34 protein-coding genes, 2 pseudogenes and 1 riboswitch are annotated in these 46,596 nt (G+C 43.1%); of the genes and pseudogenes, 23 read left to right on the top strand and 13 right to left on the bottom strand.

All coding sequences use genetic code 11. The annotated features are described in order from the left end of the window. Nucleotides 1-61: 61 nt before the first annotated feature. The 5 genes and pseudogenes from katB to IEY42_RS16060 form a co-directional block, all read right to left on the bottom strand. Nucleotides 62-607 (bottom strand): annotated as a pseudogene (gene katB / locus IEY42_RS16040) (catalase KatB); the annotation flags it as partial. Nucleotides 608-884: 277 nt separating this feature from the next. Continuing rightward, a complete protein-coding gene (locus IEY42_RS16045; RefSeq protein WP_188918706.1) occupies nucleotides 885-1,127 on the bottom strand; it encodes a YgjV family protein in 243 nt (80 codons plus the stop codon). Between the two features lie 202 nt (nucleotides 1,128-1,329). Beyond that, nucleotides 1,330-1,767 (bottom strand): PaaI family thioesterase, encoded by a 438-nt coding sequence (locus tag IEY42_RS16050; protein WP_188926181.1) that lies wholly within the window; start codon nucleotides 1,765-1,767, stop codon nucleotides 1,330-1,332. A 116-nt stretch (nucleotides 1,768-1,883) separates the two neighbouring features. Continuing rightward, nucleotides 1,884-2,552, bottom strand: a complete 669-nt coding sequence (locus IEY42_RS16055; RefSeq protein ID WP_188926182.1) for a helix-turn-helix transcriptional regulator — start codon at nucleotides 2,550-2,552, stop codon at nucleotides 1,884-1,886. Between the two features lie 416 nt (nucleotides 2,553-2,968). Then, nucleotides 2,969-3,583, bottom strand: coding sequence for a DUF2238 domain-containing protein (locus tag IEY42_RS16060; RefSeq protein WP_188926183.1), 615 nt, complete (start codon nucleotides 3,581-3,583; stop codon nucleotides 2,969-2,971). A gap of 201 nt (nucleotides 3,584-3,784) precedes the next feature. Here IEY42_RS16060 and serA point away from each other — a divergent pair, with 201 nt between their 5' ends. The 9 genes from serA to IEY42_RS16105 all read left to right on the top strand — a co-directional run bounded on the left by serA (nucleotide 3,785) and on the right by IEY42_RS16105 (nucleotide 15,882). Further along, entirely contained in the window at nucleotides 3,785-5,014 is a 1,230-nt protein-coding gene (gene serA / locus IEY42_RS16065) for a phosphoglycerate dehydrogenase (RefSeq protein ID WP_188926184.1), read from the top strand. A 161-nt stretch (nucleotides 5,015-5,175) separates the two neighbouring features. Beyond that, nucleotides 5,176-6,138, top strand: a complete 963-nt coding sequence (gene ygfZ / locus IEY42_RS16070) for a tRNA-modifying protein YgfZ (protein ID WP_188926185.1) — start codon at nucleotides 5,176-5,178, stop codon at nucleotides 6,136-6,138. Nucleotides 6,139-6,563: 425 nt separating this feature from the next. After that, nucleotides 6,564-7,268 (top strand): ABC transporter ATP-binding protein, encoded by a 705-nt coding sequence (locus IEY42_RS16075; protein WP_188926186.1) that lies wholly within the window; start codon nucleotides 6,564-6,566, stop codon nucleotides 7,266-7,268. A gap of 4 nt (nucleotides 7,269-7,272) precedes the next feature. Further along, entirely contained in the window at nucleotides 7,273-9,825 is a 2,553-nt protein-coding gene (locus IEY42_RS16080) for an ABC transporter permease (RefSeq protein ID WP_188926187.1), read from the top strand. After that, on the top strand, nucleotides 9,822-10,961 hold the full coding sequence (locus IEY42_RS16085) for a lipocalin-like domain-containing protein (RefSeq protein WP_188926188.1): 1,140 nt from the start codon (nucleotides 9,822-9,824) through the stop codon (nucleotides 10,959-10,961). The genes IEY42_RS16080 and IEY42_RS16085 overlap by 4 nt, the downstream gene beginning before the upstream one ends. Before the next feature lie 335 nt (nucleotides 10,962-11,296). Continuing rightward, nucleotides 11,297-13,780, top strand: coding sequence for a nitrate reductase catalytic subunit NapA (gene napA, locus IEY42_RS16090; protein ID WP_188926189.1), 2,484 nt, complete (start codon nucleotides 11,297-11,299; stop codon nucleotides 13,778-13,780). Nucleotides 13,781-13,814: 34 nt separating this feature from the next. After that, nucleotides 13,815-14,549 (top strand): ferredoxin-type protein NapG, encoded by a 735-nt coding sequence (napG, locus tag IEY42_RS16095; RefSeq protein WP_188926190.1) that lies wholly within the window; start codon nucleotides 13,815-13,817, stop codon nucleotides 14,547-14,549. Then, a complete protein-coding gene (gene napH, locus IEY42_RS16100) occupies nucleotides 14,546-15,460 on the top strand; it encodes a quinol dehydrogenase ferredoxin subunit NapH (protein ID WP_188926191.1) in 915 nt (304 codons plus the stop codon). Before napG ends, napH begins: the two co-directional genes overlap by 4 nt. Then, nucleotides 15,457-15,882, top strand: coding sequence for a nitrate reductase cytochrome c-type subunit (locus tag IEY42_RS16105; RefSeq protein ID WP_188926192.1), 426 nt, complete (start codon nucleotides 15,457-15,459; stop codon nucleotides 15,880-15,882). The genes napH and IEY42_RS16105 overlap by 4 nt, the downstream gene beginning before the upstream one ends. 94 nt (nucleotides 15,883-15,976) lie before the next feature. Here the strand turns inward: IEY42_RS16105 and IEY42_RS16110 are convergent, their stop codons facing one another. Then, nucleotides 15,977-16,129 carry a hypothetical protein gene (locus tag IEY42_RS16110; RefSeq protein WP_188926193.1) on the bottom strand — a complete coding sequence of 51 codons (153 nt, stop codon included), beginning with the start codon at nucleotides 16,127-16,129 and terminating at the stop codon, nucleotides 15,977-15,979. A 94-nt stretch (nucleotides 16,130-16,223) separates the two neighbouring features. Here IEY42_RS16110 and IEY42_RS16115 point away from each other — a divergent pair, with 94 nt between their 5' ends. After that, a complete protein-coding gene (locus tag IEY42_RS16115; protein WP_188926194.1) occupies nucleotides 16,224-17,114 on the top strand; it encodes a LysR family transcriptional regulator in 891 nt (296 codons plus the stop codon). Nucleotides 17,115-17,559: 445 nt separating this feature from the next. Here IEY42_RS16115 and fusA read toward each other — a convergent pair whose 3' ends face one another. The 3 genes from fusA to IEY42_RS16130 all read right to left on the bottom strand — a co-directional run bounded on the left by fusA (nucleotide 17,560) and on the right by IEY42_RS16130 (nucleotide 26,129). Further along, a complete protein-coding gene (gene fusA, locus IEY42_RS16120; protein WP_188926195.1) occupies nucleotides 17,560-19,653 on the bottom strand; it encodes an elongation factor G in 2,094 nt (697 codons plus the stop codon). Between the two features lie 343 nt (nucleotides 19,654-19,996). Then, entirely contained in the window at nucleotides 19,997-21,376 is a 1,380-nt protein-coding gene (locus IEY42_RS16125; protein WP_229780108.1) for a diguanylate cyclase domain-containing protein, read from the bottom strand. Between the two features lie 199 nt (nucleotides 21,377-21,575). Beyond that, a complete protein-coding gene (locus IEY42_RS16130) occupies nucleotides 21,576-26,129 on the bottom strand; it encodes an ATP-binding protein (RefSeq protein WP_188926196.1) in 4,554 nt (1,517 codons plus the stop codon). A gap of 128 nt (nucleotides 26,130-26,257) precedes the next feature. Between IEY42_RS16130 and IEY42_RS16135 the strand changes: the two genes are divergently transcribed. The 11 genes from IEY42_RS16135 to IEY42_RS16185 all read left to right on the top strand — a co-directional run bounded on the left by IEY42_RS16135 (nucleotide 26,258) and on the right by IEY42_RS16185 (nucleotide 37,925). Beyond that, nucleotides 26,258-27,169 (top strand): LysR family transcriptional regulator, encoded by a 912-nt coding sequence (locus IEY42_RS16135; RefSeq protein ID WP_188926197.1) that lies wholly within the window; start codon nucleotides 26,258-26,260, stop codon nucleotides 27,167-27,169. Nucleotides 27,170-27,418: 249 nt separating this feature from the next. Further along, nucleotides 27,419-28,603, top strand: coding sequence for a PA0049 C-terminal domain-containing protein (locus IEY42_RS16140; protein ID WP_188926198.1), 1,185 nt, complete (start codon nucleotides 27,419-27,421; stop codon nucleotides 28,601-28,603). Between the two features lie 66 nt (nucleotides 28,604-28,669). Next, entirely contained in the window at nucleotides 28,670-29,248 is a 579-nt protein-coding gene (locus IEY42_RS16145) for a SprT family zinc-dependent metalloprotease (RefSeq protein WP_188926199.1), read from the top strand. Between the two features lie 206 nt (nucleotides 29,249-29,454). Further along, a complete protein-coding gene (locus IEY42_RS16150) occupies nucleotides 29,455-30,156 on the top strand; it encodes an endonuclease (RefSeq protein ID WP_188926200.1) in 702 nt (233 codons plus the stop codon). 50 nt (nucleotides 30,157-30,206) lie between these two features. Further along, a complete protein-coding gene (gene rsmE, locus IEY42_RS16155; protein ID WP_188926201.1) occupies nucleotides 30,207-30,947 on the top strand; it encodes a 16S rRNA (uracil(1498)-N(3))-methyltransferase in 741 nt (246 codons plus the stop codon). A 37-nt stretch (nucleotides 30,948-30,984) separates the two neighbouring features. Next, nucleotides 30,985-31,932: a glutathione synthase gene (gshB, locus tag IEY42_RS16160; RefSeq protein WP_188926202.1), complete on the top strand. Its 948-nt coding sequence runs from the start codon at nucleotides 30,985-30,987 to the stop codon at nucleotides 31,930-31,932. Between the two features lie 106 nt (nucleotides 31,933-32,038). Beyond that, nucleotides 32,039-33,316 carry an alkaline phosphatase gene (locus IEY42_RS16165; protein WP_229780110.1) on the top strand — a complete coding sequence of 426 codons (1,278 nt, stop codon included), beginning with the start codon at nucleotides 32,039-32,041 and terminating at the stop codon, nucleotides 33,314-33,316. Between the two features lie 69 nt (nucleotides 33,317-33,385). Further along, nucleotides 33,386-34,423: a methyltransferase gene (locus IEY42_RS16170; protein ID WP_188926204.1), complete on the top strand. Its 1,038-nt coding sequence runs from the start codon at nucleotides 33,386-33,388 to the stop codon at nucleotides 34,421-34,423. Nucleotides 34,424-34,562: 139 nt separating this feature from the next. Then, a complete protein-coding gene (locus IEY42_RS16175; RefSeq protein WP_188926205.1) occupies nucleotides 34,563-36,230 on the top strand; it encodes a flagellar assembly protein A in 1,668 nt (555 codons plus the stop codon). 47 nt (nucleotides 36,231-36,277) lie between these two features. After that, nucleotides 36,278-36,652 carry a DUF4144 family protein gene (locus IEY42_RS16180; protein ID WP_188926206.1) on the top strand — a complete coding sequence of 125 codons (375 nt, stop codon included), beginning with the start codon at nucleotides 36,278-36,280 and terminating at the stop codon, nucleotides 36,650-36,652. A gap of 109 nt (nucleotides 36,653-36,761) precedes the next feature. Beyond that, entirely contained in the window at nucleotides 36,762-37,925 is a 1,164-nt protein-coding gene (locus IEY42_RS16185; RefSeq protein ID WP_188926207.1) for a site-2 protease family protein, read from the top strand. A gap of 82 nt (nucleotides 37,926-38,007) precedes the next feature. Here the strand turns inward: IEY42_RS16185 and IEY42_RS16190 are convergent. From IEY42_RS16190 to IEY42_RS16200, 3 genes and pseudogenes are all read right to left on the bottom strand, one after another. Next, nucleotides 38,008-39,117 (bottom strand): annotated as a pseudogene (locus tag IEY42_RS16190) (succinylglutamate desuccinylase/aspartoacylase family protein). 3 nt (nucleotides 39,118-39,120) lie between these two features. Then, nucleotides 39,121-40,500 (bottom strand): lysine-sensitive aspartokinase 3, encoded by a 1,380-nt coding sequence (lysC, locus tag IEY42_RS16195; RefSeq protein ID WP_188926208.1) that lies wholly within the window; start codon nucleotides 40,498-40,500, stop codon nucleotides 39,121-39,123. A 134-nt stretch (nucleotides 40,501-40,634) separates the two neighbouring features. Further along, a riboswitch (Lysine riboswitch) is annotated at nucleotides 40,635-40,808 on the bottom strand. A gap of 287 nt (nucleotides 40,809-41,095) precedes the next feature. Further along, nucleotides 41,096-41,536, bottom strand: coding sequence for a DUF3293 domain-containing protein (locus tag IEY42_RS16200; RefSeq protein ID WP_188926209.1), 441 nt, complete (start codon nucleotides 41,534-41,536; stop codon nucleotides 41,096-41,098). A 689-nt stretch (nucleotides 41,537-42,225) separates the two neighbouring features. Here IEY42_RS16200 and arcA point away from each other — a divergent pair. Continuing rightward, nucleotides 42,226-42,942 (top strand): two-component system response regulator ArcA, encoded by a 717-nt coding sequence (arcA, locus tag IEY42_RS16205; RefSeq protein ID WP_188926210.1) that lies wholly within the window; start codon nucleotides 42,226-42,228, stop codon nucleotides 42,940-42,942. 77 nt (nucleotides 42,943-43,019) lie between these two features. Here the strand turns inward: arcA and IEY42_RS16210 are convergent, their stop codons facing one another. Further along, a complete protein-coding gene (locus tag IEY42_RS16210; protein WP_188926211.1) occupies nucleotides 43,020-45,314 on the bottom strand; it encodes a S9 family peptidase in 2,295 nt (764 codons plus the stop codon). 167 nt (nucleotides 45,315-45,481) lie between these two features. Here IEY42_RS16210 and IEY42_RS16215 point away from each other — a divergent pair, with 167 nt between their 5' ends. Continuing rightward, nucleotides 45,482-46,474 carry a class 1 fructose-bisphosphatase gene (locus IEY42_RS16215; protein ID WP_188926212.1) on the top strand — a complete coding sequence of 331 codons (993 nt, stop codon included), beginning with the start codon at nucleotides 45,482-45,484 and terminating at the stop codon, nucleotides 46,472-46,474. The last annotated feature ends 122 nt before the right edge of the window (nucleotides 46,475-46,596 follow it).

Raw genomic sequence — 46,596 nt, forward strand, 5'->3', positions numbered from 1 at the left:
GGATGGTATTAGGTGATCGGCTTAGAGGGTATTAGGTGATCGCGATGCATGAGAATATGCAGTCAGACATCAAAATAGTCACTTGATGCATCGCCTCTGGGTTTAGCGCCCAAAAGTCCCACATAGCTTGTGGATCTTTTAAATTGGTTTGTGGATGACGTTTTTGGGTGTGGATAAAGTCTGGAAACTTAATACCATCACGAATAAAAAATGTTGGGGTGTTATTACCTACAATATCGTGATTACCACGTGCGGTGTAAAAACGTAATCCAAATCCGCGTGGGTCGCGCTCAGCATCAGCAGAACCCATTTCACCGCCCACTGTCGAGAAACGCACAAAGGTTTCTGTTTGCTTACCAACACCATTAAAATGGTCGGCAATAGTATATTCGCTTAAATCTTTGGTTAAAGTAAATGTGCCGTATACACCGGTACCTTTTGCATGCACAACACGCTCAGGAATACGTTCGCGGTTAAAGTGAGCAAGCTTTTCAATTAAGTGCCAATCTTGTAATAGAAGCGGCCCACGCTCTCCTGCTGATAATGAGTTTTGATCGTCTGCTACTGGAGCACCGTTTTGACTTGTTAAATAGTTAGCCTGATTCATGTTTTGCTCCTACGCGTGGTCTGTTATCCACTGTTCAATTATGTCGTAAACTGTTGCCATGATGATTTTCCTCACTCAACTCATCAATCGATGGAGCAATAATAAACGTGCAGCGCAATTAGATAAAACGATTAAAATAGATGACCGCTAACGATAAAACAGATTAAATGGGTTAAACGATGCGACTTGCATTAAAAAAACAGATTGGATGCGAAGGAGTAAATTGTCGGTAATAAAAAAAGCCAACATCTGCATGTTGGCTTATATACCCAATAGATTATTGATTATCGGGTGCGGGGGCTCGATATAACTTAACCAGATAATAAAGATCGATCAGTACAATGAAAAAGTTAACCAGTGCCACCGGGATAGCGTCAATGGCTAAACCATATGCCACAAAAAGCCCTGCACCAATCAAGTTCCACCAGCGTAATTTTTTAATGTCTGACATCATCAACGAAATCGCGACAACAACAGAAGCCAAATATCCAACCCATTCCCAGATATTAATACTGTCCATGGATTCTCCTTAAAATAATAGATTTGTCACAATACCGGCCTGCTGTTATCTGTCTATGACAGCCAGACGATAAATACATGACAACAAATTAAGCAAAAACCTTATAAAATCATAAAAAATATAAGGTTAGGGTTTTGCTTTATCGTTTATTCCCCAAAATAAACCGCGCTGCGCTTATGATCCCCAGATCAATAAGTGTAGCTTAGCGTTCAACTACTGCAGCTGTCATACGTGAAATACAGCATAACTCGCCTGCACTATTGCGGATTAATATTTCCCATACAGAGCTACGCTTACCAAGATGTACTGGTTTAGCGATTGCCGTTAACTCACCATTACGTGAGGCTTTTAAATGGTTGGCGTTAATTTCTTGGCCAACACAATAGTAGCGAGTAAAGTCGACCACAAAATTAGCCGCATAACTGGCAACCGTTTCAGCTAACGCCACATTAGCGCCGCCATGTACAATCCCTAACGGGTTATGTACCGAGGGGTTAGCTGGCATGGTTGCGACCATATAATCATCGCCAATCTCGGTAATTTTAATGCCTAGAGTTTGCATTAATGTGCCTTTTCCCTGCATCCCTGCATCTAAACGAGCACAATCTTCTAAGGTGAAATCGTTAAACCAAATACTCATGACAGCTTTCCATTTTAGTTGTTAATAATCCTAGTGTACTGTTGTGATTAACATTTTTAAAGATAAACAAAAAAGGAGCCGAAGCTCCTTTGGTTTAATCAATATTACCATCTGTTTTAGCTGACTAATTCGCAGTGACTTTGATAAGTCTGGGCCCAACGTAATAGTTCAACACGGTTACGCGATTCAGTTTTTCTAAAAATAGAAGAGATATGCGCTTTAACCGTATGCTCACTAATGCATAAACGCTGAGCGATTTCTTTGTTACGTGCGCCACTCGATACTAACTGAATAATGGTACGTTCGCGGTTTGTTAGCCGTTGCATAATGGCTTCAGTTTCTTCTGTTAAATCAACATTGGTATCTAGTTGTTGTACTAAACGCCTAAAAATTTTGCTAATCAGCGGTCTGTCATACCACAGCTCATCTGAAACCATTTTGCGTAAGCCGGTTAACATCAAGTCCATGCGTTGGTCGCTATACAATAAGCCGCGCACGCCAAGCAGCAAGGCTGATTCTTGATCGAGCGAGCCGCGTTCAACTTGGTAAAGTGCCACTGGAACATGGTTGACTAAGCGTGAAGCCAGCAAAGGGATGCCTTTAGCGTCAAGCGCTGCACCCTTTTGTGAAATGAGATAAAAGTTATTCGAATTTTTATCAAGTTCAAGCTCAGCAGCATGCTTAACAATCCGGGTTTTTAAACCGATTGATTCAGCTAAAATCGCTAAATGACATGGTGAGGCTATTTGATGTAAAAACACCAATTCATCGATATTAGAACTCATCACTCTTCTCCCTGAAAAGCTTATTTTGCTCTTTAACACTTGAGCACATCCTGAGCAACATTCTATACGTAAAGCTCATACCTTGACTAGCCTTAAGTCTTAAACTTGCCGACTGCTTATTGTTTATTTTACTTTGCATTTAATACTTTAGAGTAATAACACTAAGCAGTGCCATGGTCAGCAAAATTAACGCTAGACCGCTAATTCGCTCAAATAAGTTGATGTAATCAGGTGCGGTTCAATTAACAAACACCGTTCTCATAAAGCAATCATAGTAAATTTTTGCTAGTGCATAGGATTATTATGTCAATCAAAAGTATGAATAAGTCGTAAGACTGACAAGCAGCACACTTTTATCAGCACTGGTCTAATGTATCACCTGGGCTGTAATAACAAGCTTGAAAACTCAACAAGCCTTACTGTTTAGGCTTAGCCATTATTTGCGTAATCTGTTTATTGTGAAGCGGTGTCAGCAATAACAATGCCGTTATGCCGCCAATTAACGCTAAAAACATATCAGACTGTGTGTCCCAGACGTAACCTTGAGTCCCTAAAAATGCTTCGGCATTCTCACCTGTCGCTGCAGCAACCCACCATTCGATAAGCTCATAAAAAGCAGAAAACGCCAGCACAAAACACACTGCCAAAAATTGGCACCAAGCACCGATTTGCATCACCTGCTTACGAATAAAAATTTCTCGCGCCAAAATGACCGGAATAAACCCCTGAGCAAAGTGACCTACTTTGTCGTAATTATTACGTTCACTGCCCATTACTTGGGCTAACCAATCAAATAGCGGTACTTCAGCATAGGTAAAGCGGGCACCGACAAATAATACGCAGCAGTGAATCAAAATAAGCCCATAAGCCAGTGACGTCAGCGGGAAGCTTTTACGACTAAAAAACAAAATGGGTAACGCGATTAACGCGGGGATAGCCTCGAGCCACCAGGTGAACATATCTTTAGGATTACTCACCGACCATAGCAATACCATCAGGTAAATAGCCATCCATATTACGCGCATTTTCATCCTAAATTCCTTATCTACGATATTGTTCTTAATTTAAAATATTACTTTAGCCATCTAGCCCTCCACAAGCTCTAAAAAAAGTGCTACTTTGGCATTGCGTCGGAAGTCCGCATTTATATCATAACTATCAGTATATGCATTAACACAAATCGTATATGCATTAGCATAAGCACCATTGAATGATGAGAGGGTACCCATATCATGGCGAAACACTCGCTTGACAAGGATAAAATTAAAATCCTGCTGTTGGAGGGCGTACACCAAACTGCGGTTGATGTACTTGAACGTGCAGGTTACACCAATATTGAATATCACAAAGCCTCGCTAGGCGAAGAGGCGCTACTTGCTTCGATTAAAGATGCTCACTTTGTCGGGTTACGTTCCCGCACTCAGCTTACTGAAGCAGTATTACATCACGCTGAAAAACTCGTCGCGATTGGTTGTTTTTGTATCGGCACTAACCAAGTTGATTTATCGACCGCTGAAAAGCTGGGGATCCCCGTTTTCAATGCACCGTTTTCTAACACGCGTAGTGTTGCAGAGTTAGTGATTGGCGAAATCATTATGTTGATGCGCGGTATTCCACAACGTAATGCGATTTCGCACCGTGGCGGCTGGTTAAAGAGCGCCAGCGGCAGTGTTGAAGTTCGTGGTAAAACTCTAGGTGTGATTGGTTACGGCCATATTGGTACTCAGCTAGGTATTTTGGCTGAAACCTTAGGCATGAGAGTCATTTTCTTTGATATCGAAGACAAGTTACCACTGGGTAATGCTTCGCAAATTCATTCAATGGACGATTTACTCGCTCAAGCAGATGTTGTGAGTCTTCACGTACCTGAAACGCCACAAACTAAAGATATGTTTGCTAAAGCTGAATTTGCCAAAATGCGTCAGGGCAGTTTCTTTATCAATGCTTCACGCGGAACCGTCGTTGATATTGAAGACCTCGCAAGTGCATTAAACTCAGAACATTTAGCTGGTGCAGCAATTGACGTATTCCCAGTTGAACCTAAATCAAATGACGATGAATTTATCACGCCATTACGGGGTTTAGACAATGTACTGCTTACGCCACACATTGGTGGTAGTACTGCAGAAGCGCAAGAAAACATTGGTATTGAAGTGGCTGGTAAGTTAGTTAAATACTCAGATAACGGTTCAACCTTGTCTGCGGTTAACTTCCCTGAAGTGTCTCTTGCACAGCACCGTGGCACCTCACGCTTATTACACATTCACCAAAACCGCCCTGGTGTGTTGATTAAAATCAACCAAGCGTTTTCTGAAAAAGGCATTAACATTGCCGCTCAGTACTTACAAACCACTGCTGAAATCGGTTACGTGGTGATGGAAGTCGATTCAGATCAAGCTGAAGAAGCGTTAGTTGAACTTAAATCAATTGAAGGCACTATTCGTGCTCGCGTATTGTTTTAATCTCACAACAAATTAACTGGGGTTAATTAAGTTGTTCAAAAAGCTATCTTGTGCACAAGGTAGCTTTTTTTATTGCCTTTAAACCTCAACCCTCTGTTGAGTATTGTGTTAATCCGTTACACTTCAAACCATATCGTCTTATTCTTTCGTTAAGGATCGTTATGACCATTTCAGCAAGCCAACCAGATTGGGACTTCATCGCCACCTCTCCAGAATTAATGTTATCCAGTTTATCTCATATGGGGTTAATCGAAGTCACCGGTGAACAAGGTCGCAGCTTTATTCATGGCCAAGTCACCACCGATATTACCTCGTTAACGGCAGACCAATGGAAATGGGGCGCACACTGCGATCCTAAAGGCAAAATGCTAGCCAGCTTCCGCACATTTGCCATTGCAGACAGCTTGTTTATGCTTATGCCAACATCAACCCTTGAGCTTGATTTACCGCAACTCAAAAAATACGCGGTATTTAGCAAAGCTGAGCTCAACGATGTCAGCAGCCAGTATCAAATTATTGGCGTTGCGGGCAATGAGGCACAAGCATTTATCACCCAGCAATTTGGTGATGTATCTGCAGCGTTAACCTTGGTTGATGGTGGTGCGATATTACGTGATGGTCAGCGTTTTATTCTCATCATTGCTAATGATAAAGCCGCGGCATTAATCAGTGCCTCACAACAAACATTGGTTGACGCTAAAGCGTGGCAAGCATTAGAAATCAAAGCTGGTTACCCTAATATTGACGCAAGCCACTCGGGCCAATACGTTGCACAAATGTGTAACCTGCAAGCCATTGATGGGATCAGCTTCAATAAAGGCTGCTATATGGGCCAGGAAACCATTGCCAGAATGAAATACCGTGGTGGTAACAAACGTGCACTGTATATTTTGTCGGGCACCACCAGCACAACCATTAACACCGAAACCCAATTAGAAATCGCCTTAGAAGATGGTTTCCGTCGTGGCGGTAATATTATTGAGTGCGTACAGCAAGGTGAAAATATTTTGCTGACTGCTGTATTGGCTAACGATACCGAAAACACTGCAAATCTGCGGATTGCTGATGATGAAAGCTCACAATTAAGCATTATTGAACTGCCATATTCATTAGCCGATGCTTAATTAAATCAGCATGTTAATCTATTAAAGCGAGCCTTAGGTTCGCTTTTTTTATTTTGAACATTTGCGCTTTATATAACGTATATTGTTGTTATACCATTGCGCGTTAGTAAATGATCTCTCAGCGAGAATTTAAAAGGGCTTAAACAAGGCGAATGACTGAATGAATAGTTGTTCTCTTTCGAAGTCATGCAACGCAGTGTAAGCCCTTTTAAAACTCGCCTGAAAGGAATGCCCCAGCGGATTTTGCTTTGCGTTCTCGCTATTTGAAAGGGAACAACCATGACTACATAGCGACGCCTTAATCAAAAACCGCTGGATGCATTCTGAGTGGTCACTTATTAATGCGCAATGGTATTATGATGACATTAAGCGGTTTTATATGACTGCATTAATGGCGCGGTAACCACATTCGTTATGGAGCGACTATGACCAACATTGTCACCTTAGAGAACATCAGCAAAGGATTTCGTGATGGTGAATCATTCCATTGTGTGTTGCAACAGGTCAGCTTAACCCTAAAGCAAGGTCAAACCATTGCATTAACGGGTCCTAGTGGCAGCGGTAAAAGTACCTTACTGAACATTATTGGTGGCTTTGAAACTATCGACAGTGGCGACATGTTAATCCGCCAGGGTGACACGCTGCATTCGGTGACTCAGTGGCAAGATAAGCACTGGAGTCAATATCGCCGCCAATCACTTGGAGTGATATTTCAGCAGTTTAACTTACTGACGCCCCTTAATGTCCGCGACAATATTCAATTTTCATTGGCTCTCAATCAATTAAGCTGGAGCCCCTGGTGTGACGAATTATGCCACCAGCTTGGACTGACACCACTGCTCGAGCGCAGTGTTGAAAACCTTTCTGGCGGACAGCAACAGCGAGTTGCCATTGCACGCGCCTTAGCACACAAGCCGCAATTAATTTTGGCCGACGAACCCACAGGTAACCTTGATCAGCACGCCGGCCTGCAAGTAATGCAATTGCTGACCGACTTAGCTAAACAAGCCAATTGTTGTATTTTGATGGTGACTCACAGCGAAGAGTGTGCTCAGTTTATGCAACATCGCTGGCATGTTGAAAACCAAAAAATTGTCGTCAACCCTGCCGATAGCCAGCTGCAAGGGTAAGCTAATGAAAACAGACGTATTTGCCACTCGCCGCTTATTACTGTGTTTGCGCTTGTTTGCCAGCCATTACCGCCATGCACCTTTACAAGCCAGTGCCATTTTACTCGGTATTATGCTGGCCGTGACTTTACTGATTGGGGTGTATGCCACGAACGCCAATGCCAAACAAAGCTATGGCAATGTGTCAGAACTGCTTAGCAAGCAAGCCAGCGTATCCATTAGTCACCTCACACAAGACACGATCAACGAAGCCATTTATTTTACGCTAGCCAATGCGGGTTTTGACGCAATAGCGAGTATTGAAGGCGTGGCGACTGATGAGCAAGGGCGCTTATGGCGAGTCAATAGCAGCGATATTATTGCCGCGATAAGCACAGGCTTAGCCCAAGATGAGCAAGCAAGCTCATCAGTGGCTTCGGTCAATATCCCGCTTGCCGAATTGCTCGCAGGCCAACCCAAAGTATTGATGTCAGCAAGTCAGCAAGAGCGCATCAATAAGGTGACCAATCAATCACAAACTATCACCTTAAATAATATCCCGCTAGACATAGTCACCATTGATGAGCAATGGGGGTTAGGCTCAGCCCTACTCGCCGATATTTCGTTAGCGCAGCCACTGCTTAACATGCAAGGCAAGCTGAGCTACATTGCGGTATTCAACGCAGATAAATCTGAAACCGACAGTGAGCTAATCACTCGTCTCACACACACCTTAACTCAAGCTGGCTTCGACAGCAGCCAGTTACGCTTTACAACACAAGCTAGCGAGGGTGAGTCTCTTAGCGCGTTAACGGCCAGTTTTCATTTAAATTTGGATGCCATGAGCATGTTGGCGTTTGTTGTAGGCTTATTTATTGCCTACAACGGCGTGCGTTATAGCTTAATGAAACGCCAAAAACTGTTAGTGCAAATTATGCAGCAAGGGGTTGATCGTCGCACAGTAATGCTTGCCTTAAGCATTGAAATCATCAGCTTAGTGTTTATGGGTTGTGTGTTAGGTTTTATTGTTGGCTTACAATTGTCGCAATGGCTACAGCCCATGGTTGCCCTTACACTAGAGCAGTTATATGGCGCTAAACTGTTGCCGGGTAACTGGCAATGGCAATGGTTTGCACAAGCACTTGTCCTGACATTGTCTGCCGCCTTTGCCGCTTGCATCCCAATGCTGCTTAGCTTGGTCAATACCCCACTTGCACAGGGCGCACAAAAACAACCGCAAAATAAACAATTTAATATTATTCATCGACGCCAGTTTATTATCGCAGTGATATTGTTATTGCTGTGCACCGTCGCTTTCGCCTTTACCGAACAATATCGCCATAGCTTAGTGTTATTAGGCGCCTTAGTCGTCGCCATCCCACTATTATTGCCACAATGCCTACATTGGGTAGTAAACCTACTCAGTGCAGCCATGCCCAAAGGATTATGGCAATACGTAGTTGCCGAAACTAAAGAGATTATTGCCCCACTTGCCCTCGCCATGATGGCTATATTACTGGCATTGTGCGCCAATATCGCAATGAACACTTTGGTTGGTAGCTTTGAAATCACCTTAAAAAAATGGCTTGATGCACGTTTGCATGCTGATTTGTATATTAGGCCAAACCCGAATCAGATGGAGGCGTTAATTAAACTGCTGGCAAAGGATCCTAAAGTAGAGGCTATTTATGAACAATGGACCGTGGACAGCAGCCTAAGTAGGGCAGAAACACCGCAAACTCAAGTGCCTATTAACCTAGTCAGTCGCGACCATTTATCGTTAACCGACACCACGGTATTTAAAACAACCGCAGATAATTTTTGGCCAGCATTTACTGCAGGGCACAGCATTATGATCAGTGAGCCATTGTCGATAAAATATCAGCTCAATATTGGCGATAAAGTACAATTATCACAACTGCAACAACATACATTAACCGTTGGCGCAATCTATTATGATTATGGCAACCCTAAGGGCGAAGTCCTTATTAGCCAGTCATTATGGCGACAATCTCCTCTGCCAACAAAACCTTTCAGTTTGGCTGTCAATTATCAAGGTGAGCTAAGCACATTACAAAATAACATAAGTCAGCAGCTCAACTTATCATCGGCGTACATGTACAGCCAACAGCGGATTAAAACCGAAGCCATTACCATATTTAATAAAACCTTCTCAATTACCGTCGTGCTCAACAGCTTAACGTTATTAGTTGCCGCAATTGGTTTATTCAGCGCTTGCGTGATGCTCACCCAGGCAAGACAAGCGCCATTGGCGCGTTTATATGCTCTCGGCGTGAGTCGCAATCAATTACGATTAATGGTCGTAGTGCAAATGCTATTTATTGTATTGTTAACCTGCCTCGTGGCATTACCAATGGGCGCATTGCTAGGTTATTTATTGATCCATAAAGTGACCTTACAAGCCTTTGGTTGGAGTATTGCGATGATTTGGGACTGGGCAGCTTATGGTCAGGTTGTTGTTATCGCGATCATCAGTTGCTTACTGGCGGTGAGCTTACCTTTATATTGGCAAACCCGAAAACCCTTAATATCCAGTTTACAACAGGAAGCACTATGACCTCTGTTACAGGTAAAAAAGTGTTCAGTATCAGCTTAGTCACAATGGCCTTTGCCACTTTGTTATCGGCCTGCTCTCCTGCGCCAGAGACTCATGAACAATCTACGACTATTAGTAATATGTCAGCACAATCATCGGCTGGCTACAGTGAAGTTGTACAAGGTAAGGTTTTGCAGTTTCCACGCGATCATTTAGCCCACAATGGCTACAAAATTGAATGGTGGTATCTAACCGCAAATTTAACCACCAGCAAAGGTGAAGATGTTGGCGTACAGTGGACCCAATTTAGGATCGGCATGACGCCGCCAACCGAGCAACTGGTAACAACTGAAAACGACTGGAGCAGTAATCAACTATACATGGCCCATGCAGCTATCACATCAAAAGATGAGCACCTTACGGCTGAAAAATGGTCACGAGCACACCCTAAACTTGCCAGTGTCAGCCCTTCCCCCTTTACTGTGCACCTGCAAAACTGGCAATGGAAAAGTCAGTCTAATGATCTGTTTCCGGCAACATTAACGGTCAACAACCCAGCATTTCATTATCAGCTGCAACTCAGTAGCCAACAGCCTGTGCAATTACAGGGCGATAATGGCTACAGCAGTAAAAGTGCCGATCAGGCTGTCGCCTCATATTATTACAGCCAACCCTTTATTGATGTAACAGGAGAGATAACTCGCCATGGCGTCACCGAAAAAGTCAGCGGTAAAGCCTGGTTAGATAGAGAGTGGAGCTCGCAATTTCTCACTAAAGCACAACAAGGATGGGACTGGTTTTCACTTAGGTTAAATGACGACTCAACTTTAATGGCCTTTAGATTGCGTGGCGACACAGAGCAAGATCATTTCTTTAGCGCTAGACGTATGTATGCCGACGGTAGCGGCCGTAATATCAACAGTCGTGATAATCCAGGCGATATAGATATGCAGCCTACACAGTGGCAACAAACCGCGCTTGGTAAGCATCCCATTGCTTGGCGTATTCGTATAAACAGCGAAGCCATTGACCTGACAACCCAAGCCGTTAACCCCAACAGTGACATGCTAGTGTCCACCTCGTACTGGGAAGGTCCCATTAATATTCAAGGAAGTCATCAAGGCAAAGGTTATATGGAGTTAACGGGGTATCGTTAATTGTAAGGGCTACCTATAAAGAGATTTATCTTTACGATTAACGTAAATCGGACTGCCTGATAACCTTAACTTAAACCAACTGTAATTCTTCAATCGTCGATAAAACCTGCACCCCATACGCACTAAGCTTTACAAGCAATGTCTAAAACAGGATTGCCCTAATTGTTAAAGTGAGATTTACATCACGCGAAAAAATGTGACCTTGAACAACTATCAACCACTATACCCATTCAGAGGTATACCCATAATAATAGTAAGGTCTAGACTTATTTTCATCACGTCACCTCCAATGACTATCACGCACCAAGAACAACATTCTAAGAGTGAGGAACACCATGAGCATAAGCCGTCGCGAGTTTTTAAAAGCCAACGCCGCTGCCGCAGCAGCATCGGCTGTGGGTATCGCTATTCCAATTAATATGGTTCACGCCGCAGAAGGTAAAACGGACATCACATGGGATAAAGCCCCATGTCGTTTTTGTGGTGTCGGCTGTAGTGTATTAGTTGGTACCAAAAATGGCAAAGTTGTCGCAACCAAAGGCGACCCAGAAAGCCCAGTCAATAAAGGCCTAAATTGTATTAAAGGCTACTTCTTGTCAAAAATCATGTACGGTAAAGACCGTCTAACAACGCCATTGCTTAGAATGAAAGATGGCAAATACGACAAAGAAGGTGACTTTACTCCTGTCAGCTGGGATGTCGCATTCGACACTATGGCTGAAAAATGGAAAGCCAGTCTTGCCAAAAAAGGCCCAACTTCAGTAGGTATGTTCGGTTCAGGTCAATGGACAGTTTGGGAAGGTTACGCAGCATCAAAATTACATAAAGCAGGTTTTTTAACCAATAACATCGACCCTAATGCACGTCACTGTATGGCATCTGCGGTTGGCGGGTTTATGCGTACCTTTGGTATTGATGAACCAATGGGGTGTTACGACGATATTGAAGCCGGTGACAACTTTGTGCTTTGGGGCGCTAACATGGCAGAAATGCACCCAATTTTATGGGCTCGCTTAACTGACCGTCGTTTAAGCCATAAAGACGCCAAAGTACATGTGTTATCAACCTATGAAAACCGCAGCTTCGACCTTGCTGATAACCCAATGATTTTTAACCCACAAACTGACCTTGTGATTTTAAACTTCATTGCTAACTACATTATTCAAAACAATGCGGTAAACAAAGACTTTGTTAGAAAACATACTAACTTTGCCCTTGGTGTAACAGATATTGGTTATGGTTTACGTCCGGAGCACCCATTAGAGAAGAAAGCGAAAAACTCTGGTAACGGTGGATCTAAACCAATTAGTTTTGAAGAATATGCCAAGTTTGTGAGCACTTATACGGCTGAATACGCCTCAGAAATGAGTGGTGTTCCGGTTGAAAACCTCATTACGCTAGCCAAAGTTTATGCCGACCCTAAGCAGAAAGTCATGAGCTTATGGACCATGGGTATTAACCAGCATACTCGTGGTGTGTGGGCAAACAACATGCTTTATAACATCCACTTATTAACCGGTAAAATTGCTACCCCAGGCAATAGTCCATTCTCGTTAACAGGTCAGCCATCAGCTTGTGGTACTGCACGTGAAGTCGGTACATTTGCTCACCGCTTACCAGCAGACATGGTCGTTAAAAACCCTAAGCATCGTGAAATAACCGAAAAACTTTGGCAATTACCTGCAGGCACAATTCCACCGAAGCCGGGTTATCATGCCGTGCTGCAAAGCCGTATGTTAAAAGATGGCAAATTAAATTGTTACTGGACCATGTGTACCAACAACATGCAAGCCGGCCCAAATATTAACGATGAGATTTACCCTGGTTTCCGTAATCCAGAAAACTTTATTGTTGTGTCAGATCCATACCCAACAGTCAGTGCTATGGCTGCCGACCTAATTTTACCAACCGCAATGTGGGTTGAAAAAGAAGGTGCATACGGTAACGCTGAACGTCGTACTCATATGTGGCATCAACAAGTTAAACCACCAGAAGGGGCCACATCAGATTTATGGCAGATGGTTGAGTTTTCAAAACGCTTTAAAGTGTCAGAAGTATGGCCCGCTGAATTAATCGCCAAGCAACCAGATGTTGCTGACAAAACGTTATACGACGTGTTGTTTGCTAACGGTGAAGTCAACAAATATCCGGTTGAGCAATGTAAAGGCGCATACAACGACGAAAGCGAGCACTTTGGTTTCTATCTGCAAAAAGGTCTATTCGAAGAATATGCCAAATTTGGTCGCGGCCATGCTCATGATTTAGATGCCTTCGACAATTACCATGAAAACCGTGGTAAACGCTGGCCTGTCATTAACGGTAAAGAAACCTTACGCCGCTTTGTTGAAGGTAGCGATCCTTATGTTAAGGCTGGTGAAGGCTTTAACTTCTACGGTAAGCCAGATGGTAGAGCGGTTATTTTTGCCCTACCTTACGAGCCTGCCGCAGAAGAGCCAAACAAAGAATTCGACCTATGGATGTCAACAGGCCGTGTACTAGAACATTGGCACACTGGCTCAATGACAGCCCGCGTACCTGAGCTGCAACGCGCTTATTCTGATGCTCAAATCTTTATGCACCCAGAAGATGCAAAATCACGTGGCTTAAAACGTGGTGACGAAGTTATTGTTGCCTCTCCACGTGGTGAAGTTAGAACACGTGTTGAAACTAAAGGCCGTAACAAGCCACCTCAAGGCTTAGTATTTATGCCGTTCTTTGATGCGCGCCAATTAGTCAACAAACTGATACTCGATGCAACTGACCCGCTGTCAAAAGAGACAGACTTCAAGAAGTGTCCTGTAAAAGTGATGAAGGCTTAGTCAATAGTTAAGTGCATAAACGGAAAGTCATGTTATGAGCAAAGCAAATAGCAAATTAGGAAGTGTTAACGGTGTAAACCGTAGGCAATTTCTGGCCACAACAGCAAAAGCCAGTTGCGTGATGGGCATGGCCGGATTGGGGCTAACAACTGTTGCCACCCAATCTAGTCAACTTGACCCATTTGCTATTCGCCCGCCAGGTGCATTGGCAGAAGACGATTTTCTCTCAGCGTGTGTTCGCTGCGGTTTGTGCGTAGAGGCTTGCCCCTACGACACCCTCAAACTGGCGCGCTGGTTTGACGGCGCAGCAACAGGCACACCTTATTTTACTGCGCGTAACATTCCATGTGAAATGTGCGATGACATCCCTTGTGTTAAGGCTTGCCCTAGCGGTTCGCTTGAACACAAGTTAGACAACATCGACGATGCAAAAATGGGGATTGCGGTTCTCATTGATGAGAAAAATTGTCTTAATTATCGAGGTTTACGCTGTGATGTCTGTTATCGGGTTTGCCCATTAATAGATAAAGCCATCACATTAGAGCTGCAACGTAATGAGAAAAGCGGTCATCATGCAATGTTTTTACCCACTATCAACCCAGATGTATGTACGGGATGTGGCAAATGTGAACATGCCTGCGTGACAGAACAAGCAGTGATAAAAGTATTACCAAGCCACATAGCACTGGGTAAAGCAGCTGCTCATGATACTTACCAACACACCGAAGAAACCACACTTGAGATGTTAAATAAGGGGCTGTCTTTATGAGCAATCAACATCGTTCAGCCTCTAAATCAACCACACGCTTTGGCCATGCAGCTGTCACAGAATTAGGATGGTGGCGAGCACACCGCTTCCTTATTTTGCGCAGATTGTCGCAACTTAGCGTGCTGAGCTTATTTGCCATTGGTCCTTTTTTAGGTTTATGGCTTTTTAAAGGTAATCTCTCAAGCAGTTTATTACTGGACACTATTCCATTAAGTGACCCATTAGCAACCTTGCAAGTGCTGATGAGTGGCCACTGGCCAGAGCTAAGCTTATTACTCGGCGCCGTTATCGTAGTAGGGATTTATGCTCTACTGGGTGGCAGAGTATTTTGCAGCTGGGTATGTCCAGTTAATATCATCACAGATTTAGCCAGCTGGACTAGGCGTAGATTATCTCTGCCTCGTACTAGTGAAATACCGCAAAATCTGCGCTACTACATGCTAGCACTTGTGTTGATATTACCTATCCTGACAGGTTTTACGGTTTGGGAATGGTTGAACCCAGTACCCATCGTCTATCGTGCACTATTATTTGGTGCAGGGAGTGGATTATGGATATTGGCAGTGATTTTTTTGCTCGACACCTTTGTGGTTGAACGAGCATGGTGTAGCCATTTATGCCCGACAGGTGCGTTATTTTCGCTGATAGGTAAAGTTAGCCCAGTAAAAATAGCTGCCGTAAGGGCTGAAGCATGCGACAACTGTATGGACTGTTTTACTGTTTGCCCTGAGCGCCAGGTACTAAAACCTGTGCTTAAAAAAGGCAGTACTCAACCCTTTATATTAGACAGTGACTGCACGCTTTGTGGCCGTTGTATTGATGTTTGTGTACCGCGCGTATTCCAATATAAAAACCGATTTAATTCAAAATACTCGAACAGAATTCCTCTTAAGGTGGAGAGCAAGTTATGAAAAAATTAATCACTTTAGCAGCCGTAATGCTAGCGATTAGCGCTTACTCAGGTCAGCAAGCACATGCCAATCCAGAACCAGTAAAATTATCGTCTCTTGCTGGTGACTCGCAAGTAACAGATGTGCGCCCTGCTGACGAAATGCCGGTTTACCCAAAACGTGGCACAGCGGTAGAACGTACTTTTGTACATCAACCACCGATTATTCCGCATAAAGCGACCTATTCAATCAGTACTGATAAAAATGGTTGTTTAAGCTGCCACAGTTGGGATAAAGCTAAGCGCATGAAAGCAACACCAGTCGATACATCACATGTGATGGACGACAAGGGCACTGTAAAAGGTATGTATTACTTTTGCGACCAATGCCATGTACCACAAGCAGAGAACAAGCAGCAACTGATAGAAAACACCTTTAATTAGTCTACTTCCCCCCCGATTAAGACTTTACCGCTTGCTTGCAAGCGGTTTTTTTATCTTTGCGGTTTATTAAATAATACTCAATAAAAAACCCAGCTTATGCTGGGTTTATTGTTTGTTGCGTTTGTTGTGTTACCGGTGAACTCGATTCAGCAACGCTTGCTCTTTTATTCGATGCTTGGTTTTCTTGTTCCATTGGCATCGCTGCTTGCCACAATGCGCCAACCCATAAACTTGATGTTGTTTTCATGATGATTACTCCGTTTCTGTTAACGAGTTCAAAGTACTGGATTGTGGTTTATCAGTAAAATGAATAATTAATTCTTACTAGATTCCAAAATGGCATGAATATACCAATCAAGAGCTTACGCTGTTTTCTGACCATTGTTGAGGCAGAAAACTTCACCAGAGCCGCACAAAAGTGCTTTATGACTCAACCTACATTGAGCAAAATTATTCAGCGTATAGAAGACAATGTTGGCGAACAGTTGCTGATCCGCAATAATCAAAGTGTCGAACTGACTCAAGCTGGTCGTATTTTTGCCCAAAGTGCGCAAGAAATATTAGGTCACTGGCATCGTCTTCAAGAAGACATGAGCAATTTACGTGGGTTAAAGTCAGGTGAGCTGCGACTCGGTGTATGCCCAATGATGAGCAGTCTTATTATTGGCCTACTGACACAATTTAGGCAAAAATACCCTGGTATCTCAGTACAAATGTACGAATACGGAGGTTTTGGCTGCGAAAAGGCGTTAATCAATAATAGCCTTGATATCGCGTTCACTGCACTGCCAACAACCCATAAGCATGAGTTAGCGAATCAACCATTAACTAAATATCCATTACTTGCCTGCTTACCTGAAGGGCACCCATTGACGCATAAAACTCATATCACCTGGCAGGACTTTGAGGCATACCCTTTTATGTTATATAACGAAGACTTCTCGTTAGCCAAATTGATTAATCGACTTAGCCGCAAAGCGGGGGTTCAGCTTAATATTGCCTTTCGAAGTGGTCAATGGGATTTCTTAGCTGCGATGGTTGAGGCCAATATGGGGGTAGCCATATTACCAGAGCCGATTTGCCAGCGCTTAACCACAAGTAAACTGGTTTTCAAACCAATACAGCCCGCCATGACATGGGATCTTGCGCTAATATGGCGTCAAAACCTACCGTTAACGCCACCTGCTCAAGCATTGTTAACCCTCAGTAGCTCTGATAGTAATCGGCTGTAATACCATTCCGCGTTAGTAAATGATCTCTCTGTGAGAATTTAAAAGGGCTTAAACAAGGCGTATGACAGAATAGTTGTTCTCTTTCGAAGTCATGCAACGCATGTGTAAGCCCTTTTAAAACTCGCCTGAAAGGAATGCCCCAACAGCTTTTGCTTTGCGTTCTCGCTATTTGAAAGGGAACACCATTACTACATAGCGATGCCTTAATCAAAAACCGCTGGACGCATTCTGAGTGGTCACTTATTAATGCACAATGGTATAATATTGATACTAATGCATGACACCAATTCGCATGATACTAATCCGCAGTAAAATTGCACTTTTTGCGAAAATGCCAGGATTTGGTACTACCTGAGCAAACACTATCAGCGTAGCTTCAAACCGCTTATTGCAGGCATAAAAAAACCGCTGCCTAGGCAACGGTTTTTATTAGTGCAGTTAAGAATTACTTCTTAGCTTCTTCTGCTTTACGCTCTTTAACTTGAGCAATAACTTTTTCAGAAACACTATTAGGACATGGTGAGTAGTGAGCAAATTCCATTGAGAATTGGCCACGACCTGAAGTCATAGTACGTAGTGAACCGATATAACCGAACATTTCTGATAACGGTACGTCAGCTTTAATACGAACACCAGTCACACCAGCCATTTGATCTTTGATCATACCACGACGACGGTTTAAGTCACCGATAACATCACCAACGTTGTCATCTGGGCTGAATACGTCAACGTTCATGATAGGTTCAAGAAGTTGCGCACCGGCTTTAGGCATAGACTGACGGAATGCACCTTTAGCAGCGATTTCAAACGCGATAGCTGACGAGTCAACTGCGTGGAAAGCACCGTCAGTTAGTTCTAGTTCTACGTCTAACACAGGGAAACCAGCAACAGTACCGGTGTTCATCATGCTAGCAAAACCTTTCTCAACTGCAGGCCAGAATTCTTTAGGTACGTTACCACCAACAACTGATGATTTGAACGTGAAACCAGTGTTTTGCTCACCAGGACGGATAATATAGTCAATCTTACCAAACTGACCAGAACCACCAGACTGTTTCTTATGCGTGTAGCTATCTTCAGTCACTTTAGTGATAGTTTCACGGTAAGCAACTTGAGGCTCACCAACAATTAGGTCAACACCGTAAGTACGCTTAAGAATGTCGACTTTAATGTCTAAGTGAAGCTCACCCATACCTTTAAGGATGGTTTCGCCTGAATCTTCGTCAGTTTCTACACGGAAAGATGGATCTTCTGCAATCATTTTACCGATAGCGATACCCATTTTCTCACTGCCACCTTTATCTTTTGGCGCTACAGCGATAGAAATAACTGGCTCTGGGAATACCATTGCTTCAAGAGTACAAGGATGTTTAACATCACATAAAGTGTGACCAGTTTGAACATTCTTCATACCAACGATAGCGATAATGTCACCAGCTTGTGCTGAATCTAATTCGTTACGCTCATCTGCTTGCATCTCAACCATACGGCCAACACGCTCAGTTTTACCAGTAGCAGAGTTAAGGATGGTGTCACCCTTCTTGATACGGCCTGAGTAGATACGTACGAATGTTAATGCACCAAAACGGTCATCCATAATCTTGAATGCTAATGCTTTTAATGGAGCATCTGCGTCAACGATTGCGAATTCGCCAGTTTCGTTACCTTCTTCGTCAGTTAAAGGTTGTGGATCAACTTCAACTGGATCAGGTAGATAATCAACAACTGCGTCTAGTAATAACTGCATACCTTTGTTTTTGAATGCGCTACCACAGTATGTTGGGAAGAATGCCATTGTACGAGTACCAGTACGGATACAACGCTTAATGTCTTCCATTGATGGCTCAGTACCATCCATGTAAGCTTCCATTAGGTCATCGTCTTGCTCAACAGCAGTTTCGATTAACATTTCACGGTATTCTTCTACCAGGTCAACCATGTCTGCTGGAACATCTTCGATTTTGTAGTTTTCAGCTTGTCCAGTTTCGTCCCATACCCACGCTTTGCGAGTTAATAGGTCAACAACACCTGTAAATTGGTCTTCGATACCAATTGGTAGAACCATAACCAGTGGGTTAGCCGCTAAAACGTCTTTAGTTTGCTTAACAACACGTAAGAAGTCAGCACCCATACGGTCTAACTTGTTTACGAAGATGATACGCGAAACTTCAGAATCGTTAGCATAACGCCAGTTAGTTTCAGACTGTGGCTCTACGCCGCCTGAACCACAGAATACACCGATACCGCCATCAAGCACTTTAAGAGAACGATAAACTTCAACTGTGAAGTCAACGTGGCCTGGGGTGTCGATAACGTTGAAACGGTGATCGTTCCAGAAACAGCTTACTGCTGCTGACTGGATGGTAATACCGCGCTCAGCTTCCTGTTCCATGAAGTCAGTGGTTGATTCACCATCATGTACTTCACCGATCTTATGGATCTTACCGGTTAGCTTAAGGATACGCTCGGTGGTCGTGGTTTTACCCGCGTCAACGTGAGCGAAGATACCAATGTTTCTGTATTTGGATAATTCGGTCATGATTCAACTTTAATGATTAGTTTAAGAAGTAGACGGAGCATGCGAAAAAAACCGACACACCGCACATCAGGTTATTAAGGCGCATATTGTAAATTGGAACCTTGCTGGGCGCAAATGGCTGGTGCAATATTTATTTGTTTTTAGCAGAAAAAACACAAAAAAAGTGCAGTTATTTTCTATAAAACAATAGATTAAAAAATAATAGATTATTTTTTAATCTATTATTTTTTTTCATTTAAAATTCATAAAAATGGTCTTCTAGGAGAAAAACGACGTAATTATCGTTAATGACACCAAAAAGACATGATGATTTTAGAGGGGGTTCATTAAGGTTTACGCAAAATTAAGCACAACAATATCGATTACGACCTGTTCTTTTAGCTTGTAATAACGCCATGTCGGCACGTTCAAAACAAAGTTGAATTGCTTCGTTTTCTCCGAGCATGGCAATCCCAAAACTGCAGGTGACCTTAATATTGTTATCAAATGAAAAATCTTGAAGTTCTTGGGCTATTCGCTGGCACAACTCTTTGGCACCTTGAATGTCAACATGTTGGCAAACAATAACAAATTCTTCTCCTCCCCAGCGAGCCACAACATCACCATCGCGAACCGATGCTTGCAACACTTGAGCAACCTGTACCAATATTTTGTCGCCCACGACATGACCGTGCATGTCATTAATGGCTTTGAAAAAATCGATATCGATGATCACAAGACTCACACGGTCATTGCCATATGCACGCTCGTCGTTCAAAAAGGTTTGGTTGAAATAATGTCGGTTATACAATTTAGTCAACGGATCGTGTTGCGCTAAAAAATCCAGGTCGTTGTTTTTTCTTTCTAACTCATGCTGCAATTTTTGTAGTTCTTTATTATTTTCAGTAAGATGAAAGTTGTACTTAGTGACACATACCGTCCGATAAAGTAAAAAGAGAATAAACAGTCCTAAAGCGCCAATGACTTGAAAAACTAGGCTGTAATCTATGTCTTCAACCACTGTGATGTTGTGCCATTTTTTATAAATCGCGATATGATCAGCATGAGTGATTTTTGCAAGTCCGGCATTAATTTGCTGGAGTAAGCCTTTTTTTGCATGGATGACCCCTACTCTGAGCTCATCTTCTGGCCCACCCCACCCGGCAATTTTTAACGATGTCAGCCCATGCTGCTGAATATAGGCATTTACTGAAAACATAGACCCTACAAACACGTCAACGTCGCCATTAGCAACCTTTTCCAGCCCTTCTCTTTCTGTCTTAGCCAGCATTGTATTGATATGAGGGTAAAACTGTTGAATGTATTCAACTAATCGATAATCCTTCGGGATGGCAAGCGTACGTTGACCAATATGTTCAAATCCTTGTAAAAAAGGCTGAGTTTTAAGAGAGACTAATACATTAGGCGATTTAAAGAATACATCACTAAATGACAGGTATTCGTCGCGTTTAGGGGTTTGATTTAATATAGGCGTCAGTTCACACTCACCTTGTTGCAGTAGTTCTAAACTCTGCCGCCAAGATGAAGTAGGTACCAACTCAAAACGTAAATTAGTATAGTCGGCTAGGAGATTGAGGTAATCGGATGAAATGCCAGTATGACGTCCGTCTATAATAGCCTCGTAAGGCAGCCAATCTGGGTCAACGCAATAACGGATCATCGGGTTACTTTGCGAGGTAGCCGAAATAGCGGCTTCTGCAAAAGCAAAAACGGATGGCGTCATGCCAAGACCAATGCACATACATACGAATATGCGGAGTGTGTTGAGTAATATCATTCTCTTACGATTAAACAATGCCTACACCCAATTGTATTTGGACGAAAAGTGTACCTCGTAAAAAGTGTAGTATATACCAACAAAAGTATGACAAAAAAATACCCGCCAATTGGCGGGTATGTTATTCAACAATCACGAGTGCGAGTTAAGCCTCAACAGGCGATATCACAAACAGTAAGTCACCTTGCGAGACTTGTTGACCATTGCTATTGAGAATTCGCTCAATGCGATACTTTTGATCTTCAGGATATAACACACCGCTTTGACGGTTAAAGCCGGCTAATGTGACCTGAGAGAACATCTTCATCGCTTCCATCAGCGCAAGCGTTTGCTCTACCGTTACGATATCACCTTCTTTAACAAAGTCGGCCTCACCAGGCGCTGGAGAGGTATAGAAAATACCTGCGCCTTGTGCCAAGACTTTAAGCTCGTTACTTTCGCCAACACGCAAAGATTCAGTGTCCACTGGCATAGCTTCTGCAGCAGCTTCCATTTCAGCAATCAATGCTGGAATGTCTAACTCAGCCATTAAACGTGGTAAGTAGTTAGTGTCATACACACCTTCGTTGAAAGTCGGATCTTTAAGGATCAACTTTAACAACGGTATGTTAGTCGCAATACCTTTAATGACTACGCTGTCTAAGTAAGCGTACATTTTAGCCACGACATCGGCACGGTCTTTACCACGAATGATAATTTGCGCGATTAAGCTGTCGTAATATGGCGATACTTCTTTACCGGCTTCAGCAATCGAGATAATTTCGACATAGTCACGTTGTGGTATAACGCATTCTGTAATCTTACCTGGGTTAGGGATCAACTGCAGAATACCTTGGCTATCAAGCGCCGCTTTTTCTGCAGTGACACGCACTTCCATCGCATAACCTTGCTCAACAGGCTCTAACTTCTCAATTGAACGACCAGCGGCAATATCAAACTGAGCACTCACAATATCAATACCAGAAGTCGCTTCGGTTACAGGATGCTCAACCTGCAGACGTGTATTCATTTCCATGAAGTACACTTCATTTGCGTCAAGGTTATAAATAAACTCAACCGTACCCGCGCCCATGTAATCAGTTGCATCACCTAAGGCACGAGTGTATTCCATCACACGTTGCTTAAGCTCTTCAGGTAACATTGTAGAACCAGACTCTTCAATCACTTTCTGGTTGTTACGTTGCACTGAACAGTCACGAATACCCAACACTTTGGTATTACCAAACTTGTCACGCAATAACTGCACTTCAATGTGGCGTAAAGAGGTAACGTATTTCTCTAAATACAAGTCACCATTACCAAATGCTGCCGCGGCTTCGGTTGCGGTTTTTTGGAATAAACCAATCATGTCTTCAGAGCGCTTAACAACCTGAATACCTTTACCGCCACCACCTTGTACCGCTTTAAGCAGTACTGGGTAACCAATTTCAGAGGCCACGTTTACCGCTTGTTCTGCGTTGGTCAAAATACCGTGACTACCAGGCACTACTGGCACGTTGTGCGCCTGTGAGGTGTGGATGGCGTTAGACTTGTTACCCATGGTTGTCATTGAGTGCACACTTGGGCCAACAAAGTTAACGCCGTTGTTCACACATAATGCAGCAAACTGTGGGCTTTCAGACAAGAAGCCAATACCTGGGTGTAATGCGTCTACATCTTCATACTCAGCGACTTTTAAGACTGAGTAAGCATTAAGGTAACTTTCATCTGATGTGTTACCACCAATACAAACTAGTTTATCGTTTTCTTTCAGCATGTCTGCTGGTACTGAGGTCATGTCAGGATCTGACGCCACTAATACCACATTGATATTGTTATCGTGTGCTTTACGGATCAATTTAACCGCAGTACAACCACGAGCATGCACTAATACCTTGTCGATTGGCTTCATCAAAGTACGTGGATCATCTTGCACAATCTCTTCTTCTACTTCTACCATTTCTGGCACAAGTGAAGATAATGCTTTGCTGATCACCTCTTCAATATTAACCGTGGGTAACGGCATTAACGGATCAATTCCAGATAGTTGTGTATCTAGTGTTTCGCAGAATGGGTTATGCACCAATGCCGTCATCGCGCCCGGTACTTTAGACAAGTAGTTAGATAGCGTTGCTGTTGACGGTAAATAAGCCGGTACTACCATTTGGCCTGCAAACGGCATGTTAGTGCCAGACAAGTAATAGGTTTGCACTAATGGGTGAGTCACAAAACTCGCCTGCGCACCACCGGTACAGTCGCCAAAACCAAACATCAATACAGGTAATTCGTTATCACGAATAAAACGCGTAATACGGTCGTTAACTACAGCCATTGAGAATAGCGCCGCAGCACCTTCTTTAGTCTGCATACCACCAGAGCTGATAAAGCAAATCACCGGTAACTTGCGCTTAGCACATTCAATTAATAACGCGCTGAATTTCTCAGCACTGGCCATATCAAACGCACCCGCTTGGAATGCCGTATTTGAAACCGCCACACCTACGCGCAGCTTAGTGCCATTGTTATCAAAATCAGCTAAGCCGGTAATCAAACCACAAGGACGGATCTTTTTATCAATGGCATCTTCAATCGATAAACGGAATCCTGGGAAGTTAAGCAAGTTAGCAGACATTTTGTCGGCATCAACTTCGTCAAAATTAGTAAAGAACTGTTTGATGACATTTTCCCAACCCATCTTGCCTTGCTTTTTCTCTTCGCGAAGCACTTTTTGGATCAGTAAGTCTTGGTAACCCATGGTCAAGCGGTTCCAGAAATCCTTACGACGACCAATACGCACAGGGTTAATTGTGCCGGTGTATTTGTCGTGATCTTCTTCACTGTCAAAATACTCAGGCAACAAACGTTCAAAGAAGTAAGTTAAAATAACGAATAATGAATCGTTTAGCTGTGGGAAACCCACGCTCTTCCATTGCTCTACCCGTGTTAATAGTTCAGCACGGTTAGATTGATCCATAAAGTATTTAAGCCACTTATAGAACTTGTTCTTGTCGTTGGCTTTGTCGTTAGTTGATAACGCATGGTCGATAGACTTATGTAATAGCTTATCAACAGATTCGCGAGACAAGCTTTTAGACATCATCGCTTCTTTCGAAATCGACGCTAAGCTACCCACCACGTTGTCATATAACGCGTTAAAAATCAGCACATTATGGCACTGCCAAATAAAGTCTTCGCGCAGCTCATCGTTAACCACGACATCCAATACCGTCAATTGGTTTAGCTCAGGCCATGGCGCTTGAGTTGTCGACTTTGGTAATGACTCTAAATACTTAATTAAACCATTAAAGTTGTTTGCTGCGTTACTCTTCCAACGGTGATACAAAGACCAACCAATGTTAAATAACAGAGCTTTACGTGCTTTTTTGTAGTTTTCTTTTGGTTCACCCAAAATAAAGCGCGTAATCATGTTACGTTCAGTTGATATTTCACCACGTTTAGCACTAAAAGTGGTCCAAAGCTTGTTAAGCTCTTCGTCGTAAACCAGTTTGTCAGGGTTAGTTAACCATGCCTGGAATACACGCTCTTGCTCTTGCTTAATACGCTCTAGCAAGTCACCTTCAGGTACGCTAACTTTAGATAAACGACCATACTGCTCTAGCGAAATCGATTGAATACGACTACGCAGCGTTAGGTAACGCAAATAACGATACGCACTACCAAAAATATTGTGGTACATGGTCGGGTCACTGGCGACCGATAAACGAGTATTATTTTCTAGCGTTAGCAGGTTTTTAGACGGCGTTAAGAAACGCTGTAAACTGCGGTCGTAATGCTCTTTTAAATCACTAGAGTCGCGCACGAAGTTGATTGCTGCACGCTCTACAGCTTCAATAGAACTAATAATGGCGCGGCGCAAATTATGCTGACGCTCGTCTTTATCCGACGGAGAGAAGTCGACAATGCCGTCAATACAACCAGAGGTATATAACTCTTCTGGCGATACACCTACAGACTTGGCACATTCTTGCCACGACAAGTTGTACTTGCGCGCAATGCTTTGTAGACCTTGCGGTTGAATCGTGTTGAAAATACCATCACGAACCGACAATAAAATGTTAGCTGCAGCTAATGGAATCGCACCACCAGAATAACCTGCACCAATCACAATACCGACAGTAGGAACATCAACATTGGCACTTTCTGCAATCGCTTTTGAAATGGTGTGCGCTTGGTTTTGACTGTTCGCGACTTCACCCGCATCAGCACCTGGTGTATCAATTAAGTACACAATAGGCATCGACAGCTGAGCAAAGTGACGGATCGCTTTACACGCTGCGAGGTGATGCTCAGGCATCCACGCGCCATTGGCGGTTGTACGCTCTTGAGCAATAAACCCGATACGACGAGTACGCGTACCAAAATCAAGCTCAACTTCTGCACGATAAAACGGGCCCGCATGACTTTCGGCAATAATTTTGCCTTTCAAGTCTGCGATCATACGCTTCGCACCTGGGCGGTTTTTATCCAGTGTTGGTTGAATGACTTTAGTCACGTAACCGTCAACATCTAAAGACGCTAAGCTTTTTAAATTAGCTTGTATTGCGTCTTCATTTAATAGTCCTTTCACTTCTTCAGATAAACTCTGCTTGTTATGAGCAGGAAATAATGAAAAATCTTTAGCCAAGTGTTCAGCTTGTAAGAAAAGTGGGTCAGCCGATAGTGCTTGAGTCTTGTTAGCGGGCTGCTTTTTGCTGGTCATCCTTAGATCCTCTGCTTATATAGCCTCTGAAATTTTTTATAGCTCGTAAATATAACTTTGTTAGTAGGCAAATTACCATATAAACTACCTTGGACGCTTTGTTCCATAAATGAGACAGTGAGACTAAAATGCCCGATTTGAACGGTATGATGCTGTTTGCAGCGGTGGTAAGAGCCAAAGGATTCTCCCAAGCTGCACGAGACATCGGACAACCTAAATCAACAATAAGTCGTAAAGTTGCCCAGTTAGAGGAGCAACTCGGGGTGCGTTTATTACAACGCGACACCCGAAATTTGAGCTTAACGCAAGTTGGCGCACTGTTTTATCAACATTGCGATTCCATTAGTCACGAGATTGAAGCCGCCAAGGCGATTATTGAGAATACCCATACCGATATTTCAGGGTCATTACGCATTGCCATCCCAGTATCATTTTCTCAAGATGTGATTGGTCATTTATGCTCAAGCTTTATGCGACTTTACCCTAACATTGAACTCGACATTCAGTTTACCGATAACGATGTTGGCTTAGTGGGCGAAGGTTACGACATCGCCATTAAATATGGTCCATTACAGTCATCGGATTTAGTTGCCCGATTATTGTTTGAACGCCAACCCATTTTAGTAGCAAGCCCGGGTTACATCAAAAAATATAATAGCCCGGCTACGCCACAAGAACTTGCCCAACATAATGGCATATTATTAGGTACCACACTTTCGGCCCCGATTTGGCCATTAGGTAAAGGCAACCGCAAAATGATGGCGACCTTCAAACGTAAAGTACGGGTAAACAGTGCCAGTATGGTAAAGCGATTAGCGCTCGATGATTATGGCATTGCCATGTTATCGAACACCAGCTGCAAGCAAGAATTAGCATCAGGCAGCCTAGTGCCTATTTTACAAGAATGGCCAATGGAATCGTTTAAAGTGTACGGGGTGTATTCAAGTAGGCGCCAGCTCGCCAGCAACATCAGTGCCTTTTTAGACTTTTTCACTAAACGTTACACCAGCCAAGAATCTTTGCATTCGATGATGGGGTAATCAAATTGATTGTTTGCCCTACTGGCATATTGATTATAAAAAACCAACGCTGAAATCGCATACAATATAACGATTCAATCACGATAAAACATTAGGTTTAACGCCGCTACAAAATGAACTACGCGATAACATTTATCCACTAATGAACAGTTAAGTCGCTGCTATAACTGTGATATAACTGTCACTTATACCCTTAAAGATTGTAAACATAACCATAATAGGGTCACCTGATGACCTTAAGGAACCGTGATGATTAAGTGCAACACTTTAGTAGTGTTAAGTTCATTGGCATTGCTCACTTTTTCTAATTCTGTCATTTCTGGACAACTGCCGAAAAATATCGAAGAGATGCGCGTATCAAAAGCAGGCCAAACCCTGCCGCAAGTGGTTAATCGCTACCAAGCAATTAACGACACACTAGAAGTTAAACTGCAACGTGCGACGGATGAATTGTCGGTAACCGAAATGGCTGCTCAACAAGGCCACCGTTTATGGCAACAAGCAGTAAGAGATGTGCAATCTGGTTATCATGACGACCGCTCGCTGTATTGGAGCCGCTTGAACATGCGCAATACACTTAAGCAGGATAAAGTAGGATTTAATATTGCCGATTGGCAACGCGAAATCTTAGTCAAAACCGTTGAAAAATCATCACGTGGTTTTAGTGACATCGAGTTTGATCCAAACACTCAAATTAATATTCTACTTACCGGTTTTGATCCGTTCTTTTTAGACCGCAATATTGGCCAGAGCAATCCTTCTGGATTGGCCGCACTTACCCTAGATGGTTACCGCTTTACAGTAAATGGTAAAACAGCCCAAATTGAAACCGTGATGATCCCCGTTCGTTTTAGCGATTTCGACAACGGAATCATTGAATCATTACTGACACCGTTTTATCGCGAAAACAGCTTAGACATGGTATTTACCGTCAGTATGGGGCGTGAGAACTTTGATATTGAACGCTTTCCTGCTCGCAACCGTAGTGCCGATGCTCCCGATAATTTAAACGTATTAACAGGTGCCAGTTTTAAACATCCCAAATCACCATTGTTTACCAGTGGTACTTCAAGCGACGGTAAATTGAATGGCCCTGAATTTGTTGAGTTCTCATTGCCGGTTGAATTAATGCAAGCTGTAAAAGGCCACTGGACAGTGAATGACAACCATCAGGTTAGAACCCTTTCACGCGGGCAATTTTTAGCATCGTCATTAGCCGAGTTGCAAAATGAAATCTCTGTTGAAGGCTCTGGCGGCGGTTACTTGTCGAATGAAATCTCCTATCGCAGCATATTATTGCGCGACCAATTTAATTTAACTTTGCCAGTAGGGCACATTCATACTCCGCGAATAAAAGGGTATGATGCGCAAGTTGAATCAGACATTGTTGAGCAAATTAAGGCCATGATTGCTGCAGCTGCGACGAGCTTGTAACGGCATAACCTGAATTGCTACCCAAGCGCTTGAGTAGCAAACGCTACTCAAGCCAAGAATGAAGCCATGTTAAAGAATCTATTTAATTTTACGTCAGCCAAACAAGCCGCGTTGGGCAAACCCAAAGTAAGCACCAAAGCAGCATTAGTATCTTGCTCGGCCAAATCAGCTTTGCAACAGCAAATACTCGATAAAGTAGAAAGCGATTACCAACATGCTGAACGTCATTTTAACCGCCCGTTTCCACGCCCTGTAGTGCAATTTAGTTTACGCGGAAAAAGTGCCGGCACCGCCCATTTGCAAACCAATCGCTTACGCTTTAACCCAGTATTATTAGCCGAAAACCCACACGTGTTTTTGGCTGAAGTGGTGCCACACGAAATTAGCCACTTACTTTGTTACCAGCTGTTTGGCCGAGTAAAACCCCATGGCAAAGAATGGCAAAGCATCATGCTATCCACTTTTAACGTGGCGCCAAAAACCACCCATCAACTGAATATTCAATCGGTAAATGGGCAACAATTTGATTATTTTTGTGGTTGTGGCAACACCACGCTTTCTATTAGACGGCATAATCGAGTGGTGCGTGGCCAAACTCAATATCGCTGTCGTCGCTGCCAACAAACACTTCAATCAGTGCAATAAAACTCAGCGCCATCAACGCATAACATTTTATCAATTGCGTCATCGCACCCTATGCCTTAACATCAGCGCAAAATGACGGATTAACTCCGCAATAAGGGCCTGCTTTGTTTCTAATGTGATTCAAAAGAACAACAGTCCTGACGATTTTCAGTTTATTTTTAGGGTTTATTTTGCGCTTATCTTATTATCACTCATGGCTTTTTTGGGTGTCGCTTTCGTGCGGCATTTTTTTTACTACCGTTCAGGCTGCAGAGCATCCGAGTAGTTTTCGCAAAGCAAAAACCATTGCCAAGAAAATCTACCAGCAAAATCTTCCTTTAAGCACCTTTTATTGTGGTTGTGATATCGCCATTAGTGGCAAGCTTTGGCAAGCCGACCATCCAACGTGCGGCTATAGCGTTCGCAAACAGATCATCCGCGCAAATCGAATTGAATGGGAACACGTGGTACCCGCATGGGAATTTGGCCATCAGCTACAATGCTGGCAAGACGGTGGCCGAAAAAATTGTGGTAAAAACAATGATCAGTTTAAAAAGATGGAAGCTGATTTACACAATTTAGTGCCTGCCATCGGTGAGGTAAACGGTGATCGCAGTAATTATCGCTTTAGTGATTGGAATGGAAAAGCAGACCAATACGGTCAATGCGCAATGATAGTTGACTTTAAAGGCCGTAAGGTACAACCACCCGCGCGTGCTCGCGGCCAAATCGCCCGCACATATTTTTATATGCAACAAACATATGGATTACAAATCAGTAGCAGTCAGCAAAAACTATTTAACGCCTGGGACAAAATGTTCCCAGTAAAGGTAACAGAATGCCAACGTGATAGTTTAATCGCTTCTCGCCAAGGTAATCATAATGATTTTGTACTCAAACAATGCCAAAATAACGGCTTGCTCCATTAATTGAATAACCCATACTGACTTGAGCCATAAATGATAGAAGGTCACCACTGATGAGAGTTCCACGCATTTACCAGCCCATAGACAACCTACAGCAAGGGCAAACCGTTGCGTTAGATGATGACGGCGTCGCGCACATTGGCCGAGTATTGCGTATGGGCAATGGCGACCATATCAGCTTATTTAACGGCGACGGCAATGATTATTTAGCCGAAATTATCGATGCCGGTAAGAAATCCATCACTGTCACGGTCTTAAACTGTGAAGCCAACAACAGTGAGTCACCGCTTGATTTACACCTAGGTCAGGTTATTTCGCGTGGCGATCGCATGGAGTTTACTGTACAAAAATCAGTAGAGCTTGGTGTGACCACAATTACACCGCTTTTTTCTGACCGCTGTGGCGTTAAACTGAACGGTGAACGCCTAGAGAAAAAACTGCAGCAATGGCAAAAGATTGTTATCAGCGCCTGTGAGCAGTCAGGTCGCAGCATAGTCCCTGTTGTGCGCCCAGCCATGACGCTCGCGCAATGGTGTGAAGAACAAACCAATGCAGTTAAGCTCAATTTACATCCGCGCGCATCACACGGTATAAATGGCTTGCAATTAGATGCAGGGAATCACAAAGTGAGACTGTTAATTGGCCCTGAAGGTGGTTTGTCAGATGAAGAAATCGCCATGACTGAAACCCACCATTTCACCGATATATTACTTGGCCCTCGCGTACTGCGCACCGAAACGGCATCGCTAACCGCGATTACCGCACTACAAGTTAAATTTGGCGATATCGGTTAACTCAACCGCTATCCTCCCTAATATAAAGGAAATATCCATGATTAAGCTCGGCATTGTAATGGACCCAATCAGCGACATTAACATCAAAAAAGATTCAAGCTTTGCGATGTTATTAGCGGCACAGGCCCGTGGTTATCAGTTGTTTTATATGGAAATGCACGATCTGGCAATGGTCAATGGCAAAGCCATGGCAAACATGCGTCCGTTAACCGTTAAGCAAGATGCTAATGAGTGGTTTACCCTAGGTGAAGCCGAAGACACGCCATTAGCCGACCTTGATGTCATATTAATGCGTAAAGACCCACCATTTGATACAGAGTTTATTTACGCAACTTATATGCTGGATCGCGCCGAAGAAGAAGGCGTATTAATCGTTAACAAACCACAAAGTTTACGTGATGCTAACGAAAAGCTATTCACGGCATGGTTTTCTGAATTTACCCCAGAGACCATTGTGACTCGTGATGCTAAACGTATTCGTGCATTTCACCAATTAAAGCAAGATATCATCCTTAAGCCATTAGACGGCATGGGTGGCACCTCTATTTTTAGAGTGAAAAAAGACGATCCAAACGTGGGTGTTATTATTGAAACATTAACCAACTATGGTCAGCAATATGCTATGGCACAAGCGTTTATTCCTGAGATCACTCAAGGCGACAAACGTATCCTTGTGGTTGATGGCGAACCCGTCCCTTACGCTTTGGCACGTATTCCAATGAAAGGCGAAACTCGTGGTAACTTGGCCGCAGGCGGCAGTGGCTTAGCCCAACCTCTTTCAGAAAGCGATTGGAAAATAGCCCGCACAATTGGTCCTGAACTCAAAAAACGCGGCTTAATTTTTGTCGGTTTAGACGTCATTGGTGACAAGCTGACAGAAATCAACGTCACGAGCCCAACATGCATTAAAGAAATTGAAGCTGCATTTGATGTCAACATCACCGGTATGTTGATGGATGCCATTGAAGCCCGTATTAACGCTTAACCAGTTAGGATGCATCATGGATTTTTTAACGACATGTAAACGCTCATTAAGCTGTTTATTGCTAATACCTTGCCTTAGTGTGGCAAGTGTATTGGCAAATGATGTAATGATAAGTCCTGCGGTGACTGGATCGGCAAATAGCAACGTACCAACGGCAGGACCAGCCAGACCTAAAAACATCATTATTATGATTGGTGATGGCATGGGGCCTGCGTACACTACGGCCTATCGCTATTACAAAGATAACCCTGAAACCGAAGAGATAGAACAAACGGTGTTTGATCGCTTACTGGTTGGTATGTCGAGTACCTATCCCGCATCAGTCAGTGGCTATGTAACCGACTCAGCTGCATCGGCTACCGCGCTCGCTACCGGGTTCAAAAGTTACAACGGTGCCATTTCTGTCGATACTGAAAAACGTTCGCTGCCAACGTTAATGGAAAAAGCCAAAACATTAGGGTTAGCAACCGGAGTCGCAGTAACCTCACAGGTTAACCATGCTACCCCTGCGGCATTTTTGGCCCATAACGAAAGTCGTAGAAACTACATCGACATTGCAGAGTCTTATTTAAACTCTGACGCCGATGTCATTTTAGGCGGCGGACAACAATATTTCTCTGATTCATTATTGGCTCAATTTACAGCCAAAGGTTATCAGCACATCAACGAGTTTTCGCAACTTGATGCAATAAGCGCCCCTAAGGTATTAGGACTCTTTGCCGACGTACAATTACCTTGGGCCATTAACGACAATCAAAGTCATAAACTCAGCAAGATGACGCAAAAAGCCATCGACCTGCTTTCGCAAAATCAACAAGGTTTTGTATTATTGGTGGAAGGAAGCTTAATTGACTGGGCTGGCCACAGTAACGACATCGCTACCGCAATGGGTGAAATGGACGAGTTTGCTGCAGCCATTGAAGTGGTTGAACAATTTGTACGCCAAAGCAAAGACACTTTGGTCGTAATCACAGCCGATCATAATACTGGCGGCTTGTCTGTTGGGGCGAACGACAAATATGAGTGGAACCCCGCAGTACTGCATAAAGTCAAAGCAAGCCCTGATGAAATTGCCGCGCGTGCTGTTGCAGACAACAATTGGCAAGACGTTATTGCCACACTCATCGGCTTTACGCCAACAGAAGCTGAATACGCATTATTAGACAATGCGCGTATGCAAGGTAATGCACCATTAACCATTGCACTGCGTAAATTAATTGATGTGCACTCTAACACCGGCTGGACCAGCGGCGGTCATACTGCGGTTGACGTTCAGGTATTTTCATCTGGCCCAGGGGCAAGGTTATTTAGCGGTCACCAAGACAACATCGACATAGCCAACAAAGTTATGAGTTTATTGCCTTTATCAGCCGTAAAACAATAACTGTTCGAAACAGCCTTTTGCCTATCGCAACGGGCTGTTATTCATTTATCTTTACCGTGAGTAACCCCTGTGCTAACAAATCCCTCTCAAGCATTAATTAGAAATAGCGAACTTTTTCAACAGCAAAAAGTGCTTATCCTCAATTATGAAGCCGATACATTTGCTAGCCAATGCTTAGAATCAGCAAGCCATGTTACTGCATTAGCCTTTGATTTTAACCATCATCAAACCTTATCACCATATGCCAACAACACATTAGAGTGTTACTTTGGCCATCAATTACCAGATAACTTAGCCAACGAAAAATACGACTGTGTGATTATCTATTTTCCAAAAGCTAAGCCTCTTATGGGTTACTTGTTGCAATTAGCGGCTCAACATATGGCAATCGATGGGTTACTCGTTGTCGTAGGCGAAAACAAAGGTGGAGTTAAGTCTATTGCTAAACTCATGCCGGCGTATTTTTCTGCGCCAATTAAGCAAGATAACGCACGTCATTGCTTGCTCTATACAAGCTACTTAACACAAGCAGCACCACCGTTATTACTGACCGATTGGCTAAGCCAATACACACTAGACACCCCACAAGGGCAACTGCAAATATGTAATTTGGTCGGTGTATTTAGCGAAAAAAGACTCGATCAAGGCACCGAGTTATTGTTGTCACATTTACCCGATAACCTCCAGGGGCGCATACTCGACTTTGGCTGTGGTGCCGGTGTCATAAGCGCTGCACTGCTTAAAGCAAATCCACAACTCAATATTGAATGCATTGATATTAATGCAATGGCCCTCGCCTCTTGCCAGCTGACTCTTGCCGCCAACAATATGCAAGCAAAAGTATATCCATCAGATGGCTTTAACCAAATCACAGGTCAATTTAACGCTATCATTTCTAACCCGCCATTCCACGATGGGTTAACGAGCACCACAGACATCGCGACGCAGTTTGTTAAACACAGTGCGTCGAGCTTAGCCGCTAATGGTATATGGCAAATTGTCGCTAACAGACACTTACCTTACTCTGACACCATTGCAGCTCATTTCGGTAAAGTGAATGTCCAAGCAGAAAATAACAGATATAAGTTGTATTTACATCAAGTCTAATAAGTGTTTATAGCTGGAAATGGATTTCGATATCAGCTAAATTGATCAAAGCTAAGTGACTCACATTTTTTCTTTATTACGATTGTTACTCTATGCTTTCTTTAATTGAGCTGAATAAAAACAAAAAACAAAGGATGTTATGTTAGAGCCCTCAGTAGTCTCATTAAGTGCAGATAAAACCAAAGCAGAATTACGTGTGGTCCCCAATACACACGGGCCGATAACAGTAGAAGATATTACTCTGATACTGAGCCAGCCCGACTTTGTCATGTTATTCCCCATCTCTCCCGCCATCAATAAAGCCGTCACTGAAATCAATGCATTGTGTGGCCAAAAGCCCGGTGATCATGAACTCTTTTTTGTTATTGCTGAACGTAAGGATGGTTCGGTCCTAATTGAAGTCAGTGAAGATAAAATGCACGCAAGTATGACCATTAACTCGGCCTGGGGCGGTAAAGACATCAGTCTGCCAGATATTCTGACGACACTGAAAAGCAAAAAAATAAAAATGGGCTTAAGTAAGCCAAGGATCATGGCACTAATGCAGCGCTTATCCATATTACCTCCAGGTGAAAGTTGCGAGGGGGTAATCGCAAATGGCAAACCTGCGGTTAATGGAGAAAATGCCGTGTTAAGCCGCAAAGTGGCCCTAGCTCGTGAGCGATTGCTGCAGCCTCAAGAACGTGAAGACGGCTCGGTAGACATGCGTAATTTAGGCGCGCTCATCACCGTAAAGCCCAATGACGTATTAATGGTAAAAACCCCTGCCACCATTGGCACTCCAGGTTTTAATGTTCATGGTGATGTACTGCAGCAAATGCCCGGCAAAGATAAGCCTATGGAGCCTGGCACAGGTACTAGCATACACCCTAAAGATCCTAACAAGCTGATTGCCACCTTATCTGGGCAACCGGTAGAAAACCGCAAAGGCATGCAAGTCGATGACATGCTACAAATTAAAGATGTTGATGTCCGCTTTGGCCATGTCAATTTTAAAGGCAGTATTTTAATTACCGGTGACGTACACGAAGGCATGGAAGTGAAAGCCAGTGGCGATGTCACAGTAATGGGCTTTGTCGAGTCTGCCAGCATTGAAGCACAAGGCGATGTCATTGTGAGTAAAGGCGTCATTGGCCGTTTGATTAAAGAGCAAGAGCTCAGCACCAAAATTAAAGCGGGTGGTCAAATATGTGCTCAATTTGTCCAATACTCGCACCTAGAAGCGCAGGGCGATATTTTAGTCACTAAGCAATTACTGCACAGTAACTCAACGTCATGTGGCAGCATTACGGTTAGTGACGCTCAATGTCGACGAGGCGACATTGTCGGAGGGATTGCTACCGCCAATAAAGGGATAAGAGCCATTGCCTTTGGCGCCACCGCGAGTACTAAAACAGTACTCTATTGTGCTATGCAACAGGATGTATTAAAACAACAATTAAAAGAGTTAGATGGCAGCATAAAAGCCATGGTGGTAGCCGGCCTAGAACTCGAAACAAGATTGCGTAAACTACCGCCAAAAAGTGAATGGCAAAACGATGCTGGCATGATTGAACAAGTCAAAATGATGTTAGATCAAAAGCATCAAATGACAGCAGAGCAAGGTAAAGAAGAGGTTGAATACAATCAACAACTCTGTGAAGTTGAGAACTATTATGACCATTACTTTATCAAAGCCGAAAAGCATATTTTCACCAACGTTGAAATCCACATTGGTAATGCCTTTAATCTTACCCAGCGAGAGCACGGGCCCTGTATGGTGAAGAACATCAATCATGAGATATCATACGATTACAGTAACCGATAATTCACTGTACAACTAATAGACCCAATCAACTGAGATTATTGTTCACTATGCAGCAAATACATTGGCCAGCTATTTTGAAATTTGATCAAGATGATGAGCTTATGTATTTGGCCAACCATCAAGATTGGTTAAGCTTTATTTGTGCCAACCAATATACTGTTTGTTTTCAAGATCAGTTGATAGACAGCAGTGGTGATATCTACCTCATAGCAAAGCCACTTGCAGAAACCACCGCCACAGAAAAGAGCATTGCACAACTGCCGCACCTCGTGAAACAACCTCAATCAATAAACGTATTGCAAATATTGCCTTTAGTACGCCAATACGGTCAATTTCAAGGCCATTGTTGCAGCGCAAAAATTGTTTTCACCACAATAGAGCAAGGTATTGCCACTGTTGCAGAGTTAGAACAGCTTTATTAACCCGAGTTCAGCTTTATTAGACAATAAACGCCTCAGCCCCATTGAGCATCAAACAGCGCTCTGGCAAAATGCCCGCATACTCACCGTCTATAAGCTCTGAGAATCCTTAATGGAATTACTAAATATTGAATGTCTAGGTAAACGCTTACGACTAGAAGGCTCAATTGCCGGTTGGCAGCAACTTTATTGGGACAACCAACTGGTGTCACAAAAGTCAGCCAGTGCGAGTGACCAAGCTTTTCATATTCACTCGTTTGAACTCACTCAACAATTTGCGCCACCGGTTAACCCCGTTGATGCACCTAATGACCATTTCGATGAGAATATGGCCAATCAGAATATTGCCACCCACACCAAAGCAATTTCTGTGCGATTAGAAATAGACGTCAACTGGCAGCCTTTTCAACTCGACTATTGCTTACTTGTCGATGATGAACAGATCACGCAAGGGCAACGTACAGTCACAGATATTGAAAAACAAACACCTGAAGTGCCAGTCGCTAAAACGCAAAAACTCAGTGTTGTCGGCTTAGCTTCACTGGGGTTTAAGCTTCTTAAAAGCGCCAAAGTGGTTAAAGTATTATTTGCAGGCGCCAGTGTTGCCGCATACTCATGGCTATTTTCGCTAGAGTTTGCGTTAGCGCTCATTGGTTGTTTAGTGTTTCATGAGTACGGTCATATTAGGGCAATGAAACACTTTGGCATGAAAACCAAAGGCATTTATCTAATCCCGTTTGTAGGCGGGTTGGCCTTAAGCGATGAGCGAATTAACACTCGCTGGCAAGATGTCTATATCTCGATTATGGGGCCGACATTTGGACTGATTTTATCTGTCATCAGCTTAGGTCTGTACTGGATCACCGGCAATATCTTTTTTGCCGGACTCGCTAGCTTTAATGCACTACTCAATCTATTTAATTTATTACCGATTTTACCACTCGATGGCGGCCATATTTTAAAAAGCATCAGCTTTTCAATGAACAGCATGGTCGGCCTAATCGCCTGTGTTTTAGGTGCCGCTGCAGGTGTATTTATCAGCTACACCTTAGGTCTTGCTCTATTAGGCTTTTTACTGCTGATTGGTAGTGTAGAAATTGTCTTTGAATGGCGCGGTCGTCATCAAAGCCACTTACTCCCGCTTGACCGATATGGACAAATTTTCTCAACCGTGTGGTATTTATTAACGGTTGCTGGCTTAGTGGGGATTATTTGGTATTTTGCGAGTTCAGGTGACGATATGTTAGCGATACCACTGCAAATCCTTGGCAGCTAATTTAAGCTCAAGGCCTCTCGAGCAACTTCATTCAGTCAAAGCAAAAACGCCTACTAAATGCAGGCGTTTTTATTATTTTTGTTTACAGCGTAAATACATTGGTCATCACTTTATACAGCTCGGTACCTTGATGCACCGACGCTGATGCAAAGTGCAAAATAGGCACACAATCCATTGGCAAACTTATCACTTGATGCGCCTCATCAGTGCCATATAAGTCCATACGCAATATATTCACTAATGGCTGACCGGCATTAAGTGGTTGGCCGACCACTGCGCAATATTCAATTAAACCCGCTTTAGGTGCATGAAACTTCTTATAGTCTTTTAAGTAGCAACCAAAGCGCGTCATATTAGCCGGCTCTACTTTTTCGCGGATCACCCCTCGATGACTTAAATACGCCAAAATACCTTTAGCATCTTCCAGTGCATCAGCTAAATCAATCCGCTCCTGGCTAGCCAGCTCTAGGGTAAATGCCGACACAGGCACAGTGAATTCACGCCCATGTTGTGCGGCAAAATCTGTGAGTTGCCACCAGGGACAAAATGCCGCCTCATCCATTGCGCCACCAAAGCTATTAGGTATAACCAAAGTGTAAGGAATAGAGAAAAAACGCGCTGCATCAATGTCGTACTCAGGGCAATACAAATGCTTACATGACTTAGGTCCGGTATGTAAATCCAGTACGATATCTGCCTTGTGTGCCATTGATTGCAAGCTTACGGCTAGCCTATGGCCTGTTGTGATACCAAAAGGCTGATTGAGCCTTGCTTGGCACGACTCAACCAACGTTGCACGGTATGCATTAAATAACCCATCATTGGTTAAATGTTGATGCTCTGCATACTAGGCCGTTAAATCAATATTATGGTCAAAATATTCACGGTTCCAATTCACCCCAGTGATCGGGTCAAACCGCCCTAAGGTAAACTCGCCACTTTTTTGATTAATGCCCAACGGATTTGCCAAGGGAGCCAGCTTGATATCACCAAGTACATCGTAGCCTTCGAGCAAGGTCATCAGTTGATAAATAACCGCATTACCTTGCACTTCAGCACCATGAACATTGGCCTGAATATACACGCTTGGTGCCGCATTATCAGAGCCTTGAATATCATAAAGCGGTATGCTGAGGGCTTGCCCTGTGGCAAGCTCTCCCACTTGTATATTCGACCTTATCACCTTACTCATCAATTACGACTCAAACAGATTTTGATGCAAAGCATTAACCACTTGCGCCGCTTCTGGCTCAGACACTAACACGCACAAATTATGCGGACTCGCACCTTGACAAATCATGCGCACATTATGGTTTTCAAGCACCTGGAACACGCGGCTACAAATACCGGCCGTAGACGCAATGCGATTACCAATAATCGCAATTAGCGCTAAATTATCTTCAACACGTACACGACAGTGCTGAGACAGCTCTTGCAGCAATGACTCGCTCAGTAAACCCTGACCACTTGAGTCTGAACCGGTCTTATCTAAGGTCAGCGATACGTTAACTTCAGAGGTGGTAATTAAATCTACTGAAATTTTATGGCGTGCAAGTGTGGCAAAGGTTTCCGCTAAAAAGCCCTGTGCATGGAGCATTTGTAAACTATGCAAATTCAATAAAGTTTGATCGCGGCGTAATGCCACTGCACGAAAAACAGGTGTATCTTCAACTTGATGACGGATCCATGTACCGCCCATTTCAGGAGCTTTACTGGAACCCACAAACACCTGAATTTTTTGTCTTACCGCAGGTAAAATGGTTGCAGGATGCAACACTTTAGCACCAAAGGTTGCCATTTCTGCTGCTTCGTTAAAGCTGATTTCGGCAATTGGGCGTGCATTAGGTGCCAGCCTTGGGTCTGTGGTATAAATCCCGGCAACATCGGTCCAAATCTCTACCGCTGTGGCACTTAATGCTTCGGCAAGTAGCGCTGCAGAATAATCACTACCACCACGGCCAAGTGTAGTCGTACGGCCATCTTGGTCTGCACCAATAAACCCTTGAGTCACGATGACGTATTTTGATAGCAGCGGTTTTAATAAATCGCCCGCCAACGAAGCTATCGCTTCAATATGTGGCTCTGCACGGCCAAAATGGCTATCAGTACGAAGCACCTGACGTACGTCAAAATGATCAGATGCAGTGCCCTTTTCACGGATAACAGCAGAAAATAGAATCGATGAACATTGCTCACCGGTAGAAAGCAATTCGTCCATAATCGCCTTACTGCGATCAAGCTCTAACGACTCACTTAACACAGACATACGGCTCAGAATTTTATCAATACTTGCCGCAACATCTTGTGGGCGCCCCACCTCATCTAAAATGGCGTATTGAATTTGCGCAATTTGCTTTAACAGCGCTAAACGGCGCTCATCGTTCACATTCGCTTGTGTTAGCTCGACCAATAAATTAGTCACACCACTTGACGCACTCACCACCACTAAACGCGTTGCAGGGTTTGCTAACACAATATCAGCACAACGACTCATTGATGCATAATCAGCTACAGAGGTACCGCCAAATTTAGCGACGACTAATTCGGGACGAATATCTTGAGAAGCAGTGCTCATAGCGATGCCTCCGCGATTGGCGAAAGACAATAAAAAAAGATGTGATTTACTAACATGATATACACTCCGAACACACTACGTTCGAAGAGCCTGGTGCTAAGATAACGCACCCTTAAAGAAGGGAAACAGCAATCATCACCAGAAGCTCTCCACCAAAAAACAGGTGACAATCGTTAGGATTCAGCCTATACGACCGGTACCAATGTGTGCCACACAATTTGATACCTCGGCGCTAATCTCCCTCGTAAGTTGTCATCGGATTGGCATCCTCAAACTTACTACCTAGTTAACGCTCCTCTTCTGTGCCTCCCTAAGGAGGGACTTGAAAAATAGCAACAAACCCACTGACAAGTCAATCAACAATCGTAGTAAAAATACACTATTTTACTTATATCCATCTTAATTCAAACAATACAGGCTATTTGCTAAAAATTTACATGCCAGCAACAAGATTGTTCTTTGTAGTGAAAAATCATGCAATAATCCAATAAAAAAACGAAGAAAGCGCAATAACTAAGACAAAGCATAATCATTGGACCCGAATTAGATACAATAATCAATTTACTTATAAAACACCGTCTTCACGGAGCAAAGATTAAATACGAGCACTGATATCAGGCAGCTCACTAACTAGGCGTAACCTATGATTAAAAATACCCATTTCTATCTCAGGCATTACCGTGTCAACACAAGCGACCAAAGATAACCGCCCCTGATTAACATAGTAGATAGCATGTTGATTAAACTCTCTCCCTAGCTCAAGCGCTTGTTCTTTATCGATAAAAATGGCCCAACTTTTCTCCATGTGAGATAAATCTGGTGCCGCACCGATTAATGAACGGTATGGGCTTTTATATTGTTGGATTTTGAATTGAAGCTGGCGATCGAGCAAACGGTTTTGAGAAGGAGTGAGTAATAAACCATGAGGGTTGTGCGCGGTAACAATAGCAAATGGGTAATCATGTGAAAGACGTTGCGTCAGCAAAAAATGCGTGCTTTGGTAGTCATGCCACAATCTATCGATAACATTTTCCATAATATTAATTCGTCAATTTAAGCCAAAATTAGTTTAGCAGAGCCTTATGGATTCTTAAAGGTTGTGACATCAGTCACAAGTATAATATTTAAAATAGGTTTAAAATTATAATGTTATAGAGGTTAATCTTTCATATACCTGACAGTTATATTAATTTTTTAACATTTAATTTGTTAACAAATGTCTAAAACGAGTACAATAATGATTACCAGCTGTTAAATCGACTAGATAAGCTAGTAACAATAGTTTAAACCATCTCTTTCACTATAGTGTTTTAAACAAGTTCACTGGAAGTTAACTACGTTGATGTGCTTAGTTTACACTTGAACGATTTATGTTCTACATTTAATAAACTAATGACAAGAACAGCTTTACGATTAAATTAAGTTTGCAACAAATGGAACTATCTCGATAAATCGTATTCATAGTAGTAAGCCAATTGGCAAAAAATTTAACTTATTAGGCACTAACATGCATTTTGCATCGGCGTAATGAGATTGACTATACGCAAGACAACTCAGTAACCAAAGATAGCGTTACATCAAACGAGTTAAATAAGAGTGTTTTATTCAGGGCAGACATAGATAAACACCATAAAAATACTGGAGTATCAGCGTTAATTAATGCGCGATAACAACTTACTAGCAACGAAACGCTAGAGTCGAATTTTATAAAATTAGGTAAATATCATGCAAAACCCGCACATTCTGATTGTTGAAGACGAAGCCGTAACCCGTAATACATTGCGCAGTATTTTTGAAGCCGAAGGCTATGTTGTGACAGAAGCTAACGACGGCGCAGAAATGCACAAAGCCATGCAAGATAATAAAATTAACCTAGTGGTGATGGACATTAACTTGCCAGGCAAAAACGGGTTATTACTTGCTCGCGAATTACGTGAAATAAATAATATTGGTCTTATTTTCTTAACCGGCCGTGATAACGAAGTTGATAAAATCCTTGGTCTTGAAATTGGCGCAGATGACTACATCACCAAGCCTTTCAACCCGCGTGAATTAACAATTCGTGCTCGTAACCTATTAACTCGCGTAAACAGTGCTGCAGCAGAAACAGAAGAAAAAGGTTCTGTTGAATATTACCGTTTCAATGGCTGGAGCTTAGAAATTAACAGCCGTTCTTTAGTGAACCCACTAGGTGAATCTTATAAGCTTCCACGCAGCGAATTCCGTGCGATGCTTCACTTTGTTGAAAACCCTGGTAAGATTTTAACTCGTGCTGATTTACTATTAAAAATGACAGGCCGTGAGTTAAAGCCTCATGACCGCACTGTTGACGTCACAATCCGTCGTATTCGTAAGCATTTTGAAAGCTTAGCTGATACGCCAGAAATCATCGCGACTATCCACGGTGAAGGCTATCGCTTTTGTGGTGACTTAGAAGACTAATCTTGTAGGTTATCCAATAAAAAAACCAGGTGATTAACCTGGTTTTTTTATGTCCGCTTTTAGCGATTAATTTATGATTATTTTAATTGTTGGTCTAAAAATGCAGCTAACGATTTATATAAGTGATTACGCACTTTCTCGCCGCGCATTGAATGCTTAGACCCTGGGTAATCCATCATCTGAAATAATTTACCTTCATCTTGCAATGCTTTATAAACGCGCGTGCTGTTTTCAAACAACACATTATCATCCGCCATGCCGTGGTACATCAACAGGCCAGACTGGTAATTGCTAACATAAGGCAAAATACTGCTGGCATCATAACCTTGTTTATTGGTTTCAGGATCCCCCATATAACGCTCGGTATAATGGGTATCGTATAAACGCCAATCGGTAACCGGCGCCCCTGAAATAGCCGCTTTAAAATAATCTGGCGCCTTAAATTGGCTCATTAATGCCATATAGCCGCCGTAACTGTGACCATAAATTGCCACGTTGTCGCCATCAATAAATGGCAGGCTGCGTAAGTAATCCACACCCACTTTTTGATCGTTTACCTCAGCATCTCCCATATTTTGATAAATCACATACTCAAACTCAGTACCACGATGAGCCGAGCCACGGTTATCTAATTGAAATACGGCATAACCTTGTTGCAATAAGTATTGAGTAAAATAATCAGACTCGCTCCAACTGTTGACGACTAACTGGGCATGTGGGCCACCATAAACACGCACCACCACAGGATATTTTTTATTAGCATCAAACGGCACAGGTTTAAATAAACGGTACATTAATGGCTGACCATCTTCCGCTTTTAATTGGCCAAACTCAGGCATTTGCCATAGCCCAGCCACATCATATAACGGGTGTTTGCTATTGATTAGGTTTTGTTCAACCCAGGCTAATCGATTACCACTGTCGTTGTGTAAGCTGATCTGTGGCGGCTGCTGTAGGCTACTAAAATAATCTAAATATACTGGGCTTTTATCAGCAAAAACCGCAGCATGCATTCCTGCACTTTGGCTAATTCGCTCGATTGAGTCGGCACCTTTGTTTAAATTAACCCGATATAAATGACGCTCAACTACACTGTCTTTACGGCCACTAAAATACACCCAGCCGCTGGCCTCATCGACAAATTCAAGCGCATCAACCGCCCAATCTCCCTGGGTTAATTGTTTGAGCTGCTTTCCTTGTAAATCAAATAAATACAAGTGATTAAACCCGTCACGCTCAGAGCCCCAAATAAAGGCAGACTGCTGCTTTAAAAAATGCAGGTCATCGTTGAGGTTTATCCAGGCTTGGCTGCGCTCTTCAATCACTGTGTTAACTTGTTCTGGTTGGCTTACAGCTGCAATGCGTAAATCTAATGCTTGTTGATTACGACTTTGCCACTGAAAAGACACATGCTTGCTGTCGGGTAGCCATTCAACACGCGGTAAATACATGTCTTTTTGTTTGCCCAGATCAATCCAATTGACACTCTTATCGTGCAAACTCACGACACCAAGGGCGATTTCAACATTAGCTTTACCGGCATAAGGATAACGTTGTTCGGTTAATTTAATGCCTTCTGCATAAATCTCATTTCGTGTCACCAGCTCAACACCTGATTCATCAATTCGAGTAAAAGCAATAGCTGACTCATCCGGCGCCCACCAATAGCCCGTCATGCGATCCATTTCTTCCTGGGCGACAAACTCAGCCATGGCATTTTTGATCGGACCTTTACCGTCGGTTGTCAACGCGATTACTTGTTGAGACGCTAATGACAACACATAAAGGTTTTGATCGCGTACAAATGACACATAGCGCCCTTTTGGCGACAAACGCGCGTCCGTTGCAAAGCCTTCACCCGTGTTAAGCTCAGTGACTTTATTGCTGGCTACATCATATAAATACAATTGCCCAGCGGCAGGAATTAAAATACTTTGGCTGTTTTCAGACCAAAAGTATTCCATGATCCCTTCACCGTAAATTCGCTGGCGTTCACGGCGCGCTTTTTCTTCGTCAGACAACTCACCACTGGCAAGCAGGTCAGCATTAATCAATACACTGCGCTCACCCGTGGCGATATTCATTTGCCACAAATCATAAAAATGTTGGTTATCGGCGCGGCTCGATAAATAGGTCACTCGTTTGCCGTCTGGTGATAATGCCAGGCCCCGCGGGCTTGAACCTGCTAATGCGGGAGAAGCATGAATACGCTCAATAGTGAGTGGCGTTTTATTGCCGTTTATTGCACTTAACGGTGCGGTAGTAAGTGAAGTCATAGCACTGCCTTGGTCTGCTGCAAAAATCTGGCTAGTAAAGAGAAACGGTACGGCAGTCATTGCCGCTAAAGCATGCTGCTTCCATGTTGTTGTCATTATTATTAATCCTTAGGGGCAATCAATCAGTCAACATTTTGCCTTAATTTGCAGTAAAACCAAAACCTCAGATAACAATCGCTGAAATTAGCCTCATTGTGGGGTATGATTTGCCTATAAAATGAATAACATCGACCTTAACCTCGCAAAATCTCATAGGAAAAATCATGCAGACTTTGGCCCAAACCCTCAGTGCTCAAGCAGTAAATGCGTCACTCACGCAATTGCTGTTCACTTTAGCAGAAACCTCAATCGCCATTAGCGGTGCCGTTCGTCACGGCGCGTTAGCAGGTGTATTAGGCGCAACAGAGCAAGAAAACGTTCAAGGTGAAACCCAGAAAAAACTGGATGTGATCACTAACGACATGCTTAAAGACGCTTTAAAGGCTGACGCAACAGTGCGCGGTATCGCTTCTGAAGAAGAAGATTACGTTGTAGAGGCCAATGCACAGGGTGAATACCTAGTGAGTTTTGATCCTTTAGATGGCTCATCTAATATCGATATTAACTCGTTAGTGGGTACGATCTTTTCGGTATTACCTGCACCTGCTGGCGAATTTAACGAGCAAAGCTTTTTACAAGCTGGGCGTAAACAAGTTGCTGCAGGCTACGTGCTTTATGGCCCATCAACTATGATGGCATTAACCACAGGCAAAGGTACACAGTTTTATACCCTAGACCCAGACAGCCAAACCTTTTTGCTGACCAACGACAATGTACAAATCACCCCAGATACGGCTGAATTTGCCATTAACATGTCCAATCAACGCTTTTGGGAAGCGCCAATGCAAACCTACATTGCCGACTTGCTACTGGGTAAAATAGGCCCTCGCGACCAGTCTTTTAACATGCGTTGGATTGCCGCTATGGTGGGTGATGTGCATCGTGTTTTGTGTCGCGGCGGTATTTTTACCTACCCAACAGACAATAAAAACCCGGCTAAACCTTTTAAATTGCGTCTAATGTATGAAGCCAATCCAATGGCATTGCTTGTTGAGCAAGCTGGCGGTAAAGCCTCAACAGGTTACGAGACTATTTTGGATATTCAACCAACTGAAATCCACCAGCGCGTAGCCGTGATTTTAGGTAGTGCGAATGAAGTTGATACCTGCTTAAGCTATCACGATATTGATTACAGCGATGAGCCATCAATTGACTAACTAATCAGTCTTCAAAAAACCGCCAAAAGGCGGTTTCAGATTAATGACAAACCCCCACTTTTTTTAAAAGTGGGGGTTTTCTTTTACTAGTTTATTCGTCTTTCACGACTTTTATTTAAAAA

Origin of the sequence: Shewanella algicola, assembly GCF_014648035.1 — a bacterium.
Taxonomy (GTDB): Bacteria; Pseudomonadota; Gammaproteobacteria; order Enterobacterales; family Shewanellaceae; genus Shewanella; species Shewanella algicola.

Bases quoted from the DNA above. Each gene is read 5' to 3' on its own strand.
- IEY42_RS16045 (WP_188918706.1), bottom strand. From the start codon at position 1,127: ATGGACAGTATTAATATCTGGGAATGGGTTGGATATTTGGCTTCTGTT.
- IEY42_RS16050 (WP_188926181.1), bottom strand. From the start codon at position 1,767: ATGAGTATTTGGTTTAACGATTTCACCTTAGAAGATTGTGCTCGTTTA.
- IEY42_RS16055 (WP_188926182.1), bottom strand. From the start codon at position 2,552: ATGAGTTCTAATATCGATGAATTGGTGTTTTTACATCAAATAGCCTCA.
- IEY42_RS16060 (WP_188926183.1), bottom strand. From the start codon at position 3,583: ATGAAAATGCGCGTAATATGGATGGCTATTTACCTGATGGTATTGCTA.
- serA (WP_188926184.1), top strand. From the start codon at position 3,785: ATGGCGAAACACTCGCTTGACAAGGATAAAATTAAAATCCTGCTGTTG.
- ygfZ (WP_188926185.1), top strand. From the start codon at position 5,176: ATGACCATTTCAGCAAGCCAACCAGATTGGGACTTCATCGCCACCTCT.
- IEY42_RS16075 (WP_188926186.1), top strand. From the start codon at position 6,564: ATGACCAACATTGTCACCTTAGAGAACATCAGCAAAGGATTTCGTGAT.
- IEY42_RS16080 (WP_188926187.1), top strand. From the start codon at position 7,273: ATGAAAACAGACGTATTTGCCACTCGCCGCTTATTACTGTGTTTGCGC.
- IEY42_RS16085 (WP_188926188.1), top strand. From the start codon at position 9,822: ATGACCTCTGTTACAGGTAAAAAAGTGTTCAGTATCAGCTTAGTCACA.
- napA (WP_188926189.1), top strand. From the start codon at position 11,297: ATGAGCATAAGCCGTCGCGAGTTTTTAAAAGCCAACGCCGCTGCCGCA.
- napG (WP_188926190.1), top strand. From the start codon at position 13,815: ATGAGCAAAGCAAATAGCAAATTAGGAAGTGTTAACGGTGTAAACCGT.
- napH (WP_188926191.1), top strand. From the start codon at position 14,546: ATGAGCAATCAACATCGTTCAGCCTCTAAATCAACCACACGCTTTGGC.
- IEY42_RS16105 (WP_188926192.1), top strand. From the start codon at position 15,457: ATGAAAAAATTAATCACTTTAGCAGCCGTAATGCTAGCGATTAGCGCT.
- IEY42_RS16110 (WP_188926193.1), bottom strand. From the start codon at position 16,129: ATGAAAACAACATCAAGTTTATGGGTTGGCGCATTGTGGCAAGCAGCG.
- IEY42_RS16115 (WP_188926194.1), top strand. From the start codon at position 16,224: ATGAATATACCAATCAAGAGCTTACGCTGTTTTCTGACCATTGTTGAG.
- fusA (WP_188926195.1), bottom strand. From the start codon at position 19,653: ATGACCGAATTATCCAAATACAGAAACATTGGTATCTTCGCTCACGTT.
- IEY42_RS16125 (WP_229780108.1), bottom strand. From the start codon at position 21,376: ATGACGCCATCCGTTTTTGCTTTTGCAGAAGCCGCTATTTCGGCTACC.
- IEY42_RS16130 (WP_188926196.1), bottom strand. From the start codon at position 26,129: ATGACCAGCAAAAAGCAGCCCGCTAACAAGACTCAAGCACTATCGGCT.
- IEY42_RS16135 (WP_188926197.1), top strand. From the start codon at position 26,258: ATGCCCGATTTGAACGGTATGATGCTGTTTGCAGCGGTGGTAAGAGCC.
- IEY42_RS16140 (WP_188926198.1), top strand. From the start codon at position 27,419: ATGATTAAGTGCAACACTTTAGTAGTGTTAAGTTCATTGGCATTGCTC.
- IEY42_RS16145 (WP_188926199.1), top strand. From the start codon at position 28,670: ATGTTAAAGAATCTATTTAATTTTACGTCAGCCAAACAAGCCGCGTTG.
- rsmE (WP_188926201.1), top strand. From the start codon at position 30,207: ATGAGAGTTCCACGCATTTACCAGCCCATAGACAACCTACAGCAAGGG.
- gshB (WP_188926202.1), top strand. From the start codon at position 30,985: ATGATTAAGCTCGGCATTGTAATGGACCCAATCAGCGACATTAACATC.
- IEY42_RS16165 (WP_229780110.1), top strand. From the start codon at position 32,039: ATGATAAGTCCTGCGGTGACTGGATCGGCAAATAGCAACGTACCAACG.
- IEY42_RS16175 (WP_188926205.1), top strand. From the start codon at position 34,563: ATGTTAGAGCCCTCAGTAGTCTCATTAAGTGCAGATAAAACCAAAGCA.
- IEY42_RS16180 (WP_188926206.1), top strand. From the start codon at position 36,278: ATGCAGCAAATACATTGGCCAGCTATTTTGAAATTTGATCAAGATGAT.
- IEY42_RS16185 (WP_188926207.1), top strand. From the start codon at position 36,762: ATGGAATTACTAAATATTGAATGTCTAGGTAAACGCTTACGACTAGAA.
- lysC (WP_188926208.1), bottom strand. From the start codon at position 40,500: ATGAGCACTGCTTCTCAAGATATTCGTCCCGAATTAGTCGTCGCTAAA.
- IEY42_RS16200 (WP_188926209.1), bottom strand. From the start codon at position 41,536: ATGGAAAATGTTATCGATAGATTGTGGCATGACTACCAAAGCACGCAT.
- arcA (WP_188926210.1), top strand. From the start codon at position 42,226: ATGCAAAACCCGCACATTCTGATTGTTGAAGACGAAGCCGTAACCCGT.
- IEY42_RS16210 (WP_188926211.1), bottom strand. From the start codon at position 45,314: ATGACAACAACATGGAAGCAGCATGCTTTAGCGGCAATGACTGCCGTA.
- IEY42_RS16215 (WP_188926212.1), top strand. From the start codon at position 45,482: ATGCAGACTTTGGCCCAAACCCTCAGTGCTCAAGCAGTAAATGCGTCA.